This is a genomic window from Bradyrhizobium sp. (assembly GCF_016213215.1).
Taxonomy (GTDB): domain Bacteria; phylum Pseudomonadota; class Alphaproteobacteria; order Rhizobiales; family Xanthobacteraceae; genus Bradyrhizobium.
On sequence record NZ_JACRAW010000067.1, the window covers coordinates 1 to 48,337 of the forward strand.

At 63.9% G+C, this 48,337-nt stretch carries 43 protein-coding genes and 1 pseudogene; 18 read left to right on the forward strand and 26 right to left on the reverse strand.

Features of this window, described 5'->3' with window-relative positions; all coding sequences use genetic code 11:
- On the reverse strand, positions 1-1,523 hold a 1,523-nt coding region (locus HY852_RS11820; protein ID WP_291604852.1), incomplete at its 3' end, for an efflux RND transporter permease subunit.
- A 6-nt stretch (positions 1,524-1,529) separates the two neighbouring features.
- Positions 1,530-2,690 carry an efflux RND transporter periplasmic adaptor subunit gene (locus tag HY852_RS11825; protein WP_291604853.1) on the reverse strand — a complete coding sequence of 387 codons (1,161 nt, stop codon included), beginning with the start codon at positions 2,688-2,690 and terminating at the stop codon, positions 1,530-1,532.
- 499 nt (positions 2,691-3,189) lie between these two features.
- On the opposite strand from HY852_RS11825, the gene HY852_RS11830 reads away from it, so the two are divergent.
- The 3 genes from HY852_RS11830 to HY852_RS11840 all read left to right on the forward strand — a co-directional run bounded on the left by HY852_RS11830 (position 3,190) and on the right by HY852_RS11840 (position 5,793).
- The gene (locus tag HY852_RS11830; protein ID WP_291604854.1) at positions 3,190-4,185 is read left to right on the forward strand and encodes a flagellar motor protein MotA; all 996 of its coding nucleotides are present in this window, start codon (positions 3,190-3,192) and stop codon (positions 4,183-4,185) included.
- A 67-nt stretch (positions 4,186-4,252) separates the two neighbouring features.
- On the forward strand, positions 4,253-5,281 hold the full coding sequence (locus tag HY852_RS11835; protein ID WP_291604855.1) for a peptidoglycan -binding protein: 1,029 nt from the start codon (positions 4,253-4,255) through the stop codon (positions 5,279-5,281).
- A gap of 65 nt (positions 5,282-5,346) precedes the next feature.
- On the forward strand, positions 5,347-5,793 hold the full coding sequence (locus HY852_RS11840) for a GNAT family N-acetyltransferase (RefSeq protein WP_291604856.1): 447 nt from the start codon (positions 5,347-5,349) through the stop codon (positions 5,791-5,793).
- Between the two features lie 3 nt (positions 5,794-5,796).
- On the opposite strand, the gene HY852_RS11845 is transcribed toward HY852_RS11840, so the two are convergent.
- Entirely contained in the window at positions 5,797-7,650 is a 1,854-nt protein-coding gene (locus HY852_RS11845) for an ABC transporter ATP-binding protein/permease (RefSeq protein WP_291604857.1), read from the reverse strand.
- Between the two features lie 201 nt (positions 7,651-7,851).
- Here HY852_RS11845 and rpmE point away from each other — a divergent pair, with 201 nt between their 5' ends.
- On the forward strand, positions 7,852-8,079 hold the full coding sequence (gene rpmE / locus HY852_RS11850; protein ID WP_291604858.1) for a 50S ribosomal protein L31: 228 nt from the start codon (positions 7,852-7,854) through the stop codon (positions 8,077-8,079).
- A gap of 116 nt (positions 8,080-8,195) precedes the next feature.
- Here the strand turns inward: rpmE and HY852_RS11855 are convergent, their stop codons facing one another.
- On the reverse strand, positions 8,196-8,708 hold the full coding sequence (locus HY852_RS11855; protein ID WP_291604859.1) for a DUF1465 family protein: 513 nt from the start codon (positions 8,706-8,708) through the stop codon (positions 8,196-8,198).
- Between the two features lie 436 nt (positions 8,709-9,144).
- A complete protein-coding gene (locus HY852_RS11860) occupies positions 9,145-9,336 on the reverse strand; it encodes a DUF1192 domain-containing protein (protein WP_291604860.1) in 192 nt (63 codons plus the stop codon).
- A gap of 115 nt (positions 9,337-9,451) precedes the next feature.
- Between HY852_RS11860 and HY852_RS11865 the strand changes: the two genes are divergently transcribed.
- Together HY852_RS11865 and HY852_RS11870 are read left to right on the forward strand one after the other, a co-directional pair.
- Positions 9,452-10,450 (forward strand): NAD(P)H-quinone oxidoreductase, encoded by a 999-nt coding sequence (locus HY852_RS11865; RefSeq protein ID WP_291604861.1) that lies wholly within the window; start codon positions 9,452-9,454, stop codon positions 10,448-10,450.
- A 131-nt stretch (positions 10,451-10,581) separates the two neighbouring features.
- Positions 10,582-13,458, forward strand: coding sequence for an EAL domain-containing protein (locus HY852_RS11870; protein WP_291604862.1), 2,877 nt, complete (start codon positions 10,582-10,584; stop codon positions 13,456-13,458).
- An 8-nt stretch (positions 13,459-13,466) separates the two neighbouring features.
- Here HY852_RS11870 and HY852_RS11875 read toward each other — a convergent pair.
- Positions 13,467-13,620: pseudogene (locus HY852_RS11875) on the reverse strand (IS5/IS1182 family transposase); the annotation flags it as partial.
- Between the two features lie 131 nt (positions 13,621-13,751).
- On the opposite strand from HY852_RS11875, the gene HY852_RS11880 reads away from it, so the two are divergent.
- The gene (locus tag HY852_RS11880) at positions 13,752-14,666 is read left to right on the forward strand and encodes a hypothetical protein (protein ID WP_291604863.1); all 915 of its coding nucleotides are present in this window, start codon (positions 13,752-13,754) and stop codon (positions 14,664-14,666) included.
- 85 nt (positions 14,667-14,751) lie between these two features.
- Here the strand turns inward: HY852_RS11880 and HY852_RS11885 are convergent, their stop codons facing one another.
- A complete protein-coding gene (locus HY852_RS11885; protein WP_291604864.1) occupies positions 14,752-14,937 on the reverse strand; it encodes a hypothetical protein in 186 nt (61 codons plus the stop codon).
- 157 nt (positions 14,938-15,094) lie between these two features.
- Positions 15,095-15,352, reverse strand: coding sequence for a hypothetical protein (locus tag HY852_RS11890; RefSeq protein WP_291604865.1), 258 nt, complete (start codon positions 15,350-15,352; stop codon positions 15,095-15,097).
- A gap of 217 nt (positions 15,353-15,569) precedes the next feature.
- Here HY852_RS11890 and HY852_RS11895 point away from each other — a divergent pair, with 217 nt between their 5' ends.
- Entirely contained in the window at positions 15,570-17,060 is a 1,491-nt protein-coding gene (locus tag HY852_RS11895; RefSeq protein WP_291604866.1) for a diguanylate cyclase, read from the forward strand.
- Positions 17,061-17,173: 113 nt separating this feature from the next.
- Here HY852_RS11895 and HY852_RS11900 read toward each other — a convergent pair whose 3' ends face one another.
- Positions 17,174-18,055 carry a UTP--glucose-1-phosphate uridylyltransferase gene (locus HY852_RS11900; protein WP_291604867.1) on the reverse strand — a complete coding sequence of 294 codons (882 nt, stop codon included), beginning with the start codon at positions 18,053-18,055 and terminating at the stop codon, positions 17,174-17,176.
- A 199-nt stretch (positions 18,056-18,254) separates the two neighbouring features.
- Between HY852_RS11900 and HY852_RS11905 the strand changes: the two genes are divergently transcribed.
- On the forward strand, positions 18,255-19,634 hold the full coding sequence (locus HY852_RS11905; protein WP_291604868.1) for a lytic murein transglycosylase: 1,380 nt from the start codon (positions 18,255-18,257) through the stop codon (positions 19,632-19,634).
- Between the two features lie 144 nt (positions 19,635-19,778).
- Here the strand turns inward: HY852_RS11905 and HY852_RS11910 are convergent, their stop codons facing one another.
- Entirely contained in the window at positions 19,779-20,267 is a 489-nt protein-coding gene (locus HY852_RS11910; RefSeq protein WP_291604869.1) for a hypothetical protein, read from the reverse strand.
- 795 nt (positions 20,268-21,062) lie between these two features.
- On the opposite strand from HY852_RS11910, the gene HY852_RS11915 reads away from it, so the two are divergent.
- Positions 21,063-22,745, forward strand: coding sequence for an SGNH family hydrolase (locus HY852_RS11915; RefSeq protein WP_291604870.1), 1,683 nt, complete (start codon positions 21,063-21,065; stop codon positions 22,743-22,745).
- 73 nt (positions 22,746-22,818) lie between these two features.
- Here HY852_RS11915 and HY852_RS11920 read toward each other — a convergent pair whose 3' ends face one another.
- Together HY852_RS11920 and HY852_RS11925 are read right to left on the reverse strand one after the other, a co-directional pair.
- A complete protein-coding gene (locus HY852_RS11920; RefSeq protein WP_291604871.1) occupies positions 22,819-23,193 on the reverse strand; it encodes a CsbD family protein in 375 nt (124 codons plus the stop codon).
- A 59-nt stretch (positions 23,194-23,252) separates the two neighbouring features.
- Positions 23,253-23,990, reverse strand: a complete 738-nt coding sequence (locus HY852_RS11925; protein ID WP_291604872.1) for an SDR family NAD(P)-dependent oxidoreductase — start codon at positions 23,988-23,990, stop codon at positions 23,253-23,255.
- Between the two features lie 202 nt (positions 23,991-24,192).
- Between HY852_RS11925 and HY852_RS11930 the strand changes: the two genes are divergently transcribed.
- Together HY852_RS11930 and HY852_RS11935 are read left to right on the forward strand one after the other, a co-directional pair.
- The gene (locus HY852_RS11930; protein WP_291604873.1) at positions 24,193-24,972 is read left to right on the forward strand and encodes an SDR family NAD(P)-dependent oxidoreductase; all 780 of its coding nucleotides are present in this window, start codon (positions 24,193-24,195) and stop codon (positions 24,970-24,972) included.
- 220 nt (positions 24,973-25,192) lie between these two features.
- Positions 25,193-26,080 carry a TauD/TfdA family dioxygenase gene (locus HY852_RS11935; protein ID WP_291604874.1) on the forward strand — a complete coding sequence of 296 codons (888 nt, stop codon included), beginning with the start codon at positions 25,193-25,195 and terminating at the stop codon, positions 26,078-26,080.
- A gap of 152 nt (positions 26,081-26,232) precedes the next feature.
- Here the strand turns inward: HY852_RS11935 and HY852_RS11940 are convergent, their stop codons facing one another.
- Entirely contained in the window at positions 26,233-26,874 is a 642-nt protein-coding gene (locus tag HY852_RS11940) for a YqgE/AlgH family protein (RefSeq protein WP_291604875.1), read from the reverse strand.
- 139 nt (positions 26,875-27,013) lie between these two features.
- On the opposite strand from HY852_RS11940, the gene HY852_RS11945 reads away from it, so the two are divergent.
- The 3 genes from HY852_RS11945 to HY852_RS11955 all read left to right on the forward strand — a co-directional run bounded on the left by HY852_RS11945 (position 27,014) and on the right by HY852_RS11955 (position 30,505).
- A complete protein-coding gene (locus HY852_RS11945; RefSeq protein ID WP_291604876.1) occupies positions 27,014-27,853 on the forward strand; it encodes a protein-disulfide reductase DsbD domain-containing protein in 840 nt (279 codons plus the stop codon).
- 183 nt (positions 27,854-28,036) lie between these two features.
- Positions 28,037-29,404: a polysaccharide biosynthesis C-terminal domain-containing protein gene (locus tag HY852_RS11950; RefSeq protein ID WP_291604899.1), complete on the forward strand. Its 1,368-nt coding sequence runs from the start codon at positions 28,037-28,039 to the stop codon at positions 29,402-29,404.
- A 270-nt stretch (positions 29,405-29,674) separates the two neighbouring features.
- Positions 29,675-30,505 (forward strand): sulfite exporter TauE/SafE family protein, encoded by an 831-nt coding sequence (locus tag HY852_RS11955; RefSeq protein WP_291604877.1) that lies wholly within the window; start codon positions 29,675-29,677, stop codon positions 30,503-30,505.
- A 57-nt stretch (positions 30,506-30,562) separates the two neighbouring features.
- Here HY852_RS11955 and HY852_RS11960 read toward each other — a convergent pair whose 3' ends face one another.
- The 12 genes from HY852_RS11960 to cysG all read right to left on the reverse strand — a co-directional run bounded on the left by HY852_RS11960 (position 30,563) and on the right by cysG (position 42,035).
- Positions 30,563-31,351: a 3-hydroxybutyrate dehydrogenase gene (locus HY852_RS11960; RefSeq protein WP_291604878.1), complete on the reverse strand. Its 789-nt coding sequence runs from the start codon at positions 31,349-31,351 to the stop codon at positions 30,563-30,565.
- Between the two features lies 1 nt (position 31,352).
- Positions 31,353-32,534, reverse strand: coding sequence for a patatin-like phospholipase family protein (locus HY852_RS11965; RefSeq protein ID WP_291604879.1), 1,182 nt, complete (start codon positions 32,532-32,534; stop codon positions 31,353-31,355).
- A gap of 226 nt (positions 32,535-32,760) precedes the next feature.
- The gene (locus tag HY852_RS11970) at positions 32,761-33,261 is read right to left on the reverse strand and encodes a CAP domain-containing protein (protein ID WP_291604880.1); all 501 of its coding nucleotides are present in this window, start codon (positions 33,259-33,261) and stop codon (positions 32,761-32,763) included.
- Positions 33,262-33,461: 200 nt separating this feature from the next.
- Entirely contained in the window at positions 33,462-34,496 is a 1,035-nt protein-coding gene (locus tag HY852_RS11975) for a sulfate/molybdate ABC transporter ATP-binding protein (RefSeq protein ID WP_291604881.1), read from the reverse strand.
- Between the two features lies 1 nt (position 34,497).
- Positions 34,498-35,397 carry a sulfate ABC transporter permease subunit CysW gene (gene cysW / locus HY852_RS11980; protein WP_291604883.1) on the reverse strand — a complete coding sequence of 300 codons (900 nt, stop codon included), beginning with the start codon at positions 35,395-35,397 and terminating at the stop codon, positions 34,498-34,500.
- Between the two features lie 9 nt (positions 35,398-35,406).
- Positions 35,407-36,243: a sulfate ABC transporter permease subunit CysT gene (gene cysT, locus HY852_RS11985; protein WP_291604884.1), complete on the reverse strand. Its 837-nt coding sequence runs from the start codon at positions 36,241-36,243 to the stop codon at positions 35,407-35,409.
- A gap of 33 nt (positions 36,244-36,276) precedes the next feature.
- Positions 36,277-37,266 (reverse strand): sulfate ABC transporter substrate-binding protein, encoded by a 990-nt coding sequence (locus HY852_RS11990; RefSeq protein ID WP_291604885.1) that lies wholly within the window; start codon positions 37,264-37,266, stop codon positions 36,277-36,279.
- Positions 37,267-37,389: 123 nt separating this feature from the next.
- Entirely contained in the window at positions 37,390-38,118 is a 729-nt protein-coding gene (locus tag HY852_RS11995) for a phosphoadenylyl-sulfate reductase (protein ID WP_291604887.1), read from the reverse strand.
- Positions 38,115-38,630: a DUF934 domain-containing protein gene (locus HY852_RS12000; RefSeq protein WP_291604888.1), complete on the reverse strand. Its 516-nt coding sequence runs from the start codon at positions 38,628-38,630 to the stop codon at positions 38,115-38,117. The genes HY852_RS11995 and HY852_RS12000 overlap by 4 nt, the downstream gene beginning before the upstream one ends.
- On the reverse strand, positions 38,617-40,272 hold the full coding sequence (locus HY852_RS12005; RefSeq protein WP_291604889.1) for a nitrite/sulfite reductase: 1,656 nt from the start codon (positions 40,270-40,272) through the stop codon (positions 38,617-38,619). The genes HY852_RS12000 and HY852_RS12005 overlap by 14 nt, the downstream gene beginning before the upstream one ends.
- A 24-nt stretch (positions 40,273-40,296) precedes the next feature.
- Positions 40,297-40,611: a DUF2849 domain-containing protein gene (locus HY852_RS12010; protein ID WP_291604891.1), complete on the reverse strand. Its 315-nt coding sequence runs from the start codon at positions 40,609-40,611 to the stop codon at positions 40,297-40,299.
- Positions 40,608-42,035 (reverse strand): siroheme synthase CysG, encoded by a 1,428-nt coding sequence (cysG, locus tag HY852_RS12015; protein ID WP_291604893.1) that lies wholly within the window; start codon positions 42,033-42,035, stop codon positions 40,608-40,610. The genes HY852_RS12010 and cysG overlap by 4 nt, the downstream gene beginning before the upstream one ends.
- A gap of 244 nt (positions 42,036-42,279) precedes the next feature.
- Between cysG and cysD the strand changes: the two genes are divergently transcribed.
- The 3 genes from cysD (at position 42,280) to HY852_RS12030 (ending at position 47,577) form a co-directional block, all read left to right on the forward strand.
- Positions 42,280-43,074, forward strand: coding sequence for a sulfate adenylyltransferase subunit CysD (gene cysD / locus HY852_RS12020; protein ID WP_291604894.1), 795 nt, complete (start codon positions 42,280-42,282; stop codon positions 43,072-43,074).
- A 19-nt stretch (positions 43,075-43,093) separates the two neighbouring features.
- Positions 43,094-45,010, forward strand: coding sequence for an adenylyl-sulfate kinase (gene cysC / locus HY852_RS12025; RefSeq protein ID WP_291604895.1), 1,917 nt, complete (start codon positions 43,094-43,096; stop codon positions 45,008-45,010).
- Between the two features lie 404 nt (positions 45,011-45,414).
- Entirely contained in the window at positions 45,415-47,577 is a 2,163-nt protein-coding gene (locus HY852_RS12030; RefSeq protein ID WP_291604897.1) for a malate synthase G, read from the forward strand.
- A 145-nt stretch (positions 47,578-47,722) separates the two neighbouring features.
- Here HY852_RS12030 and HY852_RS12035 read toward each other — a convergent pair whose 3' ends face one another.
- Entirely contained in the window at positions 47,723-47,878 is a 156-nt protein-coding gene (locus tag HY852_RS12035; protein WP_157449927.1) for a Thivi_2564 family membrane protein, read from the reverse strand.
- Between the last annotated feature and the right edge of the window lie 459 nt (positions 47,879-48,337).

The window sequence follows — 48,337 nt, forward strand, 5'->3', positions numbered from 1 at the left end:
GACGCATGGCCATGGCCTGCGGCCACGGGCTTGAGCAGCGTCGCGCACAGCGCCGGCGTCAGCGACAGCGCGAGGAACGCCGAGAAGCCGATCGCGGCCACCATGGTGACGGAGAACTGCCGGTAGATGATGCCGACCGATCCCGGGAAGAATGCCATCGGCACGAACACGGCCATCAGCACCAGCGTGATGCCGATGATGGCGCCCGTGATCTGCGACATCGCCTTGCGCGTCGCCTCCTTCGGCGGCAAGCGCTCCTCCACCATGATGCGCTCGACATTCTCGACCACCACGATGGCGTCGTCGACGAGGATGCCGACCGCGAGCACCATGCCGAACATGCTGAGCATATTGATGGAGTAGCCCGCGAGCAGCAGCGTGGCGCAGGCACCTAACAACGCCACCGGTACGACGATGGTCGGGATGATGGTGTAGCGGATGTTCTGAAGGAACAGGAACATCACGACGAAGACCAGCATCACGGCCTCGACCAGGGTCGACAGCACCTTCTCGATGGCGGCCTCGACCACCGGCGTGATGTTGTAGGGGATCTCGTAGCTGATGTTGGCCGGGAAGAAGCGCGACAGCTCCTTCATCTTGGCCTCCACCGCGCCTGCGGTCGCAAGCGCGTTGCCGGTAGGCGACAGCAGCACGGAAAGACCGGCGGTCGGCTTGCCGTTCAGGCGAGTCTGGAACTGATAGCTGAGCCCGCCGATCTCGATCCGCGCAACGTCGCGCAGGCGAACGGTCGAACCGTCGGGATTGGCCCGCAGGATGATGGCGCCGAATTCGTCCGGCGAAGAAAGCTGGCCCTTGACGAGCACCAGTGCGGAGATGCGTTGATCCGGCGGACTCGGCTCGGCGCCGACGCTGCCGGAGGCAACCTGTGCGTTCTGGGCGCTGATTGCCTTGTTGACGTCGTCAGCGGTGAGGCCGTAGCCGACGAGCTTGGCCGGATCGACCCAGATGCGCAGGGAACGCTCGGTGGAATAGAGCGTGGCACGACCGACGCCGGGGATACGCCTGATCTCGCCGAGCACGTTGCGGATCATGAAATCGCCGAGACCGACTTCATCGAGGCTGCCGTCTGTCGAATTCAGGGTGATGATCTGCAAGACCGCGCTGGACGCCTCCTCGATCAGGATGCCTTGCTGTATCACGGCTCGTGGCAGGCGCGCCTCGACGCGCTTGATGCGGTTCTGTACCTCGACCGAGGCGGCGCCCGTGTCGGTGCCCGGAACGAAGTTGGCGATGATTTCGACCTGGCCCAACGAGTCGCTGGTCGATTCGAAGTTCAGGATGCCCGCAGCGCCGTTCAGCTCCTCCTCGATCAGCCGCGTGACGCTGTTATAGAGGTTCTCGGGCGATGCTCCCGGATAGCTGGTCGAAATCGAGATCGAGGGCGGGGCGATGATGGGATACTGTGCGACCGGCAACAGTGGGATCGAGATCGCGCCAATCAAGCAGATGAACAGCGCGACGACCCAAGCGAAGATCGGCCTGTCGATGAAGAAGCTCGGCATGATGCCTTACCGCACGACCTGCGTAGTCTTCTGGTTCTCCGGGCCGGCGGCGGCCTCCTCGGTCCAGGATTGCGGGTTGACCTTGTCGCCGGCCGCGAACTTCTGGAATCCTTCGACGACGACCTTGTCACCGGCTTTGAGGCCGTCGCTGACGAACCACTGTCCATCCTGCATGGAGCCCGTGCGAACCGGCTGCACCGCGATGCGGTTGTCGTTCTTGACCACGAATACCTCGCTGCCGCCGCCGCCATTGCGCTGGATTGCCTGCTGCGGCACCGCGATCGCGTCGCTGTCGATGCCCTGCTCGATCCGCACGCGGACATACATCCCCGGCAACAATTCGCGCTTCGGATTGGGAAACTCGCCGCGCAGCGTCACTTGGCCGGTATAGGCGTCGACCTTGGCGTCGGAGAACAGCAGCTTGCCGGCGGGCGCGTAGACGGTGTTGTCGTCGAGCACGAGGCGAACCTTGGCCGCATCCGAGGCGATGCGCTCAAGATCGCCGCTCTCCAAGGCGCGACGGAGGTGGTTGAGCTCGGTAACGGACTGCGTGAAGTCGGCATAGATCGCATCGAGCTGCTGGATGGTCGCAAGGTTGGTTTCGTTCTGCACCGCCAGGGCGCCTTCGCTGACCAGCGCCGCACCGACCACGCCGTCGATCGGCGCGCGCACCGTGGCGTAGTCGAGATTGAGCTTTGCGCGCGCAAGCTCCGCCTTGCGCCCTTCGACCTCGGCCTGGGCCTGGCGCTCGGCCGCGATTGCCTTCTCGTTTTCTGCCTCGGGCGCCGCCCGCTGGCTGGTGAGCAGGCCGATGCGCCGCGCCTGCTGCTGGGCCTGTTGCAGCACCGCCTCGGCCTTGGCGAGCGCCGCTTCGTTCGACATCACCTCGACCTCGAACGGGCGCGGATCGATCCGGTAGAGCGGATCGCCGGCCTTGACCTCGCTACCCTGCCGGAACAGGCGCTCGACCACGATGCCGGAGACACGCGGACGAACTTCGGCCACGCGCGTCGGCGCGATACGGCCCGGCAGTTCGCGCACCACCGCCCTCACCTGTGGCCGGACGACGACGACGCCGACATCGGGCTCCACCGACTGGGTCTGAGCCAAAATCGCGGAACTGGATTCGTCGCACCCCGCAAGCAGCGGCGCGACGGCCGCGAGCATCACTGCAACGCACGCCGACCGAGATAATATCAATGCGGTAACCCCAGGTTGAGTTGAAACAAGCCGGATTGGACGCCCATCGCGGCCCGCATGGTTGCGGCTTGAGCAAACCACGCGGCTGATGACGTTCAGGATAAATTCAGATTGCTGCAACGCAATGGAAGGCGGCGGCGGCTCAATGTCACACAAGCTACGCTACTGAGCTAACAACGTTTTTTCTCGGTCACCGGATTGTGAGTCGGGCTCGATCGCATCGCATCTGATGCGTGCGCGCGCAACTGTCGCAACCAGGCCCTTCAATTTTGCGAATCGGCCCGAACGCCGAGATCGCGCGGCGGAGGCAGATTGGCACGCCACCTTGTGCCAGGGGACTCTCGCGCGCAGGCGGCGGCACCATCAGGCGAATGCCCCGAATTCGACGCATCCCCGCTGCCTTCCCCCTCGCGCTGTGCCATATTGGGCGCCGCAAATCAGAACGTTGTAACGGATGATACCGGCCATGCCGCACGGCCCTTCGACCCGCTCCGCGATGGAGATGGAACTGACCAAACTGTCATCGCCCAGCATCTTCCTGGTGCGGATGCTGGTCTTCCTGGTGCTCTGCGCGCTGATTGCGGTCGTCCTGTACAAGCAGATCATCGTCGCCTTCCTTGCCAATCCCGGCCTGAATGCGCTGATCGGTGCGGTGCTGTTCGTCGGCATCATCCTGTCGTTCCGACAGGTGATCCGGCTCTATGCGGAAGTTAAGTGGGTCAACGGCTTCCGGATCGCCGATCCCGGCCTGGCGCCCGCACGCCATCCCAAGCTGCTGGCGCCGATGGCCGCGATCCTCGGTGGCGAGCGCAGTGGACGCATGACCATCACCCAGCAGACCATGCGACACCTGCTGGATTCGATCGCCACGCGCCTCGACGAGGCGCGCGACATCTCCCGCTACATGACGGGACTATTGGTCTTCCTTGGCCTGCTCGGAACGTTCTGGGGCCTGATCGAGACCGTCGGTTCCGTCGGCAAGGTCATCGATGGCCTCAAGGTCGGCGGCGAGGCCGGCGCACTGTTCGACACGCTAAAGCAGGGCCTTGCCGCTCCGCTCGGCGGCATGGGCATCTCCTTTTCATCCTCGCTGTTCGGCCTCGCCGGATCGCTGATCCTCGGCTTCCTCGACCTGCAGTCGAGCCAGGCGCAGAACCGGTTCTATACCGACCTCGAGGACTGGCTGGCCTCGACCGTGCGCGAATATGGAACCGAGGGCATAAGCGGCGGCGGCGAACTGCAGGCCGCGGTGGAACGCCTGCGCGCCGTGCTTGAGGAAGGAAGCGCCAGCCGCGGCACGACCGCCGCGATGGCAAGCCTCGCCGAGGCGATCCAGGCACTCGTCTCCCATATGCGGACCGAGCAGCAGATGATCCGCGAATGGGCCGACGGCCAGGGCGAGCAGAACCGGGAGATCAAGCGCCTCCTGGAACGCCTGGCGCGGCATCCGGAGAAGAGTTGAGGATCGCTCCCGGCGGCTGCGGCCCGTGCTGAGCCGCGTCCGGGACACGAGAGAATTGGAGAACTAAATGGCCCTTGCCCGTGCACGACGCGGCGACTCCCAGTTCAACTACTGGCCGGGCTTCGTTGACGCGCTGTCGACGCTGGTGCTGTCGATCGTGTTCCTCCTGTCGGTGTTCCTGGTCGTGCAGTTTTTCCTGTCGCAGGAAGTCTCCGGCAAGGACAAGGCGCTTGAGCAGCTCAACGCCAAGATCGCGCAATTGACCGAGATGCTGTCGCTGGAGAAGCTCGGCAAGCTCAACCTCGACGACCAGCTGGCGCAGCTCCGCGCCGGGCTTGCCTCGGCCGAAGCCGAGCGCGACCGGGTGAAGGGCCTTTATGAAGGCCTCGCCAGTGCCGGCACTGACGCCGCCGGAAAGACCACCGAGCTCAACAAGGCGCTGGATTCCGAGAGGCAGGTTTCGGGGCGCGCGCTGGCGCAGATCGAAGTCCTGAACCAGCAGATCAGCGCGCTCAGGCGCCAGCTCGCGGCTCTGGAAGAGGCGCTTGATGCGTCGGAGAAGCGCGACAAGGAATCGCAGACCAAGATCGCCGATCTCGGCCAGCGCCTCAACGTTGCGCTGGCGCAGCGGGTGCAGGAATTGTCGCGCTACCGCTCCGAATTCTTCGGCCGCCTGCGCGCCATTCTCGGCAACCGGCCCGACATTCGCATCGTCGGCGACCGCTTCGTGGTCCAGTCGGAAGTTTTCTTCGACACCGGTCAGGCCATGCTGCTGCCGGACGGGATCGCCCAGCTCGATACGGTGGCGAACGCGCTGCTCGACCTCGACAAGAAGATTCCGAGCGAAATCCCGTGGGTGCTGCGGGTCGACGGCCACACCGACGTGCGGCCGATCAACAGCCCGATTTTCAAGTCGAACTGGGAATTGTCGGCGGCGCGCGCGATCTCGGTGGTGCAATACCTGAACGCGCGGGGCGTGCCGACCCAGCGGCTGGTCGCCGCCGGGTTTGCCGAATACCAGCCGCTCGACAGCGGCAACACCGAGGACGCGTACAGGCGCAACCGCCGCATCGAACTGAAGCTGACGGAACGATAGGGGATGATCCCGAAAAGTGGCCACCGGTTTTCGGATCAGATCATGCCCAAAGAAGAAACGGCGCGATGATGGTTTTCCATCTCCGCCCCTATCGCGCCGAGGACGAAGCCGCGGCGATCGCGCTGTGGCATCGCACGTGGCAACAGGCTTATCCGCAGATCGATTTCGCCGCGCGCCTTGAGTGGTGGCGCGAACGCTGGAACAAGGACCTTGTGCCAAAAGCTGCGATCGTCGTCGCCGAGCTCGACGGCGCGCTGACCGGCTTCGTTACCATCGACGAGGACGGGTATCTTGACCAGCTCGTCGTTGCGCCCGAACATTGGGGCTCGGATGCCGCGCGCCTGCTCATCGACGAGGCCAAACGGATCTCACCCGATCGCATCACCCTGCTCGTCAACAAGGACAACGCCCGGGCCATCCGCTTCTACGAGCGCAACAGCTTTGTGCATGCCGGCGACGACGTCAATCCCACCTCGGGCCGGCCGGTGCTGAAGATGGAGTGGAAGCCTTAAGGCCTACACCGCCTCGAACTGCAGCCGCGCGAGGCGGGCATAGAGGCCGTTGTCGGCCACGAGCGAGGCATGAGTGCCCTGCTCGACGATGCGGCCCTGGTCCATGACCAGAATGCGGTCGCAGGACAGCACGGTCGCGAGCCGGTGCGCGATGACCAGCGTGGTCCTGTGGCGCATCAGTTCCTCGAGCGCCGTCTGCACCAGCGTCTCGCTTTCCGCATCGAGCGAGGAGGTTGCCTCGTCGAGCAGGAGGAGCGGCGCATCGCGCAGGACGGCGCGGGCAATGGCAATGCGCTGGCGCTGTCCGCCTGAGAGCGTCACGCCGCGCTCGCCGAGCGGCGTATCGAAGCCTTCCGGCAGGCGGCGGATGAACTCGGCTGCATGCGCCAGTTCCGCGGCGCGCTCGACTTCGGCATCCGTCGCGTCCGGGCGGCCGAAACGGATGTTCTCGCGCGCGGTCGCGGCGAACACCACGGACTCTTGCGGCACCAGCGCCATGCGTTCGCGCACCTCGCGCGGATCGGCCGAGGTGATCGGCACGCCGTCGAGCGAGATCGATCCGGTCGCCGGATCGTAGAAGCGCAGCAACAGATGAAACACCGTGCTTTTTCCCGCCCCTGAGGGTCCGACGATCGCGACCTTCTCGCCCGGGCGCACCGACAGCGACACGCCGTCGAGCACGCGCACATCGGGCCGCGCCGGATAGGCGAAGCTGACATCGGCAAAGCCGATCTCGCCGCGCGAGGGGACAGGCAACGCCTGGGCCGATGCCGGCGCGGTGATTTGCGGCTTTATCCTCAGGATCTCGAACAGGCGCTCGGCGGCGCCGGAGGCGGCGGCGACCTCGCCCCAGACTTCGCTCAGCTGGCCCAGCCCTGCGGCGGCGAACGCCGTGTACAGCACGAACTGGCCGAGGCGGCCGGCGCTGATGGTGCCGGCCAGCACGTCATTCGAACCGATCCAGAGAATTCCCACCACGCTGGAGAACACGATGAAGATGATGACCGCCGTCAGTACCGCGCGCGCCTGGGTCGACGTGCGCGCGGCTTCGTAGGCCTCTTCGACCTCGCCGCCGAAACGCCGCTCGGCGAGCCGTTCCCCGGTATAAGCCTGCACGGTGCGGATGGCGCCGACCAGTTCGGAAGCATAGGCCGAGGCGTCGGCGAGCGTATCCTGGGCGTTGCGCGACAGGCGCCGCACCCAGCGGCCGAACGCCACCAGCGGCAGCACGATCACGGGAATGGCAAGCAGCACGAAGCCGGACAGGCGCGGGCTCGTGATCACCATCATCGTCGCCGCGCCGAGAAACAGCATGAGGTTGCGCAGCGCGATCGAGATCGAGGCGCCCGCTGCCGACTTGATCTGGGTGGTGTCGGCGGTGAGCCGCGAGATCAGTTCGCCGCTGCGCGCCGAATCGAAGAAGGACGGCGACAGCGAGATCAGGTGTGCGAACACATCGCGCCTGACGTCGGCGACGATGCGCTCGCCGATGGTCATCACGAGGTAGTAGCGCGACGCGCTCGCCAACGCGAGCACGGCCACCACGGCGATCATCACGCTGAAATAGCTGTTGATCAGCTCGATGCCTTCGGGCGTGAAGCCGAAGTCGATCATGCGCCGCACGGCGACCGGGACCAAGAGGGTGGTGATCGCCGCGATGGTAAGCGCGATCAGCGCCAGGAAGGCCCGGGCGCGATAGCGCTTGACGTAAGGAGCGAGCGCAAGCAGCGGACGGAGCCGGGCCCGGCTCTTGGCCGGCGCCTCCGCGGCATCGGCTTCAATCGACAGGTTTTCGGCGAGTTCCACCGTTTTCGGTGTATCGCCGGGCCGGTCATCCAGCCGTTCCACTGCGCTCATGATTTCCGGACCTGTTCAAGTTGAGGGCCCCAGATAGGCCGGTGTGCCGGCAGCGGCAAATCCGTGAAGTTACTAAGGCCCGCCTGAAGCCACGCGCCGGAGGGCCCGGCTTGTTTTGACAGACCCTGTAGGTTATAGAGCCGGCCAAATCCGTTATCGATAGCCACTTGAGTTTGAGGCGCACGGCGCCAAGGATATGCCATGAAAGCTGAAATTCATCCGAATTATCATACGATTACGGTCATTATGACCGACGGCACCGAGTACCAGACCCGCTCGACCTGGGGCAAGGAAGGCGACAAGCTGCACCTCGATATCGACCCGAAGTCGCACCCGGCCTGGGTCGGCGGCTCCCAGCAGCTCCTTGATCGCGGCGGCCGCGTTTCGCGCTTCCAGAAGAAATTCTCGGGCTTCCTCAAGAAGGATTGATCGGCTTCGTCGGCCGAATGACAAAACGCCCCCGGTCGACCGGGGGCGTTTTTGTTTGGGCCCGTCACTCCGGGGCGCGGCCCCGGCGCCGACCCCTGAATTGGTCGTGGTGACCTTTACCGCTCGAAGGCGGCCTTGAGCGCGTTGAGCTGCGGCACCAGCGGGTTGCCGATCGTGGTGCGATCCGGCGGCGGCGCGTGAATGCTGATGTCGAGGCGACGGACCCGCGCCTGCAGGCTCATGGAGCGGGCGATCAGTTCCTGGAGCTGCGCGGGCAATTTTTCGACCAGATCCGCAGGCCCCGGATCGGCCGCGGTGAGCCTCACCTTGGTCTTTTCCCGGTTGGCCTGGCTCAGCGTCATCTCGCCTTCCTTGACCGCGCGATGCAGCAACAGCCACGAGGCGAGCTGCATCAGGCGCGTGGTCAGCCGCATGCTTTCGGTCGCATAGGTGAGGCTGGCAGCACGGTCGAGCGCCTTGGCCTGGATACGGCCGGCGCCGTCGAGATAGGCCGCGGTCTCCTCGACCAGATCCATGCCTTCCCGGAACAGGGAACCGAACGCCGCGGAATTGGTGAGCCGCTCGCTGAACTGAACCAGTGCACCTTCGCTTTGCGGACGGTCCGACATGGTTAACGCCTCTTACGCCACTGTTTACGCTTCCGGCGTACCGCGCCGGTTATGATGAACAAATCATTGCGCGCGAGCGGGCGAGAGTCCAGCTGCAACAGGGTTTATGGTTTCCGCCCGACGCCATCGCTTCCGATCGGCGGCAACAACGGCGAGCAACTTCGATGACCCAAGGACGAGGCCGCAACGCCTGGACGCGGGCAAAAAAAGAGCCGCCGTGTACCGGCGGCTTTTGAAGTTGATAACAGGGAGGCGTCAAACAGAGTGGACAGGAGCCACTCGGTGTCCAAACGAGGACGGTGCAAGTTATAAACTCGAAAGCTTAATCGACCGTAAATGACCTATTTTTTTCAACCTTCGTTAGCCAAAGTCCGTCATCGGCCGACCAAGACTTCTCGGCGTGCCATTTCTTCACCCGTCCTCAGCGAAAGCTGTTCTACGACTTGAAAATGCTGTTCGCGGCATCGCGCGAAGCGCGCTTCTTTCCTGCCGCCTCCTCGAGCCGCGCGATCTCGGAATGGAGCAGCGCGATGCGCTCGGTCAATTCCTCCAGCGACAGAAGCGACAGATCCTGCCCGATCTCGTGGGTGATCTTTTTCCTGGGCCTGTCCTCGTCCTCGAAAGCCATGCTTGTTCCTCCGCGCCTGAAGCCGCCGGTCAATCAAAAGTGAGGCGGTTGCCAGCTGGAGCGGTGCTGGCTAATCCATTGCCGCCTCAACCCCGCATTGTTGCAAGGACAAATCATGGAAAAGCTGCCCGCGCAAATGACCGTGGTCGCCATCAGCAAGCCAGGCGGCCCGGAGGTGCTCGTCCCGGAGACCCGCGCCGTGCCGCAGCCGGGGCCGGAGGAAATCCTGATCAAGGTTCACGCCGCAGGCGTCAACCGGCCGGACGTCTCGCAGCGTTCCGGCTCCTATCCGCCGCCGCCCGGCGCCAGCGATCTCCCGGGGCTCGAAGTTGCAGGTGAGGTCGTCGCGGTCGGGAGCAATGCCCGAAAGCACAGGATCGGCGACAAGGTGATGTCCCTGGTCGCCGGCGGAGGCTATGCGCAATACTGCATCGCACAGGACGCCCAGGCGATGGCTGTTCCATCGACGCTCTCGATCATGGAAGCGGGCGCCCTCCCGGAAACGCTGATGACGGTGTGGCACAACGTGTTCGAGCGCGGCGGACTGAAGTCGGGCGAGACGCTGCTGATCCATGGCGGCTCCTCCGGCATAGGCACCATGGCGATCCAGCTCGCCAAGGCGATGGGCTCGAAGGTGATCGTCACCGTCGGCGCGCAAGACAAGGCCGATGCGTGCCTCAAGCTCGGCGCCGACCGCGCCGTCAACTACAAGGCGGAGGATTTCGTCGCCGAGGTCAAGGCCGCGACCTCGGGTGCGGGCGCCGATGTCATCCTCGACATGGTCGGCGGCAGCTATGTCGAGCGCAATTACGACGCGGCGGCCATCGACGGACGCATTGTCCAGATCGCCTTCCTCGGCGGACCGAAGGCGACCGTCAATTTCACCAAGCTGATGGTCAAGCGCCTTACCCACACCGGATCGACGCTGCGCCCCCGTAGTAATGCGGACAAGGCGGCCATGGTCGCGGCGATCGAGGCCAAGGTGATGCCGTTTTTGCGGGAAGGTCGCATCAAGCCCCTGATGGACAGCACATTCCCGCTCGAAAAGGCGGTGGACGCCCACAGGCGCATGGAGACCAGCGAACATATTGGCAAAATTGTGTTGTCCGTATAGCCCGGCCACAACCGGAAACCCTTTGATTTTTCACGCTTTCGTGGCATCTATCGCCAACGTCGAACCCTGCCAGCGTGGTTCGGCCAGCGTCTTGCACACTTTCGCTTTGCGTCGAACGCGGAGAACTGACATTGCGCCTGATCAGGTGCCTCGCGCCGCTTGCGCTGGGCCTCATGATTTTTGTCGCCGCGTCCCCGGCGCGCGCGCTTGACGCGGTCAGCGTCCGCAGCGACGCGCCTGCGATCGACCTGACGGGCATACTTGAGCACCAGCGCAGCGATTCCGACCGCATCCAGGTCTCCACCGCGCCGGGCACCGACGGCATCGTCCGCCGCGTCGAAGTCCGCGCCCGCGAGGGCGGGCAGAACTGGGTGGTGTTTGCGCTCGCCAACAACACCGACGACCAGCTCGACCGCCTGATCGTCGCGCCGCACTACCGCATCGTGTCGTCGGGCCTCTTGTGGCCCGATCTCGGCCTGTCGCGCATCGCCACCATCACGCCGTCGGTCGGCGACAGACCGGAGCGCCAGGAGAGCGCGACCGCGGACGTCTTCCGCATCACGCTCGATCCCGGCGCCGTCGTCACCTTCGTCGCGGAATTGCGCACTGACAAGTTGCCCCAGCTCTATCTGTGGGAGCCGGAGGCCTACAAGGACAAGGTCAACTCGTTCACGCTGTACCAGGGCATCGTGATCGGCATTTCCGGCCTTCTGGCGCTGGTGCTGACCATCCTGTTCGTGGTCAAGGGCAGCATCATGTTCCCGGCCGCGGCGGCGCTCGCCTGGGCGGTGCTCGTCTACATCGGCGTCGACTTCGGCTTCTGGGGCAAGGTGCTCGACATGTCGAACAACGCCGAGCGCATCTGGCGCGCGGCGGGCGAGGCGATCCTGGCGGCAACACTGCTGGTGTTCCTGTTCGCCTATCTCAACCTGAGCCGCTGGCACGTTCGCTACTCCCACATCACCGTGGGCTGGCTCGCCTTCCTCGGCTCGCTGGTCGCGCTCGCCCTGTTCGATCCGGCGGTCGCCTCCGGTATCGCGCGAATGTCGCTGGTGCTGATCGCGTTCGCGGGCTTCGCGCTGATCGTCTATCTGTCCACCCACGGCTTCGACCGCGCCGTGCTGCTGATCCCGACCTGGTTCCTGCTGGTGGTGTGGGTGATCGCGGCCGGCATGACGGTCGCGGGCTCCGTCACCAACGACATCGTCGGCCCTGCCCTGCTCGGCGGCCTCGTGCTGATCGTGATGCTGATCGGCTTCACGGTGATGCAGCACGCCATTGCCGGCGGCGGCGCCACCACGGGCATCGTCTCCGACATCGAACGGCGCGCGCTCGCGCTCGCCGGCTCCGGCGATCTGATCTGGGACTGGGACGTCTCGGCCGACAAGGTCTTCACCAGCCCTGAGACCGAAAGCCTTCTGGGACTGAAGCGCGGCACCCTGGAGGGACCGGCCGCCAAGTGGCTGGAAGTGCTGCACCCGCTCGACCAGGACCGTTTCCGCGCAGCGCTGGACAGCGTGCTCGACCAGCGCCGCGGCCGCCTGGTGCAGGATTTCCGGCTGCGCACGCCGGACGGCCACTTCATGTGGTTTGCCCTGAAGGCACGACCGGTTGTCGGCTCGGACGGCGAGGTGTCGCGCGTCGTCGGCACGCTGACCGACGTCACCGAGATCAGGAACGCCGAGGAACGCCTGCTGCACGATTCCGTGCACGACAATCTCACCGGGCTCCCGAACCGCAAGCTGTTCATGGACCGCCTGAGCGCGGTGGCGACCTTCGCCAAGACCATGCCCAACCTGCGGCCGACGATCATGGTCATCGACCTCGACCGCTTCAAACAGGTCAATGACTCGGTGGGAATCGCGGTTGGCGATTCGATCCTGCTGACGCTGGCCCGGCGCCTGACGCGCATCCTCAAGCCCCAGGACACGCTGGCGCGTCTCGCCGGCGACCAGTTCGGCCTCATCCTTCTGTCGGAACAGGACCCGGCGCGCATCACCGCCTTCGCCGAAACCATCCGCAAGACCATCCGCGCGCCGATCGCCTTCAACGATCGCGAGATCTTCCTGACCGCATCGATCGGTCTGGCACTGTCCGATCCGCAGACGCAGCTTTCGGAGGAGATCATCAAGGACGCCGAGCTTGCGATGTATCACTCCAAGCGGATCGGGGGCGACCGCATCGACGTCTACAAATCCGCGATGCGCGCCCGCAAGACCGACCGCCTGACGCTGGAGAGCGAATTGCGCCGCGCCATCGAGCGCCAGGAGATCACCATCCTGTACCAGCCGATCGTTCGGCTGGAGGACCGCTCGATCGCGGGCTTCGAGGCGCTGGCGCGCTGGGATCATCCAAAGCTCGGGCGGATGTCGCCCTCCGAATTCATCACCATCGCCGAGGAGATCGGGCTGATCGTCGATCTCGGCATGTTCGTTCTCGATCAGACCGCGAAGCAGCTTTCGGTATGGCAGCGCGCCATGCGCTCGCGCGAGCCGATCTTCGCCAGCGTCAACGTGTCCTCGCGGCAATTGCTGCGGCACGACCTCATCCACGACATCAGGACCGTGCTGTCGCGCTCCTCGATCGCCCGCGGCACGCTGAAGCTGGAGCTGACGGAATCGCTGGTGATGGAAAATCCGGAGCACGCGGCGCAGATGCTGACCCGCATCCGTGAGCTCGGCACCGGCCTGTCGCTCGACGATTTCGGCACCGGCCATTCCTCGCTCGCCTATCTGCAGCGCTTCCCGTTCGACACCATCAAGATCGACCAGTCGTTCGTGCGCACCACCAATCGCGGCACGCGGCCAGTGATCCTCAAGTCGATCATCGCGCTGGCACACGATCTCGGCATGGACGTCGTCGCGGAGGGTGCCGAGACCGACTCGGACGCGGTCGAGCTGTACCAGCTCGGCTGCGAATACGCGCAAGGCTTCGCCTTCGGCGAGCCGATGGACGCGGATGCGGCGATGCGCCTGCTCACCGAAGCGCGATTGGAAGCGGCGAGCTAGCGAGCGAGCTAGGCCGTGGACTCATTAACGCGAAGCCATAGCCGTATCGATGCGAGCTCAACGAAGGCGAGGTAGTTGGCCGTCAATTTGTCGTAGCGCGCCCCGACGGCACCGTTTGATCTTGTTGAACAAGCGTTCGACGAGATTGCGGACTCGGTAAAGACCTGGGCTGAACGATGCTTCATTGCAACAAGACGACTCGGTTGGCTACTGCGTTGCTCACACTGTGCGCGTTCGTTGGTTGCGGCCCAGTGCGTGCCGATGATTGGAATGTCGGACTAAAGCGCCTCTCAATGCCCGACCCAGTCAACGGGGCGGCCATGGTTGGCATAATCACCTATCCGACGACGGCGCTGGCCTCATCGCTCACGGTTGGTCGTTTCAGGCTTGCGGCAGCGGAAGATGCGTCGCCCGCGGCAGGGAAGTTCCCGCTCGTCATCTTCTCGCATGGCACCGGCGGCCAGCCGGAACTGTATCTTTGGCTTTTCGAAGGTTTGACTGCAAAAGGTTTTGTTGTCGCCGGGCTGGCGCACCCAAAAGACAATTCCAAAGACCGTTCAGGGAGTTTTGGTGATGCGCTACTCGTCGATCGCGCGCGACATATTTCCGCACTGATCGACGACGTTGAACATGATGCAGGGCTCAGTGAGACCATCGACGGCGAAAAGATCGGTGTAGTCGGCCATTCCGCAGGGGGATATACGGCAATCCTTTCCGCCGGCGCCATGCCGGATTTTTCGCAGTTTAAAGGTCGGTGTCGGGAGGATGCGCAGCCGGGACCGGACCGGCCAAGTTTTGCGCACAACCCGTCGTCGTTGCCGGTCCCCGATCGCCGCGTTCGCGCCGTCGCGGCGATGGCGCCCGCGCTCGGTTGCTTGTTCGACCGCGACAATCTGAGTGCAATCCACGTTCCGATTCGCTTCTATCAAGCCGATAATGACGAGGTTCTGCAGCCGGGATTCAACGGCGCTTACTTTGCATCGCAATTTGTCCAACCCCCTGATCTGGTTCACGTCGCAAATGCCGGCCACTTCATCTTTCTCAATACGTGTCCATTCATCATGAGCTTGCTGGCCCGCGAAATCTGCTTCGATCCGAGGGGGACGAACCGTGATGACGTTCATCATCGCTTGATCGAGGATATTGCTCTATTTTTCAGGCATGCGTTAGATTCTGGACTCCATCAGAACCGGGATGATGGCCAATAGGGCAGAGTCGTTTCTCGTGCAGGAATATTTTGTTCGGCTCGATCGCTTTGGTGGACCGTCAAGGCCGGATTTATGAGTACACGGTCTAGTAAGGCTTGCGACGAAGCCCCACGATAAGAGCAAGCCCCGCCAACAGCGATATCGCCGCGAGGCTTCCCCAGACCATGCCGGCCTGTTCGACATAGACATCCTGCGACACGGGATCGTAGCAGCGGCCGAGTTCGTTGAAGCAGTCGCGCCAGCGCCAATAACGGTCTTCGAACGCGAGCATGAATAAAAGGCCTAACCCGATCAGTGCCAGTCCCAGGATTGCCCTCACCAAGCGCACGACCACAGCCTCCCGAACCCTGCCGACGCCTCCGCCCGTCCCGGATCGACTCTCCCGGTGTTCCGACGCTCGGATGCATCGAAAGTCAGACCACGCGATTTCACGGCGACTTCATCTTCCTGAACCGCACGCTCTTGCCGTCAGGCAGGCGCGTTGCGGTGAAACCGGCGGCGAGACAGGCCTCGCGCTGCGGCATGTGCACATCGGGGCTGCGCAGCGTATCCCACCAGGAGGCGCGCTGGGCCGCCCGCGGCAGCGCACCGCCGATGATCTCCTCGATTTCTTCAAAGCTCAGCACGAATTCCGCCTGCTTCCGCTGCTTCAGGTAATCCCGCAGCGCGTCGTAGCTCACAGCCATCGCCTACCTTTCATCCCTCGCCCCGTCATCGCATCCCCAGCCCCTGAGGCCAACCCCAAGCTCCAGACTGCCTCCAGGACCGATCGGCCCCTACGGGGGCCGGGCTTGCCGAAAATCGTCAGCCCTGGATACGAAATCTTAACTGACTGCGGCAGCGGTATCGCAGCTTAAAGACTACGCAAGATTTCGGGCGCACCTGTGGTGCCGGGAGTGAACGATGCTATTCGGACCGCGCCCGGCCCGGCGCCCATTGCGTTTGTCGGCAAAACTGCTGATCGCGTCGGTGGCGGCGACGGTGATCGGCTTTTCCGCCATTTGCTTTGATGTGCTGTTCGACATGCGTCGCGGCGAAATGGAGCTCGCACGCCAAACCCTCGAAAACCTTGCCGCGAGCATCGAGTCTGACATCAATCGCAATGTCGAGATCTACGACATTTCGTTGCGGGCTGTTGCCGGCAACATGCTGCTGCCCGAAATCCGCAGCGTCAGCAAGCCGATCCAGCACCTGATCCTGTTCGACCGCGCCACCACTGCAAAGCATTTCGGCGGCATCCAGGTCTTTGACGCCAGCGGGCACCTGATCATCGATGCCGCGACCCTCGACCCGCGGCCCGAAGATCGCAGCGACGAAGAATACTTCACGGTCCACCGCGACAATCCCGATGCGGGCCTGTTCATCAGCCGGCCGATGCTGCACCGGAGCGCCTATGCCATCGTACTCAGCCGGCGCATCACCGGGACCGACGGGCGTTTTCTCGGCGTCGTCGCCGGCTCGATCCGCTTCAGCTATTTCCACAATCTGTTCGATCAGCTGAACCTCGATCCGGAGGACACCATCACCGTGCTTCGCCGCGACCGCACGGTCATCATGCGCAGGCCCTTCGATCTCGACATCATCGGCAAGAACCTGGGAGAGCGGCCGAACTGGAATCCGGCCAACCTGAAGGAAGGCGGATCCTATGCGGGGCAAGGCCCGGTAGATCCAACACCCCGCCTGTTCGTGCGCACGGCAAGTACAAATCCGCTTTTCGTCGTGGTCGGCAAGCCCCTGAGCGCCGTCCTGAACCTCTGGCACAAAGAGGCGATCCGGATCGGCGCCATCGTGCTCGCGCTTACCTTGTCCGTGCTGGCCTCAACCATCATCCTGGCGCGCGAAATAAACCGGCGCGCGGAAGCCGAGGAAAAGCTGACGGAGATGGCAACGACGGACGCGCTGACCGGCCTGAAGAACCGTCGCAAATTCGACGAGGTGATCGACGCCGAGTGGCGGCGCGCGCTCCGGCACAAAAGCCCGATCTCGCTGCTGATGATCGATGCCGACCATTTCAAGGCCTACAATGACACGTTCGGCCATCAGGCCGGCGACCAGCTGCTGGTCGGCATTGCCATCTGCATCTCGGATTCGGTGCAACGGGCCGGCGACTGCGCGGCGCGCTACGGCGGCGAGGAGTTCGCCGTCCTGCTGCCCAGTACGTCCGAAGGCGACGCGCTCAAAGTGGCCGAGACGATCCGGCTGAAAGTCTTAAGCTGGTCCGACGAGCGGACCAGATCGACCGTCTCGACCGGCATCGCCAGCGTCACGCCCGAGGCCGGAATGGAATGGTCCATCCTCGTGACCGCGGCCGACAAGGCGCTATACGCGGCCAAGGCCGGCGGCCGCAACCAGTCGGCGGTCGCGAAGATCCCGAAGCTTTCGCTGGCGGCGTGAGCAATCCCGTCGGTCTCATTTGCGGGCGACGAATCAAATCCGGACTAACTCCGCGGGAGCATTCCTGGATTGCTTGCGTTCGCTCGCAATGACAGCTCAGCAGCTCGCTTTCGCTAGCTCTCCAGGTATCTCTTCATCTCGGCGATCAGCCCATCGCGCAGCTCTGCCCGTTTCATGCCGAAGGCGATGTTGGCGCGCAGGAAGCCGGCTTTCGAGCCGCAATCGTGCCGCTCGCCTTCGAATTCGACGCCGTAGAATTTCTGCGTCCTTGCCAGCGCGATCATGGCGTCGGTGAGCTGGATCTCGCCGCCGGCGCCGCGCTCCTGATTCTCCAGGATCTTGAAGATTTCAGGCTGCAGGATGTAGCGGCCGGTGATCGAGAAATTCGACGGCGCCGTTCCCTTCGGCGGCTTCTCGACCATGCCGGCGACCTCGAACATATTGCCGCACGAGTGACGCTGGCCGACGCCGCAAATGCCGTATTGATGGGTCAGATGCTCCGGTACCGCCTCGACCGCGATCAGGTTCGATTTCTCGGGGAGCTGTTCCGCAGCCGCGATCATCTGGGCAAGACAGCCGGGGGTGTTGAGCACCAATTCGTCAGGCAGCACCACGGCGAAAGGCTCATCGCCCACGATGTCGCGCGCGCACCAAACCGCGTGCCCGAGCCCGTGGGGCGCCTGCTGGCGGGTGAAGCTGACGGCCCCCGCCTCGGGCTGGTTTTGCGCGAGAACCTCCATTTCGGCCTTCTTGCCGCGGGCGGCAAGCGTCGCGTCGAGTTCGAACATCCTGTCGAAATGGTCTTCGATGACGCCCTTGTTGCGGCCCGTGACGAAGACGAAATGCTCAATCCCAGCCTCTTTGGCCTCGTCGTACACGTATTGAATGAGCGGCTTGTCGACGATGGTGAGCATTTCCTTCGGCATCGCCTTGGTAGCGGGCAGGACGCGGGTGCCGAGGCCGGCGACCGGGAATACAGCTTTGCGGATCTTCATGAGAACAGTCGATTACCTTTTGGAATCGCGGGGACGATTGGATGGCACGTTGCGGGCCGGTTTGCATCCGGGAACAAAGGCGGATGTAGGGCCGCATTTGCCAGCCCGATTGTCGCCCATAAAACTTCACCTTTGTTAAACTATTGGCAACCGTAACAGGGCCTCCTGAGAGCTGAAAATCTTACGCACCGGGTGAGAGATGGATCGATCGATGCGACAAACGGCCGCCTTTCTGGCCGGCGCTGTGCTGATTGCGGCGGCGATCCTGGTGCCCGGCCGCGCCGACGCCCAATCGTCGGGCGGGCTACCCGACCTGTTCGGCGGCATCTTTTCAGGACCGGGCGGCGGAAGCCCCGCGCCGAGCACGCCGGCAACAGGGGGCGCCAAGCCCTGGAGCGGCGAGGACGGCGCCTCCGGCCATCCCTTGATGTCGGCGGCCGCCATTCGGCAGGCGGCGGCGAATTTCGACAACTGCGTCGCCTCGATGTGGCCGGATGCCGCGCGTCGCCGCATCTCGCAACAGAGCTTCGAACACTTCACGGCCGGAATGTCGCCGGACCTGCGCATCATGGATCTCCTGGACGCGCAGCCGGAATTCACCAAATCGATCTGGGACTATCTCGACATTCTCGTGAACGACACCCGCCTGGCCAAGGGCCGCGAGATCCTCGCCAAATACAAGGCGCAATTCGAGGCGACCGAGAAGGCCTATGGCGTCGACCGCTACGTCATCGCGGCGATCTGGGGCATCGAATCGAACTATTCGACCCAGATGGGCGATCGCAGCGTTCTGCAGTCCACCGCGACGCTGGCCTGCATCGGCCGCCGGCAAGGCTATTTCAAGGACGAGTTCCTCACCGCGCTGGAGATCCTGCACCGCGGCGACCTGCGCCCGGACCAGCTGCGAGGCTCCTGGGCCGGCGCTTTCGGCCCGACGCAATTCATGCCGACCGCATTCAAGCGCTACGCGGTCGACGCGGACGGCGACGGCCGCCGAGACGTCGTCGACAATCCGGCCGACCTCATCGCCTCGACCGCGAACAACCTGAAGAAGGACGGCTGGCAGACCGGACAGACCTGGGGCTACGAGGTCGTGGTGCCCAGGAATTTCAACTACATGCTCGCCGATCGCGCCAGGGCCATGACGATCGCGCAGTGGGAGAACCTCGGCATCAGGCGCGCCGCCGGCCAGGCCTTCCCGCATCCGACCGAAAAGGCCTATCTGCTCGCGCCCGCCGGCGCCGAAGGTCCCGGCTTCCTGATGCTGCAGAATTTCCGGGTGATCATGAAATACAACCCGGCCGAGGCTTACGCGCTGGCCATCGGGCATTTCGCCGACCGCCTGCGCGGCGGTCAGCCCTTCGTGCAGCCTTGGCCGCGGCAGGAGCGCGAATTGTCGCGGGGGGAACGGCTGGAACTGCAGCAATTGCTCGCCCAGCGGGGCTTCTACCGGGGCACCCCCGACGGCCAGATCGGCGGGCAGACGCGGGAGGCGCTTCGCAGCTTCCAGGCCTCGATCGGGGCGCCGGCGGATGGATTTGCCTCCTCCGACATGCTGGAACGGCTGCGCGGGCGGTAACCTATGCCCAGAAGGAGTGTGAGGCCGAAAATCCGGTAATCCGGTCCGGTCAATTTAGGCAGCCATTCGTATACGGAGATGCTTGAGCGATCGCATGTTGGATTCCGTTAACCATATTTGTATGTCAGCATCTCTTACCTGTATTCATAGAGCCGGCGGAGGAGGTGGAGGAACATAGTTTACCTCTGGACAGGGTTCTTGAGTAAGCCAGTAGCCGACTTTGCCCCCCAGCCTTACGAACCGCTTCGGCATGCGCCAAAGCATGGTGCTGAAAACCATGAGAGGGTCCTTGCCTTGAATGTCCAAGCCTTCCCGCATTACCTCACGAAACAGAGTATCGCGGGACATAGGGCGCTTATTCGCCCTTAGAATCCTCTCAACAGCGTCTCCAACGATCTCTTTGTCCGGATTGACGTGCTTCTTGGGGATGGGGACCGGAACCGACGGAAGGCTTAGGGTTTGCCCTAATTCCAGTTCTGGTTCTCCAGATGCAAACATCTGATAATCACTGATGAACGCATTAACCCGCTCTAACTCCTTTCGTTTTTGCTCGATCTTCGCCTGAAGTGCATTGATATCGGCGGCAATTCTGTCTCGCCGTTTCTCCGCGTTCTCAAGTGCAGATTCACCCACGGTGCTGTTCCTTCTGTGTTCACATACAATCTATACGCAGGCCGAATTTCCTGCAAGGAACCTTGTGTATGGAATGCAGTTGTGGTTTACTCCGCCTCAGTCGAATCCACTCGGAAGCGACTACGGCCACCCTTTCGGGTGGCCGTGTGTGGTCGAGGAACCAACCAGCTAGATCGAGCCGGGAGAAGATCGAGGAAAATATGAACCGCCGCCTGTGCTTCGGCAGAGAAATGGAGAGGGCTGCAACCCGACTCCAGCCGAAGCGCATATAGGAGATTCATGAGGGGGCGGAAAAATCCGCCCCCTTTCTTTCTATTAAGTGATTTCCATTGGGAAGTCAATACGCGCTTTGCGATTCCGCAAGCTGACTCAATGACTTAGACCGAGAATCACTAACCGTTTGGAATTGCTCGCTTTATGATTCGTGGCCTTACGTCACTTTCGCAGCCTCCTTGGCGATCTTGGCGCGGCGCTCCTTAGAGACCTTCTCGGCCAGCGCTCTTCCGCCCTTCAGGCCGCCCGGCCGTGCCAAGACAGCCGCTGAGGTATCTCCGGATTTACACCCGTCGCGATGTCGATCACACGTCTTGCCAGCTGATTGGATCGATAGGACGCTTACATGTGTATGCACCGCCTCAATCGAAGGCGCCAGCGATCTGTTAAATGTCGCCCAAAAGTAGCCGCAGCGCTTGACGGCGAGGTCCAATCGCCGGCGTATGTCGTAAATTTCGCCCGCTTGCGGCCTGATTCCGTTATTATATTGACTGTTTCCCGACCCCTTCGCGACAGAGCCGTATGTCCAAGCCGAAGTCCAGATTCAAGGCGCTGACTGATACCGGCCCGCTCGTCGCGCTGGCCGTGGCCATCGCGATCCTGGTCGGGATCGTTGGACCTGCTTCGGCGCAATTCTTCAATTTCGGCTTCGGCCCGCCGTCGCGGCCTGCCCCTCCTCCTCCTCGTCCCGGCGGCGGCTTCTTCGGCGATTTCTTCAATCCGTTCCAGCCGGAGCAGCCCAAGCCCGTCCAGAATTTCTCCAAGGCGCCGCCGCCGGCCAAGCGCGACACCGTTCCCGAGCGAAACGTTCTGGTAATCGGCGACGGCATGGCCGACTGGCTCGCCTACGGTCTCGAAGACGCCTACGCCGAACAGCCGGACATGGGCGTGATCCGCCGCCACAAGACGACATCGGGACTGATCAAGTACCAGCCAAAAGGCGACCCAGCGGATTGGGCCGCGGCGGCCAAGGGCATTCTCGAAAGCGAAACGCCCGACGTCATCGTGGTCATGCTTGGTCTCAACGACCGCATGGCCATCCGCGAGGCCGTGCCGGACAAATCTCAGGACAAGACGGACAAGGCGGACAAGACCGACAAGAAGAACGACAAAAAGGATGCCCGCGCCAAACAGGGCGGCAAGCCTGCGGATCAGAAGGGCAGTAGCCCCGCGGCCAAACCGGACGACAAGCCGTCCGACGCCGAATTGCCGCAGGATGACGCGGATAATGATACGCCGCAGGTCATGGCGCCGGAAAAGACCGCGCGCTCCCCTAGCGGTCTCTACGAATTTCGAGACGAACGTTGGGTCGAGCTTTACAGCAAGAAGATCGAGGAGTTGATCGCCGTCCTGAAATCCAAGGGCGTGCCGGTGATCTGGGTCGGGCTGCCGGCGATCCGCGGTCCGAAAGGAACGGCCGACATGCTGTTCCTGGCTTCGCTCTATCGCGAGGGCGCCGCCAAGGCCGGCATCACCTATGTCGACGTCTGGGACGGTTTCGTCGATGAGGCCGGCCGCTTCCTGCAGAAGGGCCCCGACTTCGAAGGTCAGATCCGCCAGTTGCGCTCTTTGGACGGCGTCTATTTCACCAAGCCCGGCGCCCGCAAGCTTGCCCACTATGTCGAACGCGAGATCACGCGCCTTTTGGCCATGCGCACCGGACCGATCGCGCTGCCGACGGAGCCTGCGACCCCGGACGCCAATGCCGTGCCCGGCCAGCCCGCGCCGCGGCCGCTCGCAGGGCCCATCGTGCCGCTGGTTGCGGCCTCGATCTCGGCAGACCAACTGCTCGGAGGTCCCGGGTCCCGCCCGGCCGCCGTCGACGCACTCGCCGCGCGCACCATGGTCAAGGGCGAAGCGCTGAACCCGCCCGCCGGCCGCGCCGATGACTATGCCTGGCCACGGCGCGAGGTCGGGCGCGAGCAGGCCAAGGGGGACACTCCGGTCGCCTCGACCTCGCCGGACGGTACCGTTGCCAATCCGGCCAACCCCAACGGCGCCGTGCTTGTCATTCCTCCCAAGCCGAAGAAGCCCCAATCGGCCCAGCCCGTTCAGGCCGCGCCGTCGCTGCGCGATTTCTTCGGCTTCGGCGCCCCGCGCCAGATGGCACCACCGCCACCGCGCGCACCAGTGCCGGGCGGACCGCCGCGCCCGCCGGCCAGCGTCGGGCGCTCGGCCGAACTACCTCCGTTCTCGCGCTGGTGAGAACAGCCGTTATACCGGGCCCGATCCCACCCGAGGTTCGCCGCTGAGGCGGCGCCCCTGAAGGACTAACGGCTCAACCGTAATAGCGCCAGCGCGAGGGCGGGCGACGCGACGGACGGCTCATCATCAGCGCAAGCGCAAAGCCCACGGCGCCCGCAATAAGAAGCGAGCCGAGTGGATTGTCCTGCACCCTCCTGGCAATCGCCTGCGTGCCGTCGCGCAATGTATCTCCGCCCGCCTGGTAGGCGTCATTGGCATAGTTGGCGGCGGTTTCGCCTGCTTCCCGCACGGCATCTTTCGCCTGCCCGTACATGTTCTGCACGGTTCCGGCAGCTTCCCGCGCCGCGCCCGAGGCTTGCGTCTTGGCATCGCCTACCATTTCACCAACGCCGCCTTCGACGCGACCCGCAAACTCCTTGGCCGATCCCGCAATCCGATCCTGGTCCATGACGATCCTCCCTCGGTAGTCAGCCGAGGTAACCGGTCAGGTGCCGTCGAGTTCCGGAGCTAGAGAATGAGCCCGCCGTCGACGACGAGTGTCTGGCCGATGATGTAGGACGACAGTGGCGAGGCCAGGAACAACGCCGCGCCCGCCATGTCGGCTGGCGTGCCGAGCCGCCGGAGCGGAATTCGCTCGAGCGCGCCTTCGAGCCGCTGGGGATTGGCGGTAGTGACCTTCGTCATCTTGGTGTCGACGAGGCCGGGCGCTATGCCGTTGACGCGAATGCCGTCCTCGGCCCACGCCTCGGCCAGGGTGCGCGTCAGGCCGACCGCGCCGGTTTTCGAGGCGTTGTAGGCCGGATTGCCCATGGTGGAATGATACGCCGCGGTCGAGCTGATGATGATCAGCGATCCGTTCGATTCCCGCAGCATGGAATGAAAACGCGTCGCGCACGCCATCAAGCTGATCAGATTCACCTCGATCACCTTGCGGAAGCCCGGCATTTCGAACTCGCCGCGGCGATAGATCACCGCGCCCTGCGCCAGCACCAGCACATCGAGCCGATCGAAGGACGGCTTGAACTGCTCGATCGCTTCGCCATTGCTGACATCAAGCCTGGAATAGGCCAGCCCTCCGAGTTGCGAGCCTTCCTCTCGCGAATAATCCGCCGCCGAGCCGCGCGTACCGCAGACGGCCACCTGCGCCCCCTTGGCGCGGAACGCCTGCGCGATGCCGTTCCCGATGCCGCTGGAGCCGCCGACCACCAATACCTGCTTGCCGGTGAAATCGAGTTCGTTCGCCACCTTGAGATCCTCCGTTGCATTTTCGTTCGAGCATGATCTTCGCGCAAACGCATCGCGTTTGTCGCGAGGGTAAACCGGGCTCCACTTTGCGCTCACGCGGCCCTTCGGGTCCGGATCTTGCTCGCGTTTGCTTTCTGTGCGGATCGATGCCAGCCTTGTCAATCTCGCAACGAAAGTCACAACGAGGAAACGAGATCAGGGAATGTCCGATTTCAAACAGCTCAGCCGGTCGGTGAAGGGATTGACCGTTCTCGTCACCGGCGCCGCCTCCGGCATGGGCCGCGCCACCGCGCGCGTGTTCGCCAACGAGGGCGCCAACGTGGCGGTTACCGACTACATGCAGGAGGGGGCGCAGGCGGTTGCGGCCGAGATCGCAGCGAACAACGGATCGGCGAAGGCTTTCAAGCTCGACGTCGCCAATCGCGACGAAATCAGGAGCGTCGTGGATGGCGTGGCCGCGCATTTCGGCGGCCTCGACATCGTGATCAACAACGCCGGCATTTCGGTCAAGATCGCCATCGACGACGACGGCTACGAGGAGGGCTGGGCGAAAGGCATCGCCGTCATGCTGACCGCGCACCCGCGCATCATCCGCGCGGCGCTCCCCTATTTGCGGAAATCGAAATGCCCGCGGATCGTCAACATCGCCTCGACCGAGGCGCTGGGCGCGACCGCGCAGCACAGCCCGTATTCGGCCGCAAAAGGCGGCGTCGCCAGCCTGACGCGATCGCTCGCCGTCGAACTCGGCCGCGAGGGCATCACGGTGAACTGCATCTGCCCGGGCCCGATCAGGACCGCGATCACCGAGCGGATTCCGGAAGAGCACAAGACCACCTATGCCAAGCGCCGCACCGCGCTTATGCGCTACGGCGATCCGGAAGAAGTGGCGCACATGACGCTGAGCCTGTGCCTGCCCGCGGCCTCGTTCCTGACCGGCGCGGTGATCCCGGTGGATGGTGGGCTGATGGCACGCAACGCGTAACTCCGAATGCGGCGCAGCATGCAGACGTTGCACGGCTGTACCGGGATTGAGGTTTAGGCCGTCGGTTTCCGCCTTGAAGCCGTCGCTCTGCATCACGCCGCCGCCCTCGCCGCGCGGCGACGCAAAGCTCAATGCAGCCGCATGCGTTGACATCACACGGTGCACGAGTAGCCTCGCGCCAACAGCGGAAAATCCGCTTGCTTGATCCGGGGAGAACGCCATGTCGACCGCCATCCGGCAGTTGCAGAAGCATTTTGTCGGCGAGGTCTCTGGCCTCGACCTGCGCAAGCCGCTGACGTCGGAACAGGTGCGTGAGATCCAGGCGGCGATCGATAGACATGCCGTGCTCGTGTTCCGCGATCAGGATATCACCGACGAGCAGCAACTGGCCTTTGCGCTGAATTTCGGCGAGCGGGAGAACGCACGTGGCGGCACCGTCACCAGGAAGGAAGACTATCGGCTGACCTCGGGGCTCAACGACGTCTCCAACCTCGGCAAGGACGGCAAGCCGCTGCCGAAGGATCATCGCACGCATCTGTTCAACCTCGGCAACTGCCTTTGGCATTCCGACAGCTCGTTCCGCGCCATCCCGGCGAAATATTCGCTGCTGTCAGCGCGGGTGGTGAACCCGAAGGGCGGCAACACCGAATTTGCCGACATGCGCGCCGCCTATGACGCGCTGGACGAGGAAACCAAGGCCGAAATCGAGGATCTGATCTGCGAACATTCGCTGATGTATTCGCGCGGCTCGCTCGGCTTTGTCGACTACAGCGAAGAGGAGAAGGCGATGTTCAAGCCGGTGCTGCAGCGCCTGGTACGCACGCATCCGGCGCACGGCCGCAAGTCGCTCTATCTGTCCTCGCACGCCGGCGCCGTAGTAGGCATGAGCGTGCCCGAAGGCCGGCTCTTGTTGCGCGATCTCACCGAGCACGCGACGCAACCAGAGTTCGTCTACGTCCACAAATGGAAGCTGCATGACCTCGTGATGTGGGACAATCGCCAGACCATTCACCGGGTGCGCCGCTACGACCAGTCGCAGCCGCGCGATATGCGGCGGGCGACGGTGGCGGGGACGGAACCGACGGTGCAGCAGCAGGCGGCGGAGTGAACTTGCTCGCTCGAAGCATGGAACACCGTCATCGCCGGCTCGACCGGGCGATCCCATATTCCAATGAAGTCAGTCAAGTGATCCCCGCTTACAGCGAACGCCGCGGATTACTGGATGCCCCGCCTTCGCGGGGCGTGACCACCGGGAACAGCTTACGCGTGGCCGGCTTCGTTCGAGAGCATGCCGGGATCGATGCCGATCTTGCGCAGGGCGCGCGAATATTTGTCTTCGACATCATCGCCGAAGATCAGGTCGGGATCGGCATCGCAATGCAGCCAGCCGTTGCTCTGGATCTCGGTCTCGAGCTGTCCCGGCGCCCAGCCGGCATAGCCGAGCGCGAGGATGGCGTGCTTGGGTCCGGAACCGTCGGCAATGGCCTTGAGGATGTCCACGGTCGCGGTGAGGCAGACGCCCTCGTCGATGCGCAGCGTCGCATTCTCGATGAAGAAATCGGCCGAGTGCAGCACGAAGCCGCGGCCGGTGTCGACCGGACCGCCGCGCAACACCTTCATGCTTTCCGCGTTCTCCGGCAGCTTGATCTGCTCGCCCTTCTCGATAAGGCCGAGTTGCACCAGGAGTTGGGGAAAATCGAGGCTGCCCGCCGGATGATTGACGATGATGCCCATCGCACCCTCGGCCGAATGGGCGCAGAGATAAATGACGGAGCGCTCGAAGCGCGGATCGCCCATGACCGGCATGGCAATCAGGAGCTGGCCGTCGAGGTACCCCGGTGCGTCGTCGCCGGCGTCGTCTTTGCGGCCCGCGCCGCGAGCTTTTTTGGCTTCAGGATCCATCCGCAAAGGACTCTCGTTTCCCTGCATATCCTGATATCGGGCGGGGTAGCTGTCAAATCAAGCATCGACCGACGAAAGCTTCCGCGCCATCACAAGCAATTCAATGGTTCGCACCAAGGCCAGATTGTAAAGACGTGACATGTCCGTAACAGTTCCAACGCGCGCCGCAGTTGCGTTTTCCGCTACCCTGCTCGCATCATCATTCGCGATCGAGGCCCGTGCCGAGGACACTTCGGCGTGGCAACGGGACACGCATTCCGCCGTGCGGTTAGTGGCGGGGTCGCGCAGCGGCCCGGTGCTGCTGGGCGGCATTGCGTTCCATCTGCAGCCGGGGTGGAAAACCTATTGGCGAACGCCCGGTGATTCCGGCGTGCCGCCGCGGTTCGACTTCTCCAAGTCGGAGAATGTCGAAGCGGTGACGATCCTGTGGCCGGCTCCGCTCAAATTCGACGACGGTGCCGGGGGACACTCGCTAGGTTATCGCCACCATGTGGTGCTGCCCTTGCGCATTGTCGCCAAGAATGCCGACAAGCCGGTGACGCTGCGCGCCGACATCCAGTACGCGGTGTGCGAGAAGCTGTGCATTCCGGTCGAGGCCCGCGCCGAGCTTGCCTTCAACAGCGTCGCCAGCACGGAAGACAGTACGCTGTTTGCTGCGCTGGATACCGTGCCGAAACCCGCCAATGTCGGAGACCCCAATCCGCTCACCATCCGTGACGTCAAGCGCGACGGCACGAGGCGCGTCGTGGTCGATGTGGTCACGCCGGATACGCGGGAGGTCAACCTGTTCGTCGAGGGCCCGACTCCCGACTGGTTGCTGCCGATCCCCACTCCGGTCAATGCCAGCCCGCCCGGGGTCAGGCGCTTCGCCTTCGAACTCGAGGGGCTGCCGCCCGGCGCCAGCCCGGACGGCGCCGCGCTGAAGTTAACCCTGGTGGGCGCGGAACGCGCCTACGAGTTCAACGTCAATCTCCCGTAACCCCAAGTCATCTCGCGGCGCGGCGAAGTCGCTGACCGGAAATCTCGCGCCGACAATCTCCGGATTCCGGGTTCGACGCTGACGCATCGCCCCGGATTGACGGAGGTACCGAATCTTAACGAATCGTTGCTAGGCCGAACCTCGCCGCATCGAACCGGCAGAGGAACTTGACCATTGGCCGTCATGGACGCGCAACCCGCAACGACCGCGCCGGCCGGGATCATGGCGCGGCTTCGGGCGAAACTCTCCGGCTCAACGGAGGCTTCCAGCGAAGCTTCCCTGACCCGACGGCTCGCCGGAACCATTTTCATCATTCGCGTCTTGTCCGCCGCGCTCGCCTACCTGTCGCAGATCCTTCTCGCGCGCTGGATGGGCGGATCGGACTATGGCGTCTATGTCTATGTCTGGACCTGGGTGCTGCTGCTCGGCAGCATGATGGATTTCGGCATCTCAGCCTCCGCCCAGAAGATCATCCCCGAATATCGCGCCAGCGGCGATGACGCGCGGCTGCGGGGCTTTCTCTCCGGCAGCCGCTGGCTCACCTTCGCCGTCTCGGCCGTGGTCTCGCTGGGGCTCGCCGGCATCGTCAGGCTGCTCTCGCCCTGGATCGATCCCGCGGCCGAGCTTCCACTCTATATCGGCTGCATGACGCTGCCGGCCTTCGTTGTCGCCAACACGCAGGACGGAATCGCGCGCTCGCACGACTGGATGCGGCTCGGCCTGATGCCGCAATTCATCATCCGGCAGGCGCTGATCATCGCCATCACGGCGACTGCCTTCCTGCTCGGCTTCCATCTCGGCGCTACGGCGGCAATGATTGCGAGCGCCGGCGCGGTGTGGATCGCAATGGCGGGACAGATGGTGGTGCTCAACCGCAAGCTCGCCACCCATATCGAAAAAGGCCCCAAGGCTTACGACATAGGCGGCTGGCTCGCGGTGTCGCTGCCGATCCTTCTGGTCGAAGGCTTCTACCTGCTGCTTTCCTATACCGATGTCCTGGTGCTCCAGCAGTTCCGCCCGTCGGAGGAAGTCGGCATCTATTTCGCGGTGGTCAAGACGCTGGCGCTGGTTTCCTTCATTCACTACGCAATGTCGGCAACGACGGCACACCGCTTTGCCGAATACAACGCGCTCGGCGACAAGGCGCGCCTGTCGGCCTATGTCGCCCATGCCATCAAATGGACGTTCTGGCCTTCACTCGCCGCAACGGCGCTGCTGCTTGCCTTCGGCAAGCCGCTGCTTTGGCTGTTCGGACCGCAATTTGTGATCGGCTACGACATCATGTTCGTGGCGGCAATCGGGCTTGTGGTACGCGCGGCGATCGGCCCGGTCGAGCGGTTGCTCAACATGCTCGGTCACCAGCATGTCTGCGCGCTGGCCTACGCCATCGCCTTCGTCATGAACGTCGTTCTCTGTGTGATACTGGTCCCGCACTTTGGCGGTCATGGTGCGGCGGCCGCGACGTCGATCTCGCTGACCTTCGAAACCGTGCTTCTGTTCTGGATCGTGCGCCGACGGCTCGGGCTGCATGTGCTGGCATTTGGGAACTAGACTTCCCGACCGTCCTTTACCGCGGCATCTGTTCGTGTCGAGCACTGTGGCCGAAAGCAGTCGCGGTGGTTCCTTTCGCCTCTTCCTGCGCCGCAAAATGTTCATTTCGCCGGATCCTTGCGAATTGGGCAAAATGACTACCGAGTTCAGACAAGCGCGCAGCTTTTTCTTATTTGCTGCGATCCATTGCGATCAGCGCCAGGTCTGTTCTACGTCATGTTGACTGACTGATTGTCTGACCGACGAGAGCACCCTAGTCTCCATATAAGCATGATTGATCCGCTCCACGTAGCATCGGGCTTCGGCGTCGGCCTGCTTGTCGGAATGACGGGTGTGGGCGGCGGATCGCTGATGACGCCGCTGCTGATCCTGTTGTTCGGCGTTCATCCATCGACTGCCGTTGGCACCGATTTGCTGTACGCCGCCGGGACCAAGGCGGCTGGCAGCGTGGTGCATGGCTGGTCGCGCAGCGTTCATTGGCCAGCCGTGATCCGGCTTTGCTGCGGCAGCATCCCCGCCAGTGCGTTGACGCTTGTTGTCCTGTGGAAGCTCGATCTCAAGAGCGATGCCGAGCGCAGCCTGGTCAACCTGGTGCTGTGCTTTGCGCTGCTGCTCACCGCTGTGTCGCTGGTCTTCCGCAGGTCGATCGTCGAGCACTATCGTCGGCGCCTGGAGCAGGTGGACGCCGGCACGACCGCGATCGCAACCGTGCTCATCGGAGCCGTGCTTGGCGTGCTGGTCTCGATTTCGTCGGTTGGGGCCGGCGCGGTCGGCGTGACCGCGCTTCTCCTGCTCTACCCTCGCCTGCCGATGGCGACCATCGTCGGCTCCGACATCGCACATGCGGTACCGTTGACGCTGGTCGCCGGGGCGGGGCACTGGGCGCTGGGCGACGTCGACTGGCCTCTCATGGGCGTGCTTCTGATGGGTTCCCTGCCGGGCATCGTCGTGGGAAGTTACAGTGCGACCCGCGTACCGGAGACGGTCCTCCGCGTTGCGCTCGCCAGCGTCCTGATCGTGGTCGCCACCAAGATCGCATTTGTGGAGCTGAACCTGTCGTCGGCACTCGTTACCGCTTTGGCCTGGAGCAACGCACACTGAGCGTGATGGTCGACGGAATGGCGGGCGGACCTCAGTCCCGCCGCTCCCGTGACGCACTCACGCCGCCGTCCAGCCGCCGTCGATCGACAGGTTCGCGCCGGTGATCTGCGAAGCCTCGTCGCCGCACAGGAACAGCGCGAGCGCCGCGACCTGCTCCACCGTGACGAACTCCTTGGTCGGCTGCGCCGCGAGCAGGACGTCCTTGATGACCTGCTCCTTGGTCAGGTTGCGCGCCTTCATGGTGTCCGGAATCTGCCTCTCGACCAGCGGCGTCCAGACGTAGCCCGGGCTGATGCAGTTGCAGGTGATCTTGAACGTGGCGAGCTCCAGCGCCACGGTCTTGGTCAGGCCGGCGATTCCGTGCTTGGCCGAGACATAGGCCGCCTTGAAGGGCGAGGCGACCAGCGAATGCGCCGAGGCGGTGTTGATGATGCGGCCCCAGCCGCGCTTCTTCATGCCGGGAACCACGGCGCGGATGCCATGAAAGGCCGACGACAGATTGATGGCGATGATGGCGTCCCACTTCTCGATCGGGAATTCCTCGATCGGCGAGACGAACTGGATGCCGGCATTGTTGACGAGGATGTCGACCGCGCCGAAGGTCTTCTCGCCCAGTGCAACCATCTCGGCGATCTCGGCGGGCTTCGTCATGTCGGCAGGCGAGTGGATCGCCTTGACCTTGAATTCGGTCTCGATCGCGGAGCGCTCCTTCTCGATATCCGCAGGCGTGCCCATGCCGTTGAGGACGATATTGGCGCCGGCACCGGCGAAGGCCCGCGCATAAGCGAGCCCGATGCCGCTGGTCGAGCCGGTCACAACGGCGGTTTTGCCCGTCAACTTACCCATGTCATTCGCTCCTGCTTTCGTTCGGGGGATTGGTTGCGTCCCTCGTGAGATCGTAAGTCACCATGGTCTCGCCGCTCTGCGGCTGTTCGAGACAATCCTTGTGCCGCATCGACAGATGCACATCGCGTACGCCCGCCTCCCAGTGCTCGACCATGGCGACGTGCGAGAAGTCGTAATCCTTGGCCGAGGTTTCATAGTTCTTGCTGCGATAGATCAGATGCACGACGGTAACTGTGCTTTCCTTTGCGACCTGGCACAGGATTTCGACGGACGGATCGTTCTTCAAATTGTCGGGCAGCTTGCCGATCAGTTCGCGCAAGGCCTTTCGCGTATTGTGGACCAGCTTGTTCTTGTCCGTGTTCATGCGCGTCCGGCTGGAGTAGCGGATGTCCTTTTCGCGCTCGGCGGCATCCAGCAGCGTGCTCGGCAGCGGCCCGCGGGCGCTGAACAGGTCGACCTGGAAGATCAGCAGATCGCGGTCGATCTCGGCCTCGAGGACGTAGTCCAGCGGCGTGTTGGAAGCGATCCCACCGTCCCAGTAATGCTCGCCGTCGATGACGATCGCGGGAAATCCGGGCGGCAGCGCGCCGGACGCCATGATGTGCTCGGGCCCCATCTTCTTGCCGAGCTTCTTGAATTCGAAGTTGTCGAAGTATTTGAAGTTGCCCGAGGTGACGCCCACCGCGCCCACGCTGAGCCGGGTCTTCAGGTCATTGATGCGGTCGAAATCGACCAGCCGCTCCAGCGTTTTCTTCAGCGGCGACGTATCGTAAAAACTCAGGGACTGCGGCGCGCCCGGCGGCCACAATGGCGCCGGCGGAATTCGCGGCGTGAAGAAGCCGGGAACGCCGAACGTCGCGATCAGGGCCGCGCTCGTGTTGTTGAACAGTTCGCGACCGTGGTCGTCGTTCGCAAACGGCTTCCACGGCACCGGCGCCGACACCATCTCCCAGAATTCCTTGAGGCGCGGCACGCGCTTTTCCGGCTCGTTGCCGGCGATGATCGCGGCGTTGACGGCGCCGATCGAGATGCCGGCAATCCATTCCGGCTCGAAGCCGGAATGACACAGCGCCTGAAAGGCGCCGGCCTGGTAGGAGCCGAGCGCACCGCCGCCCTGCAGGACGAGGACTCGCTGAGCATCGGCGGGGGTTCGTGTCGACTGCGGGCCGGGATGATCGGTCATGAAGGCTCAATAGCAGAAACGCCCTCACCTGTGGCGTCAGATCGCGGTGAGGTCAATCCGCAAAAGGGCCCAGTGTTGTGACTTCCTCATTGCGTCATTCCGGGGCCCGAGCGCAGCGAGGGAGCCCGGAATCCATAACCTCGGCCTGTGGTTATGGATTCCGGGCTCGCCGCTTCGCGGCGCCCCGGAATGACGACGAGTGAATTGGAACGTCAGAGACACAAAACTAGCGGGTTTCCCTCGAGGCCAGGATCATGGTCCAGAACACCTTGTATTTGGTGTTCGGAGCATAGCTTGCCGCGATGCCTAGTCTTGTGACACCGCTCTTGAGCATATTGGCCCGGTGCGGCGGCGAATCGCGCCAACCGGAAAAGGCTTCCGCCAGCGTATGATAGCCGGCCGAGATGTTCTCGACGGCGGTCGTGGCCGGATACCCCGCCCCGGTCAGGCGCTTGCCCAGCGGGGCACGCACGTCGTGATCCATCTTGTTGGCCGCCGCCATGGCCTGGGATTGGGATTCAGCCAACCTTGTCAGCTCGGGATCGATCTCGACATTGCCGAGCCCGTTATTCTGCCGGTATTGCGAGATCATCGCGGCCGCGGCCTGCGCATCGAGCCTGGCGCCCGGCACCGCCATATCGAGATACATGGACGGCTGCTCGATGGGTGCTTGGCTGGCGCAGCCGGCGAGCAGCAACATGATGACAATTGCGGCCGCAGCGCGCATGGATCAACCCCCAGATGACAGGCCGTTGTTGCATACCAACCGTGGCTGAAAGGTGAACGCGGCGCAGATTTCACTATCATTCCGGGCTACGCCACCGGGTCCAAGCGAAACGCGGCCCGCTGGCGCAGACCCGGAATCCAGAGGTTATGGCGCGGGATTCCGGCTCCACGCTGTCGCGTCTCCCGAAATGACAGCGTTCCTTAAGCTGCGAAAATGCGATACCGGCGCGGCTGCAGGCCGACCGTGTCCCCGGCGTGAAGCTCCTTGCCGCGCGGAGCGTCGATCTCGATCACCTCGCCGCCGGCCAGCGCCACTTCGGCACGCTGGACCGGCCCGAACGAACGCACATGGTGCACTGTCCCTTCGAACACTCCGCTGCCGGACGGGCCGACCGCCATCTCGTGGCGTCGAACAAACAGTTTCGAAGCACCGCAGGCGGCACCGTCAGGCGCGATGTTGAGCAGACTCCCGCCGAAGCGCACCGAGCCCTCCGCCACCTCAACCGGCAGCACGATGGATTCGCCGATAAAGCCGTGCACAAAGGCACTCGCCGGATTGTCATAGATGTCGCCCGGGGAGCCGATCTGCTCGATGCGGCCCTTGTCCATCACGACGAGACGGTTGGCGACCTCCAGCGCCTCTTCCTGATCGTGGGTGACGAAGATCGAGGTGAGGTTGATCTCGCGATGGAGGGAGCGCAACCACTTGCGCAATTCCTTGCGGACCTTGGCATCGAGCGCGCCGAACGGTTCATCGAGCAGGAGAATGCGCGGTTCGATGGCGAGCGCGCGCGCGAGCGCGATGCGCTGGCGCTGCCCGCCGGAGAGCTGGTTCGGATAATGGTCGGCAAGCCAGTCGAGCTGCACCAGATCGAGCAATTCCTTCACGCGGGCGCGAATTCCCGCCTCGTTCTTGCGGACGGCGCGCGGCTGCACCCTGAGGCCGAAGGCGACGTTTTCGAACACGGTCATATGGCGGAACAGCGCGTAGTGCTGGAACACGAATCCGACGTTGCGCTCCCGCGCGCCTCGCGCGAGCGCATCCTCGCCGTTGAAGGCCACCTCGCCTTCGTCGGGCCAGTCCAACCCCGCGATGATCCTGAGCAGCGTCGTCTTCCCGGAGCCGGAAGGTCCGAGCAGCGCCAGCAGCTCGCCATTCTCGACCTTGAGATCGACGCCGTCGAGCGCGGTAAAGCTCCCGAATCTTTTGATGAGGTTCCTGACTTCGATGCTCACGCTACGGTTGTCCTTCGTCCAGGTGACGTTCGAGAATGGCTTTGATGACGAGCGTGACGAGCGCCAGCATCGCGAGCAGCGAGGCTATCCCAAAGGCGGCGACGAACTGGTATTCATTGTAGAGGATTTCGACGAAGAGCGGCATGGTATTGGTCTCGCCGCGAATATGGCCGGAGACCACCGAGACCGCGCCGAATTCGCCCATCGCCCGCGCGTTGCACAGCAAGACCCCGTAGAGCACGCCCCATTTGATGTTGGGCAGAGTGACGCGGAAAAAGGTCTGCAGGCCCGAGGCTCCGAGCGAGATCGCGGCCTCCTCCTCCTGCGTGCCCTGCTCCTGCATCAGCGGAATCAGCGCTCGCGCCACGAACGGGAAGGTCACGAAGGTGGTGGCCAGCACGATGCCGGGTACCGCGAACAGGATCTGGATGTCGTGCTCGCGCAGCCACGCCCCCCAATAGCCCTGCGCGCCGAACAACAGCACGAACACCAGTCCCGAGATCACCGGGCTCACGGAGAACGGCAGATCGATCAGCGAAATCAGGAAGGTCTTGCCGTTGAATTCGAATTTCGCAATCGCCCAGGCCGCGATCACGCCGAATAGCAGATTGAGGCCGACGGAAATCGCGGCCACCAGCAGCGTCAGCCTGATGGCGGACTGCGCCTCCGGCTCGGAGAGCGCGGCGAGGTAGGCTGCTATTCCCTTGGAAAAGGCCTGCGCGAACACCACCACCAGCGGCAGCACGACGAACACCGTGAGGAACAGGACAGCAAGCGTAATGACGGCGATGCGCACCAGCTTCGGCTCGGTGCGGATGCCTGCCGCCGCAGCCGAAGCGCGCGCCCGCGCCTTGTCGGCGGGCGGGGTGAGAGAAACTGAATGCGTCAACTGCATTGTCATCGGCTCGCCTCAATCCGCAGGAATCCGGCTTCGCGCCCAGCGCTGAAGCCGGTTGACCGCGAAAATGATAACGAACGAGACGACCAGCATGACGACGGCAATTGCCGTTGCATCGGCATAGCGGAATTCCGACAGTCGGATCACGATCAGGAGCGGTGCTATTTCGGACACGTTCGGCAGGTTGCCGGCGATGAAGATCACCGAGCCATATTCGCCGACCGCGCGCGCAAAGGCGAGCGCGAGTCCGGTCAGCAAGGCCGGCGTCAGGCTCGGCAGGATCACCCTGACGATGGTGTGCCAGCGATTGGCGCCGAGACAGGCCGCGGCCTCCTCGATCTCGGGATCGAGATCGAGCAGCACCGGCTGCACCGTTCGCACCACGAAGGGAATGCCGATGAACACCATGGCGACGAAGATGCCGATCGGCGTGAACGCGACCTTGACACCGAGCTCGGCCAGCGGCGCGCCGAGCCAGCCTTTTTCCGCGAAAAGCGCGGTAAGCGCGACCCCGGCGACTGCCGTCGGCAGCGCAAAGGGCACATCGACGATGGCGTCGAACAGCCGCCGCCCCGGGAAGCGATAGCGCACCAGCGCCCAGACGATAATCGTCCCCATCACCAGATTGACGCAGGCGGCGGCGAAGGCCAGCCCAAAGGAAATCCTCAGCGCGTTCAGCGTACGGCGGCTGCTGAGGATGCTCCAGAACTGCTCCGGGCTCAGCTCGAGGGTGCGCAGGAACAGGCCCGCGAGCGGGATGAGGACGATGACCGACAGCCAGGTCAGCGTCAGCCCCATGGAAAGGCCGAAGCCCGGCAGTGTCCGACGTCGTGCTGCGATTGCGCTCACCAGGCCCCCTGCTCCGCCATCGGCAACGCCCGATCAGTTCTTATAGATCTGATCGAAGACGCCGCCGTCGGAAAAATGTTCCCTCTGCGCCTTGCTCCACCCGCCGAACGCGTCGTCAATCGTGAACAATTCGACCTTAGCGAAGGAATTTTCGTGCTTTTTCGCGATCTCCGGGTCGCGCGGACGGTAGGAATTCCGTGCGGCAATTTCCTGACCTTCCTTGGTATACCAATACTTCAGGTAGGCCTCGGCGACGGCACGCGTCCCTTTCTTGTCGACGACCTTGTCGACCACCGCAAGCGGAGGTTCGGCGAGGATGGACTGCGGCGGGGCAACGATCTCGAACTTGTCCTTGCCGAACTCGCGTTGGGCCAGAAAGGCTTCGTTCTCCCAGGCGAGCAGCACGTCACCGACGCCACGCTCGACGAAGGTGACGGTCGCGCCTCGGGCGCCGGTGTCGAGCACCGGCACATGCTGATAGAGATCCGAAACGAATTGCTTCGCTTTGTCGGCCGAGCCGAACTTCTTCTGCGCAAAGCCCCAGGCCGCAAGATAATTCCAGCGCGCCCCGCCGGAGGTTTTCGGGTTGGGCGTGATGACCGCAACGCCCGGCTTGATCAGATCGTCCCAGTCCTTGATGGTTTTCGGGTTTCCCTTGCGCACCAGGAATACGATGGTCGAGGTGTAGGGCGAGGCATTTTCGGACAACCGCTTCTGCCAGTCGGTCGCCAGCAAGCCCCTGGCCGCGATGGCATCGATGTCGTAGGCGAGCGCCAACGTCACCACATCGGCCTGCAGGCCATCGATCACGCTGCGCGCCTGCGATCCACTGCCGCCATGCGACTGCTTGATCTCGATTCTCTTGCCGCTCTCCTTCTGATAGGCGCCGGCAAAGGCCTTGTTGAATTCGGCATAGAGCTCACGCGTCGGATCGTACGACACGTTCAGCAAACTCACGTCGGCGGCGAAGCCTGCGCCGGCGTAGAGCAGCCCTGCAACTGCCGGCAGAATACGGCGGATCATGTGCATCTCCCTGTGTCCGGCGACGCCATTGTCGCCGAAAGCACGCGCGCATAACTCGGGACGAAACGGCTTTGAGTCAACGGAACCGGATTTTCTTGTTCGCAGGTCCGCAGCGCCGTTGTGCTACGGAATTCGGCTCGTGTGAATGCCGCATTCTGCCTTGTCGCGGCCGCGCCAGCGCCCGGCGCGCTCGTCCTCGCCCTCCGTGGTACGGCTGGTGCAGGGCATGCAACCGACCGAGCGAAACCCGGATGCGAGGAGCGGATGCGGCGGCAGATTGCCGCGGGCGTAGATCGCTTCGATATCCTCGCGCGAGGTGTTGGCGAAGGGATTGAACTTCAGCCGCGCGCCGTCCGCTTCGACGATCGGAATGGCGGCACGCGTGCCGCCCTGGAAGCGCTTGCGGCCGTTGATCCAGGCCGCGAACGGCGTCAGGGCCCGCGCCAGCGGTTCGACCTTGCGGATGCGGCAGCAGGCATCGGGATCGGAAAACCACAGATCGCCGTTCGGGTCCTGGCGCGACAGCGCCTGCTCCGACGGCTTGACCGAACGGACATCGCGCAGGCCGAGCGCCTCTATCAGCGTATCGCGATAAGCCAGCGTCTCGGCGAACAAATAGCCCGTATCGAGAAAGATCACGGGAATTGCGGGATCGACGTCCGCCATCACCTTCAAGAGCGCCGCGGATTCTGTACCGAACGAGGACACCAGGGCCAGCCGCTCGCGGCCGACCAGCCTCAAGGCGGCGGCGATGATCTCCGCAGCCAGCGCGCCCGACAGCGCACGATCCAGCTCTTCCGCCCGCGGCAGAGCCGGCTCCACTTGCGAACGCTGAGGTGGCAGCGCGTTCACTGCCGCGCGCCTTCGAAGTTGCGCAGCTGCATGCGCCGGTGCAGCGCCGTGATGCGGCCGTCGCCGGTCGGCTGGTAGAATACCGAATAGCGCTTGATCGTATCGGCAAACGCTTCCGCGTCGCTCTCCTTCCTGACGGCAAAGGTGTCAAAGCCGGCCCGCAGCATGAAGACGAACTGGTCGCGCAGCACCTGCCCGGTGGCGCGCAACTCGCCGCGATAGTGATAGCGTTCGCGCAGCAGGCGGGCCTGGGTGTAGGCGCGGCCGTCGCGGAAGGTCGGGAAGATGAGCGCGATCGCCGCCAGTCGATCGAGATAGGGCACGAGCTCCGCGAGTTCGCGGTTGTTCGACCAGATCACGCCGACTTTGCGCGAAGCGGCAAAGAGGTTCTCCGCCTCCTGAAGCAATCGGGCCCCCGAAACCAGGATAGCGCCGTCCGCCGGGATCGGCGCGTCGTCGGCGAGGTAGACGAACGGATCGTCGATGATTTTTCCGCCCCTAACGAGTGGCATAGACCCGCTCCCTGAAAGGTTCGACGCCGAGCCGCTCGACCGTGTCGATGAAGAGCTCATCGGGCGCCGCGCGCAGCGCGAGGTATGCTTCGACGATGTCTTCGACGACGTCGGCCACCTCTTCGAATTTCACCGCCGGCCCGATCAGCTGCCCGAGCTCCGCGTCTTCGTCGGCGCGGCCGCCGATCGAGACCTGGTAGAATTCCTCGTCGTTCTTCTCGACCCCGAGAATGCCGATATGGCCGACGTGATGATGGCCGCAGGCGTTGATGCAGCCGGAAATGTTGATGTGCAGCCGGCCGATCAGGTTGGCGAGCTCATGGTTGGCGAAGCGCCGGGTCAGTTCCTGCGCGATCGGGATCGAGCGCGCGTTCGCGAGCGAACAGTAGTCGAGGCCCGGGCAGGCGATGATGTCGGTGATCAGATTGACGTTGGGCGTGGCGAAACCGATTCTGTCGAGCGCGCGCCACAGCGCCGGCAGGTCGCGCCTGGCGACGTGCGGCAACGCCAGATTCTGTTCGTGGCCGACGCGGATCTCGCCGAAGGAATATCGGTCGGCGAGATCGGCCAGCGCATCCATCTGGTCGGCGGTGGCATCGCCGGGCGGACCGCCGACCGGCTTGAGCGAGACCGTGACGATCGAATAGCCCTGAATCTTGTGCGCGAAGGTCGAATTCTTGCGCCAGGCCTCGAACGCAGGATCGTGCGCCGCCTTGCGCAGCTCCTCCGGCATGTGCGGCAGCTTCTCGTAATGAGGATAGGAAAAGCGCGAGCGGATGTCCTCGATCACCTCGTCGTCCAGATTCAGCGCGCCGTCCCGCATCTGCCGCCACTCATCTTCAACTTCTCCGGCGAACTTCTCGATCCCGAGCTCGTGCACGAGGATCTTGATGCGCGCCTTGTAGATGTTGTCGCGGCGGCCGTACTGGTTGTAGACGCGCAGGATCGCCTCGACATAGCTCAGGATATCGCGGCCGTGGACGAACGGCTTGATGGTCTTGGCGATGAACGGCGTGCGGCCGAGGCCGCCGCCGACCAGCACTTCGAAGCCGTTCTCGCCCTTGTCGTTCTTGTGCAGGCGCAGCCCGATGTCGTGGATCTTGATCGCTGCCCGATCATGCGCGGAAGCGGTGATCGCGATCTTGAACTTGCGCGGCAGGAACGAGAATTCCGGATGCAGCGTGGTGTGCTGGCGGAGCAGCTCCGACCAGATGCGGGGATCCTCGACCTCGCCGGGCGCCACGCCCGCCCACTGGTCGGAGGTGACGTTGCGCATGTTGTTGCCGGACGTCTGCATGGCGTGAATGCCGACCTCGGCGAGATCGGCCAGCGCGTCCGGCAGGTCCTTCAGCTTGATCCAGTTGAACTGGACGTTCTGGCGCGTGGTGAAATGGCCGTAGCCGCGATCGTAGGTCCGCGCCACATGGGCAAGCTTCCGCAGCTGCCGGGAAGACAGCGTGCCGTAGGGGATGGCGACGCGGAACATGTAGGCATGCAGTTGCAGATAGACGCCGTTCTGCAGCCGCAGCATCTTGAATTCGTCCTCGGTGAGCTCGCCCGAGAGGCGGCGCTCCACCTGGTCGCGGAATTCGGCGACGCGCTCGTTGACCAGCGTACGGTCGATTTCGTCATAAGCGTACATGAAGGGATGCCTTACACGAATGCCTTACAATTGGACCGGCAGTCCGATGGTGACTCCGCTACGCCGGATCTGCTCGCGCAAATTGCCCGGCTCGATCCTGCCGTCATTGCCGACCTGCACCGGCGCGATATAGGCGCCGACGGCGCCAAGATCGTCGGCAACCGATTCGGCGAGCAGCGCGCGCGCCTCGTCGGCGACGCGCACGATGGCCGCCCGCGCAAGGTCGGTCGACCAGTCCTTGCCGGCGGTGCGGTAGATCACCGCGCCGTCCCAGGTGCGATTGGCCGTCACCACCGACGGACCGGTGACTTTGATTTTTTGTTGCAGCGGAGAGGTCATTCGGCAGCTTCCAGCAGTTCGGGGATCATGTGGTTGAGGTCTTGGCGGCGGAAAGCCGCGGCATGCGCCACGACATCGCCGATGATGAGAATGGCGGGACCGGCCTCGATCTGCGCGACCAGCTCGGGCAGCTCACGGAGCGTGCCGATCACGGCGTGCGCATCGGGCCGCGAGACGCGCGCGAACACACCGACCGGGGTGTCGGGCGAACGGCCCGCGCCAAGCAGGCCGGCCCGGACCGAGGGTGCCGCGGTCATGCCCATATAGACGACGACGGTCATCCTGGTGTCGGTCAGCGTCGACCAGTCGACCGCGTCGGCATCCCTGGCCTTGTGCGCGGTCAGGAAAGTGATGCGCAGCGCTTCGTGACGAAAGGTGAGCGGCACCTCGAATTGCGCCGCGGCGGCCAACCCTGCGGTAATGCCCGGCACCACCGAACAGGAAACACCGGCCGCGCGCAACGCCTCGATCTCCTCGCCGCCGCGCCCGAAGATGAAGGGATCGCCGCCCTTGAGCCGCACCGCGCGCTGGCCGGCTCTCGCGGCCTCGATCATCAGGCGGTTGATGGCCTCCTGGCCGATGCCCGGCTTGCCGACCCGGCGTCCGACGGGAACGCGCGCCGCATCGCGGCGGATGCGATCGAGCACTTCCGGCGAGACCAGTTCGTCGTAGAAAACAATGTCGGCGTCCTGTAGCGCGCGCAGCGCCTTGATCGTGAGGAGATCGGGATCGCCCGGTCCGGCGCCGACGAGCGTCACATGGCCTTCGGGCTTCTCCGCGCGGGCGAAGCCCACCGGATCGACGATTTCCTTCAGGGCTTCTTCGGCTTCCTCCTTGCGTCCGGCAAGCACGAGCGCGCCGATCGGACCGTCGACGATCCGCTCCCAGAAACGCCGCCGCAGCGGGAATTCATCGATGCGGCCGTGAATGGATTTGCGGAAGCGTCCGATGAACTCGGCGAGATCGCCGATGCGCGCCGGCAACAGCGCCTCGATGCGTTCGCGCACCCGCCGCGCCACGACCGGCGACGCTCCACCGGTGCCGACCGCGACCACGACATCGCCGCGATCGACGATGGCCGGAAAGATGAAGGTCGAATGCTTGAGATCGTCCATCACGTTGACCGGCAGCCCGGCGGCTTTCGCCCGCGCCGCCATCGCAACGCCGATGTCGCCCGCGCCGGCGCACACGATCGCGACCACGGAGCTCAGGTCGGCCAGCAGCGGATCGCCCTGCGCCAGCTCGATCCGCGCCGCGGCCCCGGCGTCGATGCCGGAAAGCTCGCCATTGCCGTCGGTGGCATAGAAGCGGATGCGAGCGCCGGCGCCTGAAAGGACGCGCAGCTTGGCGCGTGCGAGTTCCCCCGCGCCGACGAGAACGACCGGGCCGGCGTTCAGATCTAGGAATACCGGCAGATAGCGCATGCGATACTCCGCTTCCCCTATTAGTGGGTTGACTGAAATTATTTTCTATATATGTCTATCACAAGGGCCGTAAAGAGAAATTTTTTCTTCTATCCTGCGCTTCAAGTCTAGAATTTCGTCCTCCCGGCACCAAGGGCAAGAGATGCATCTTCTCGAGAACGATTCCGTGAACGGCGCGCTCTATCGAACCATCTCTGCGGAGCAAGGAACGTGCCGAGGAATTTCGGCCGCTCCCATCTCCCCGATGGATCACCTCGACGCGCTGGAAGCGCAAAGCATCTACATCCTGCGCGAAGCTTTCGCCCGGTTGAAGAAGCTCGCGCTGCTGTGGTCGCTCGGCAAGGACTCCAACGTGATGATCTGGCTGGCGCGCAAGGCGTTCTTCGGCCGGGTGCCCTTCCCGGCCCTGCACGTCGACACCGGAAAGAAGTTTCCGGACATGTATCGATTCCGAGATCACTACAGCACCGAGTGGGATCTCGATCTTCGGGTCGAGCCCTGCCCCCCGATCGACGCGGTCGATCCGACCCTGCCGCCGGCGGCGCGGTCGGCCGCGCGCAAGACCGAGGGACTCAAGCTCGCGCTCGCCAAGCACGGCTTCGACGGCCTGATCGCCGGCATCCGCCGCGACGAAGAGGCGACGCGGGCCAAGGAGCGCGTGTTCTCGCCGCGCGGTCTCGAGGGTGAATGGGACGTGCGCGACCAGCCGCCGGACTTCTGGGACCAGTTCAACGCCTCACCGCCTCCGGGCGCACATTTGCGCATTCATCCGATCCTGCATTGGACCGAGGCCGACATCTGGGCCTACACCAGGCGCGAGAACATCCCGATCATTCCGCTTTACCTTTCCAACAACGGCAAGCGCTATCGCTCGCTCGGCGACGCCGACATCACCTTCCCGGTCGTTTCCGACGCCGCCACCATCGACGAGATCCTGACCGAACTCGAGCAGACCAAGGTGCCGGAACGTTCGGGCCGCGCGCTCGACCACGAGACGGAGGACGCCTTCGAGCGGCTGCGGGTCGCCGGTTATCTGTGATGAGGAAACGAGCGCCGCAATGAACATGATCTCCACCCCCGCGCTGCCGGCAGCGCGCGTCTCCACCACCCGGCCGCAGCTTCGCATCGTCATCGTCGGCCATGTCGACCATGGCAAGTCGACGCTGGTCGGACGTCTCCTGCACGAGACCGGCAGCCTGCCGGAAGGCAAGCTGGAAATGCTCAAGGCGGTCAGCGCGCGGCGCGGCATGCCGTTCGAATGGTCATTCCTTCTCGACGCGCTGCAGACCGAGCGCGACCAGGGCATCACCATCGACACCACGCAGATCCGCTTCCGCACCAGTTCGCGCGAGGTGGTGCTGATCGATGCACCGGGCCACGCCGAATTCCTGCGCAACATGATCACCGGCGCATCGCAGGCCGACGGCGCCGTGCTGATCATCGATGCGCTGGAGGGCGTGCGCGACCAGACGCGGCGGCACGGCTATCTGTTGCACCTGCTCGGGATCAAGCAGGTCGCCGTGGTGGTCAACAAGATGGATCGCGTCGAATTCAGCGCGGCGCGTTTTGCCGAAATCAGCGAGGAGATCTCGGCGCATCTGAACGGCCTTGGCGTCATTCCGCACGCGGTCATTCCGATTTCCGCGCGCGACGGCGACGGCGTTGCCGCGCGCACCGAGCGCGCCACGTGGTATGTAGGCCCGACCGTGGTCGAAGCGCTCGATGCGCTTGAGCCGGCGCGGCCGCTGGAAGAGTTGCCGCTGCGGCTGCCGGTGCAGGCAATCTACAAGTTCGACGATCGCCGCATCGTTGCGGGCCGCATCGAGTCGGGCGGCCTCGCTGCCGGCGACGAGATTGTCATCATGCCCGCCGGCAAGATCGCGAAGATTCGCAGCGTCGAAGGCTGGCCGCAAACCCCGGTCGCTGGCAGGCAGAGCGCCGGCCGCTCCGTCGGCATCACGCTCGACCGCGAGCTGTTCGTCGAGCGCGGCGATATCATCGCCCACGCCGGGTCTTCGCCGCGCGACACGCGGCGTCTGCGCGCGCGCGTCTTCTGGCTGCACCACAAGCCGCTGTCCAAGGACGATGCGATCCTGGTGCGCGTCGGCCCCAAGGAGACCCGCGCAACCGTGGTTGCGATCGAGAAGGCGGTCGATCCCGGCGAACTTTCCAGCGTCGAAAACAAGTCGATCGGCCGCAATCATGTCGGCGAGATCGACATCTCACTCGCCACTCCGATCGCCGCCGATCCCCATATCGACAACCCCCGTACCGGCCGACTGGTGATCGAGGTTGGCGGCCGCATCGCCGGCGGCGGTCTCGTGCTGTCGGTGGACGCCGGGCAGCGCGCCATCCCCGTCGACATCGTCCCGGTGGAATCGGCGCTGCGTCCCGACGAGCGCTCGGCGCGCTACCATCATAACGGCGCCGTGGTCTGGCTCACGGGATTGCCGGCATCCGGAAAATCGACCCTGGCGCGCGCGCTGGAGCGCCGGCTGTTCACCCGCGGCGGGTCCCCGGTCCTGCTCGACGGCGATACGCTGCGCGCCGGTCTCAACAGCGATCTCGGCTTCTCCGCGGTCGATCGCAGCGAGAACATCCGACGTCTCGCCGAAGTCGCGACCCACCTCGCGCGTAATGGCCATGTCGCGATCGTGGCCGCGGTCTCGCCGTCGCGCGAGGATCGCGCCGCCGCCCGCCGCATCGCCGACAGTGTATTCCGCGAGATCTATGTTGCTACGCCCCCGGAAGTTTGCGAGAGCCGCGACCCCAAGGGACACTACGCCAAGGCCAGAAGCGGTACCCTGCCCTCCTTTACCGGCATCGGCAACGACTACCAGCCGCCGCTGGCGAGCGAATTGACCATCGATACCTCCACCCGCTCGCTCACCGATGCAACCGACGAGATCGAGCGCATGCTGGAGAAGACCGGCATTCTGTTCGACGAACTGGCCGACCTCGCCGCGAATATCTGAGGAAGTGCCGGCCACAGCGGAGATAAGCTCCCTCTCCCGCTTGCGGGGGAGGGCCGGGGTGGGGGCGCCGCCACGAATCCCACTGTCCGAGGGGAGAGAGTTTCCCCCACCCGCTACGCTCTTCGAGCGCCGTAGCCGAAGCTTCGCTTCGGCGTCCGCTGAGAACGGCCGCCCATGGCGGCCTACGCTCCCCCGCAAGCGGGAGAGGTGTGGTGAGTGTGCGGAAAGACCTGTCACTCACCAACCTCCCTCGGCCATCTATACGCGAGACCCGCCCAAGGGCCCTTCTCATCCGCCTATTTTTGAGGCTAAAAGGGCCCCCGAAAACCGCCCGTTGGGGCGCATTTTGCTGTTTCCGGTCCGAAAACAGCACGAAACTGCCGTTTCCAACCAGAAAGCCAGTCATGAATCGTGTCGATGCCCACGGATTGAAGATCGCCCCCGTCTTGTTCGATTTCATCGCCAAGGAAGCGGCCCCCAAGACCGGGATCGCGCCGGACGTGTTCTGGGCCGGGCTTGCCGCCATCATCCGCGACCTCTCACCCAGGAATCGCGAGCTGCTGGCCTTCCGCGACACGCTCCAGGCCCGGATCGACGACTGGCACCGCGCCAACAAGGGCAAGCCCTTCGACATGAACGCCTACACCGCGTTCCTGAAGGAGATCGGGTACCTCCTGCCCGAGCCCGCGACCCAGAAGGTCGAGACCGCCAATGTCGACGAGGAGATCGGCACGATCTGCGGCCCGCAGCTCGTCGTTCCCCTGACCAACGCCCGCTACGCGCTTAATGCGGCGAACGCGCGCTGGGGCAGCCTCTACGACGCCTTCTACGGCACGGATGCGATCCCGCACGATCCGAGCGAGACCGGCAAGGGCTACAACAAGGCGCGCGGCGACAAGGTGATCGCCAAGGCCAAGGCGTTCCTGGACAGCGCGGTGCCGCTCGCGACCGGCAGCCACACCGACGTTACCTCGTACAGCGTGGTCGCGGGCCAGCTTGCGGTGAAGCTCAAGAGCGGCAACGCCACCGCGCTGAAGTCGGCGCAGCAGTTCGCGGGCTATCAGGGCGATGCGGCCAATCCCTCGGCGGTCCTGCTCGTCAACAACGGCATGCATATCGAGATCAAGATCGACCGCAGCAACGTCATCGGCAAGGACGATCCGGCAGGCGTTGCCGACATGATCATGGAATCGGCGGTCTCGACCATCCTCGACATGGAGGACAGCGTCGCGGCGGTGGACGCCGAGGACAAGGTGCTGGTCTATCGCAACACGCTCGGCCTGATGAACGGCACGCTGTCGGCCGACTTCGAGAAGGGCGGCAGGACCATGACGCGCTCGCTCAATGCCGACCGCGTCTACAAGACGCCGGACGGAAAGGGGCTCAAGCTGCACGGCCGCAGCCTGTTGCTGATGCGCAATGTCGGCCATCACATGTTCACCGACGCTGTGCTCGATGAGAAGGGCGAGGAAATTCCGGAAGGCCTTCTCGACGCCGCGGTATCCGGCCTGCTCGCGATCCACGACCTCAAGGGCAATTCGAAGGTGAGGACCAGCCGCACCGGCTCGGTCTACATCGTCAAGCCGAAGATGCACGGGCCCGACGAGGTCGCGCTGACCTGCGAGATCTTCGGCCGTGTCGAGAAGATGCTGGCGCTGCCGGAGAACACCATGAAGGTCGGCATCATGGATGAGGAACGCCGCACCACCGTCAACCTCAAGGCCTGCATCCAGAACGCATCGAAGCGCATCGTCTTCATCAACACCGGCTTCCTCGACCGTACCGGCGACGAGATCCATACCTCCATGGAAGCGGGCCCGATGATCCGCAAGAACGAGATGAAGTCCCAGCCCTGGATCAAGGCTTATGAGGACTGGAACGTCGACATGGGCTTGATCGACGGCCTGCCCGGCCACGCCCAGATCGGCAAGGGCATGTGGGCGGCGCCCGACAAGATGGCGGACATGCTGGCGCAGAAGGTCGCGCATCCGCAGGCCGGCGCCACCACCGCATGGGTGCCTTCGCCGACCGCGGCGACGCTGCATGCGTTGCACTATCACCAGGTCAATGTCATCGCGCGTCAGCAGGAGCTGGCGAAGGCCGGCCCGCGCGCGAAGCTGTCGGACATCCTGACCATCCCGGTGTCGAACTCGAACTGGGCGCCCGATGACGTCCGGCAGGAGATCGACAACAACTGCCAGGGCATTCTGGGCTACGTCGTGCGCTGGATCGACCAGGGCGTCGGCTGCTCCAAGGTGCCCGACATCCATGACGTCGGCCTGATGGAAGACCGCGCCACCCTGCGCATCTCGAGCCAGCACCTCGCCAACTGGCTGCACCAGGGCGTCATCACCAGGGAACAGGTGATGGAATCGCTGAAGCGCATGGCGGTCGTGGTCGACAAGCAGAACGCGGGCGATCCACTGTACCGGCCGATGGCGCCTTCCTTCGATGGCGTCGCCTTCAAGGCCGCCTGCGACCTGGTCTTCAAGGGACGCGAACAGCCGAACGGCTACACCGAGTTTATCCTGACCGCCCGCCGCCGCGAAGCCAAGGCGGCCGGCTGATCCGCTCTTGCGCTCCGTACGAAGAAGCCCGGCTCAAAGCCGGGCTTTTTTCTTGCGCCTCGGTAGCCCGCATCAGCGCAGCGACATCCGGGGTATTCCCGCACATCGCTTCGCTCATGCGGCTGCGCGCTAAGCTCTTAACGCCCTAAAACACCGCGAGATACTTCAGCAGCGACACGATGCCGATGATGATTACGACCACACGCGCGATCTGCTTGGCGCGGCCGTCGAGCGGCAACATGTTGATCAGATAAAGAACGAGAATAACGACGAGAAAGGTAACGAGTACGCCGACAATCATTCGGGCTGCCCTCTGAAAAATATCGCCGGTCACCAACGCCGGAAGCCGCTGCAGGTTCCATTTTCCGGAACCGGATTCCGCTCAGTCTTGCTGGTTGTCGGGCAAATCACCTCAAAGACCCTGTCAACCCCCAGCGGCGAAAATATTTCTCTTTTCCCGAATTCGGACTTGGCGTATATGCACCCTGTCCCACCCGGATACGAGGGCGGATCGCGAGTCGTCACGAAACGCGGGCTGGGATGCGGTGGACGCGACGGCGTCGGGCGCGAAGTGGCGTTGCAGGGCGGACTTCACGTCCGTGAGCAACGGGCTTCGCGCGGACGAACGGCGCTGAAAGCGTCTTCGCTTCGGCTTCGAGGGTGAGCACACGCCAGCCGTCGAACGCCGGGCGAGGATGTGCGCGGACGGCCAAATCGTGTGGTCCTGGCGCCCGAAGCTGGCGTCAAGCGGCGCGGAGGC

Bases quoted from the DNA above. Each gene is read 5' to 3' on its own strand.
- HY852_RS11825 (WP_291604853.1), bottom strand. From the start codon at position 2,690: ATGCTCGCGGCCGTCGCGCCGCTGCTTGCGGGGTGCGACGAATCCAGT.
- HY852_RS11830 (WP_291604854.1), top strand. From the start codon at position 3,190: ATGCCGCACGGCCCTTCGACCCGCTCCGCGATGGAGATGGAACTGACC.
- HY852_RS11835 (WP_291604855.1), top strand. From the start codon at position 4,253: ATGGCCCTTGCCCGTGCACGACGCGGCGACTCCCAGTTCAACTACTGG.
- HY852_RS11840 (WP_291604856.1), top strand. From the start codon at position 5,347: ATGATGGTTTTCCATCTCCGCCCCTATCGCGCCGAGGACGAAGCCGCG.
- HY852_RS11845 (WP_291604857.1), bottom strand. From the start codon at position 7,650: ATGAGCGCAGTGGAACGGCTGGATGACCGGCCCGGCGATACACCGAAA.
- rpmE (WP_291604858.1), top strand. From the start codon at position 7,852: ATGAAAGCTGAAATTCATCCGAATTATCATACGATTACGGTCATTATG.
- HY852_RS11855 (WP_291604859.1), bottom strand. From the start codon at position 8,708: ATGTCGGACCGTCCGCAAAGCGAAGGTGCACTGGTTCAGTTCAGCGAG.
- HY852_RS11860 (WP_291604860.1), bottom strand. From the start codon at position 9,336: ATGGCTTTCGAGGACGAGGACAGGCCCAGGAAAAAGATCACCCACGAG.
- HY852_RS11865 (WP_291604861.1), top strand. From the start codon at position 9,452: ATGGAAAAGCTGCCCGCGCAAATGACCGTGGTCGCCATCAGCAAGCCA.
- HY852_RS11880 (WP_291604863.1), top strand. From the start codon at position 13,752: ATGCCCGACCCAGTCAACGGGGCGGCCATGGTTGGCATAATCACCTAT.
- HY852_RS11885 (WP_291604864.1), bottom strand. From the start codon at position 14,937: ATGCTCGCGTTCGAAGACCGTTATTGGCGCTGGCGCGACTGCTTCAAC.
- HY852_RS11890 (WP_291604865.1), bottom strand. From the start codon at position 15,352: ATGGCTGTGAGCTACGACGCGCTGCGGGATTACCTGAAGCAGCGGAAG.
- HY852_RS11895 (WP_291604866.1), top strand. From the start codon at position 15,570: ATGCTATTCGGACCGCGCCCGGCCCGGCGCCCATTGCGTTTGTCGGCA.
- HY852_RS11900 (WP_291604867.1), bottom strand. From the start codon at position 18,055: ATGAAGATCCGCAAAGCTGTATTCCCGGTCGCCGGCCTCGGCACCCGC.
- HY852_RS11905 (WP_291604868.1), top strand. From the start codon at position 18,255: ATGGATCGATCGATGCGACAAACGGCCGCCTTTCTGGCCGGCGCTGTG.
- HY852_RS11915 (WP_291604870.1), top strand. From the start codon at position 21,063: ATGTCCAAGCCGAAGTCCAGATTCAAGGCGCTGACTGATACCGGCCCG.
- HY852_RS11920 (WP_291604871.1), bottom strand. From the start codon at position 23,193: ATGGACCAGGATCGGATTGCGGGATCGGCCAAGGAGTTTGCGGGTCGC.
- HY852_RS11930 (WP_291604873.1), top strand. From the start codon at position 24,193: ATGTCCGATTTCAAACAGCTCAGCCGGTCGGTGAAGGGATTGACCGTT.
- HY852_RS11935 (WP_291604874.1), top strand. From the start codon at position 25,193: ATGTCGACCGCCATCCGGCAGTTGCAGAAGCATTTTGTCGGCGAGGTC.
- HY852_RS11940 (WP_291604875.1), bottom strand. From the start codon at position 26,874: ATGGATCCTGAAGCCAAAAAAGCTCGCGGCGCGGGCCGCAAAGACGAC.
- HY852_RS11945 (WP_291604876.1), top strand. From the start codon at position 27,014: ATGTCCGTAACAGTTCCAACGCGCGCCGCAGTTGCGTTTTCCGCTACC.
- HY852_RS11950 (WP_291604899.1), top strand. From the start codon at position 28,037: ATGGACGCGCAACCCGCAACGACCGCGCCGGCCGGGATCATGGCGCGG.
- HY852_RS11955 (WP_291604877.1), top strand. From the start codon at position 29,675: ATGATTGATCCGCTCCACGTAGCATCGGGCTTCGGCGTCGGCCTGCTT.
- HY852_RS11960 (WP_291604878.1), bottom strand. From the start codon at position 31,351: ATGGGTAAGTTGACGGGCAAAACCGCCGTTGTGACCGGCTCGACCAGC.
- HY852_RS11965 (WP_291604879.1), bottom strand. From the start codon at position 32,534: ATGACCGATCATCCCGGCCCGCAGTCGACACGAACCCCCGCCGATGCT.
- HY852_RS11970 (WP_291604880.1), bottom strand. From the start codon at position 33,261: ATGCGCGCTGCGGCCGCAATTGTCATCATGTTGCTGCTCGCCGGCTGC.
- cysW (WP_291604883.1), bottom strand. From the start codon at position 35,397: ATGACAATGCAGTTGACGCATTCAGTTTCTCTCACCCCGCCCGCCGAC.
- HY852_RS11990 (WP_291604885.1), bottom strand. From the start codon at position 37,266: ATGATCCGCCGTATTCTGCCGGCAGTTGCAGGGCTGCTCTACGCCGGC.
- HY852_RS12000 (WP_291604888.1), bottom strand. From the start codon at position 38,630: ATGCCACTCGTTAGGGGCGGAAAAATCATCGACGATCCGTTCGTCTAC.
- HY852_RS12005 (WP_291604889.1), bottom strand. From the start codon at position 40,272: ATGTACGCTTATGACGAAATCGACCGTACGCTGGTCAACGAGCGCGTC.
- HY852_RS12010 (WP_291604891.1), bottom strand. From the start codon at position 40,611: ATGACCTCTCCGCTGCAACAAAAAATCAAAGTCACCGGTCCGTCGGTG.
- cysG (WP_291604893.1), bottom strand. From the start codon at position 42,035: ATGCGCTATCTGCCGGTATTCCTAGATCTGAACGCCGGCCCGGTCGTT.
- cysD (WP_291604894.1), top strand. From the start codon at position 42,280: ATGGATCACCTCGACGCGCTGGAAGCGCAAAGCATCTACATCCTGCGC.
- cysC (WP_291604895.1), top strand. From the start codon at position 43,094: ATGAACATGATCTCCACCCCCGCGCTGCCGGCAGCGCGCGTCTCCACC.
- HY852_RS12030 (WP_291604897.1), top strand. From the start codon at position 45,415: ATGAATCGTGTCGATGCCCACGGATTGAAGATCGCCCCCGTCTTGTTC.
- HY852_RS12035 (WP_157449927.1), bottom strand. From the start codon at position 47,878: ATGATTGTCGGCGTACTCGTTACCTTTCTCGTCGTTATTCTCGTTCTT.